The 57671-nt window shown below is 70.5% G+C and carries 46 protein-coding genes, 1 tRNA gene and 1 pseudogene (2 of these 48 cut by a window edge); 22 read left to right on the top strand and 26 right to left on the bottom strand.

Going from position 1 to position 57671, the window contains the following annotated elements; all coding sequences use genetic code 11:
* Nucleotides 1–1239 carry the 5' portion of a transcription-repair coupling factor gene (gene mfd, locus ABFX55_RS41150; RefSeq protein WP_346128819.1) on the bottom strand. The gene continues 2250 nt to the left of window position 1, outside the view, so only the first 1239 of its 3489 coding nucleotides appear in the window; its start codon is at nt 1237–1239; its stop codon lies beyond the left edge, outside the window.
* 194 nt (nt 1240–1433) lie between these two features.
* Here mfd and ABFX55_RS41145 point away from each other — a divergent pair, with 194 nt between their 5' ends.
* The 3 genes from ABFX55_RS41145 to ABFX55_RS41135 are packed head-to-tail and all read left to right on the top strand — an operon-like array spanning nt 1434 to nt 4313.
* Nucleotides 1434–2162: a methyltransferase domain-containing protein gene (locus ABFX55_RS41145; protein WP_346128818.1), complete on the top strand. Its 729-nt coding sequence runs from the start codon at nt 1434–1436 to the stop codon at nt 2160–2162.
* Nucleotides 2163–2205: 43 nt separating this feature from the next.
* Nucleotides 2206–3435 (top strand): adenylyl-sulfate kinase, encoded by a 1230-nt coding sequence (cysC, locus tag ABFX55_RS41140; RefSeq protein ID WP_346128817.1) that lies wholly within the window; start codon nt 2206–2208, stop codon nt 3433–3435.
* Nucleotides 3423–4313, top strand: a complete 891-nt coding sequence (locus ABFX55_RS41135) for a sulfite exporter TauE/SafE family protein (protein WP_379479061.1) — start codon at nt 3423–3425, stop codon at nt 4311–4313. Before cysC ends, ABFX55_RS41135 begins: the two co-directional genes overlap by 13 nt.
* Here the strand turns inward: ABFX55_RS41135 and ABFX55_RS41130 are convergent.
* A complete protein-coding gene (locus ABFX55_RS41130) occupies nt 4258–5322 on the bottom strand; it encodes a glycoside hydrolase family 26 protein (protein ID WP_346128814.1) in 1065 nt (354 codons plus the stop codon). The genes ABFX55_RS41135 and ABFX55_RS41130 overlap by 56 nt on opposite strands.
* A 249-nt stretch (nt 5323–5571) precedes the next feature.
* On the opposite strand from ABFX55_RS41130, the gene ABFX55_RS41125 reads away from it, so the two are divergent.
* Genes ABFX55_RS41125 through ABFX55_RS41100 form a run of 6 tightly spaced genes read left to right on the top strand, consistent with a single transcriptional unit; the run spans nt 5572 to nt 12489 of the window.
* On the top strand, nt 5572–7269 hold the full coding sequence (locus ABFX55_RS41125; protein WP_346128813.1) for a Wzz/FepE/Etk N-terminal domain-containing protein: 1698 nt from the start codon (nt 5572–5574) through the stop codon (nt 7267–7269).
* Nucleotides 7266–8564 (top strand): hypothetical protein, encoded by a 1299-nt coding sequence (locus ABFX55_RS41120; protein WP_346128811.1) that lies wholly within the window; start codon nt 7266–7268, stop codon nt 8562–8564. The genes ABFX55_RS41125 and ABFX55_RS41120 overlap by 4 nt, the downstream gene beginning before the upstream one ends.
* Nucleotides 8557–9462 carry an RIO2 family protein gene (locus ABFX55_RS41115; protein WP_346128810.1) on the top strand — a complete coding sequence of 302 codons (906 nt, stop codon included), beginning with the start codon at nt 8557–8559 and terminating at the stop codon, nt 9460–9462. The genes ABFX55_RS41120 and ABFX55_RS41115 overlap by 8 nt, the downstream gene beginning before the upstream one ends.
* A gap of 5 nt (nt 9463–9467) precedes the next feature.
* A complete protein-coding gene (locus tag ABFX55_RS41110) occupies nt 9468–10313 on the top strand; it encodes a sulfotransferase domain-containing protein (protein ID WP_346131395.1) in 846 nt (281 codons plus the stop codon).
* The gene (locus tag ABFX55_RS41105; protein WP_346128809.1) at nt 10310–11605 is read left to right on the top strand and encodes a lipopolysaccharide biosynthesis protein; all 1296 of its coding nucleotides are present in this window, start codon (nt 10310–10312) and stop codon (nt 11603–11605) included. The genes ABFX55_RS41110 and ABFX55_RS41105 overlap by 4 nt, the downstream gene beginning before the upstream one ends.
* Entirely contained in the window at nt 11590–12489 is a 900-nt protein-coding gene (locus tag ABFX55_RS41100; protein WP_346128808.1) for a sulfotransferase family protein, read from the top strand. The genes ABFX55_RS41105 and ABFX55_RS41100 overlap by 16 nt, the downstream gene beginning before the upstream one ends.
* Here ABFX55_RS41100 and ABFX55_RS41095 read toward each other — a convergent pair.
* The 12 genes and pseudogenes from ABFX55_RS41095 to ABFX55_RS41040 form a co-directional block, all read right to left on the bottom strand.
* Complete coding sequence (locus ABFX55_RS41095; protein WP_346128807.1) at nt 12479–13255, bottom strand: WecB/TagA/CpsF family glycosyltransferase; 777 nt, start codon at nt 13253–13255, stop codon at nt 12479–12481. The genes ABFX55_RS41100 and ABFX55_RS41095 overlap by 11 nt on opposite strands.
* Nucleotides 13252–14172: a glycosyltransferase family 2 protein gene (locus ABFX55_RS41090; protein ID WP_346128806.1), complete on the bottom strand. Its 921-nt coding sequence runs from the start codon at nt 14170–14172 to the stop codon at nt 13252–13254. Before ABFX55_RS41090 ends, ABFX55_RS41095 begins: the two co-directional genes overlap by 4 nt.
* Entirely contained in the window at nt 14169–15047 is an 879-nt protein-coding gene (locus ABFX55_RS41085; RefSeq protein WP_346131394.1) for a sulfotransferase, read from the bottom strand. The genes ABFX55_RS41090 and ABFX55_RS41085 overlap by 4 nt, the downstream gene beginning before the upstream one ends.
* 162 nt (nt 15048–15209) lie before the next feature.
* Nucleotides 15210–16466: a sulfate adenylyltransferase subunit CysN gene (gene cysN, locus ABFX55_RS41080; protein ID WP_183655105.1), complete on the bottom strand. Its 1257-nt coding sequence runs from the start codon at nt 16464–16466 to the stop codon at nt 15210–15212.
* 73 nt (nt 16467–16539) lie between these two features.
* Nucleotides 16540–17454, bottom strand: a complete 915-nt coding sequence (gene cysD, locus ABFX55_RS41075; RefSeq protein ID WP_346128804.1) for a sulfate adenylyltransferase subunit CysD — start codon at nt 17452–17454, stop codon at nt 16540–16542.
* A 17-nt stretch (nt 17455–17471) separates the two neighbouring features.
* Nucleotides 17472–18236 (bottom strand): 3'(2'),5'-bisphosphate nucleotidase CysQ, encoded by a 765-nt coding sequence (locus ABFX55_RS41070; RefSeq protein WP_346128802.1) that lies wholly within the window; start codon nt 18234–18236, stop codon nt 17472–17474.
* Nucleotides 18236–19675 (bottom strand): sugar transferase, encoded by a 1440-nt coding sequence (locus ABFX55_RS41065; RefSeq protein WP_346128801.1) that lies wholly within the window; start codon nt 19673–19675, stop codon nt 18236–18238. Before ABFX55_RS41065 ends, ABFX55_RS41070 begins: the two co-directional genes overlap by 1 nt.
* 85 nt (nt 19676–19760) lie before the next feature.
* Nucleotides 19761–20346, bottom strand: a pseudogene (gene pth, locus ABFX55_RS41060) (aminoacyl-tRNA hydrolase).
* A gap of 75 nt (nt 20347–20421) precedes the next feature.
* Nucleotides 20422–21042 carry a 50S ribosomal protein L25/general stress protein Ctc gene (locus ABFX55_RS41055; protein ID WP_346128799.1) on the bottom strand — a complete coding sequence of 207 codons (621 nt, stop codon included), beginning with the start codon at nt 21040–21042 and terminating at the stop codon, nt 20422–20424.
* A 96-nt stretch (nt 21043–21138) separates the two neighbouring features.
* The gene (locus ABFX55_RS41050; protein ID WP_183655094.1) at nt 21139–22116 is read right to left on the bottom strand and encodes a ribose-phosphate diphosphokinase; all 978 of its coding nucleotides are present in this window, start codon (nt 22114–22116) and stop codon (nt 21139–21141) included.
* Entirely contained in the window at nt 22113–23561 is a 1449-nt protein-coding gene (gene glmU / locus ABFX55_RS41045) for a bifunctional UDP-N-acetylglucosamine diphosphorylase/glucosamine-1-phosphate N-acetyltransferase GlmU (RefSeq protein ID WP_346128797.1), read from the bottom strand. Before glmU ends, ABFX55_RS41050 begins: the two co-directional genes overlap by 4 nt.
* A gap of 129 nt (nt 23562–23690) precedes the next feature.
* Nucleotides 23691–23762, bottom strand: a tRNA-Gln gene (locus ABFX55_RS41040).
* Nucleotides 23763–24021: 259 nt separating this feature from the next.
* Between ABFX55_RS41040 and ABFX55_RS41035 the strand changes: the two genes are divergently transcribed.
* From ABFX55_RS41035 to ABFX55_RS41020, 4 genes are all read left to right on the top strand, one after another.
* Nucleotides 24022–24963, top strand: coding sequence for an acyl-CoA desaturase (locus ABFX55_RS41035; protein ID WP_346128796.1), 942 nt, complete (start codon nt 24022–24024; stop codon nt 24961–24963).
* 82 nt (nt 24964–25045) lie between these two features.
* Nucleotides 25046–25879 carry a TetR/AcrR family transcriptional regulator gene (locus tag ABFX55_RS41030; RefSeq protein ID WP_346128794.1) on the top strand — a complete coding sequence of 278 codons (834 nt, stop codon included), beginning with the start codon at nt 25046–25048 and terminating at the stop codon, nt 25877–25879.
* A gap of 54 nt (nt 25880–25933) precedes the next feature.
* Nucleotides 25934–27994: an RNA degradosome polyphosphate kinase gene (locus tag ABFX55_RS41025; RefSeq protein ID WP_346128792.1), complete on the top strand. Its 2061-nt coding sequence runs from the start codon at nt 25934–25936 to the stop codon at nt 27992–27994.
* Nucleotides 27984–28787: an NUDIX domain-containing protein gene (locus ABFX55_RS41020; protein WP_346128790.1), complete on the top strand. Its 804-nt coding sequence runs from the start codon at nt 27984–27986 to the stop codon at nt 28785–28787. The genes ABFX55_RS41025 and ABFX55_RS41020 overlap by 11 nt, the downstream gene beginning before the upstream one ends.
* Here ABFX55_RS41020 and ABFX55_RS41015 read toward each other — a convergent pair.
* Both ABFX55_RS41015 and ABFX55_RS41010 read right to left on the bottom strand, forming a co-directional pair.
* The gene (locus ABFX55_RS41015) at nt 28775–30205 is read right to left on the bottom strand and encodes a CYTH and CHAD domain-containing protein (protein WP_346128789.1); all 1431 of its coding nucleotides are present in this window, start codon (nt 30203–30205) and stop codon (nt 28775–28777) included. The two genes, ABFX55_RS41020 and ABFX55_RS41015, sit on opposite strands and share 13 nt — an antisense overlap.
* 64 nt (nt 30206–30269) lie before the next feature.
* Nucleotides 30270–31040, bottom strand: coding sequence for a trans-aconitate 2-methyltransferase (locus ABFX55_RS41010; protein ID WP_346128787.1), 771 nt, complete (start codon nt 31038–31040; stop codon nt 30270–30272).
* 55 nt (nt 31041–31095) lie between these two features.
* On the opposite strand from ABFX55_RS41010, the gene ABFX55_RS41005 reads away from it, so the two are divergent.
* Complete coding sequence (locus ABFX55_RS41005; RefSeq protein ID WP_281388190.1) at nt 31096–31587, top strand: MarR family winged helix-turn-helix transcriptional regulator; 492 nt, start codon at nt 31096–31098, stop codon at nt 31585–31587.
* Nucleotides 31588–31601: 14 nt separating this feature from the next.
* Here ABFX55_RS41005 and ABFX55_RS41000 read toward each other — a convergent pair whose 3' ends face one another.
* Together ABFX55_RS41000 and ABFX55_RS40995 are read right to left on the bottom strand one after the other, a co-directional pair.
* Nucleotides 31602–33395, bottom strand: coding sequence for an ABC-F family ATP-binding cassette domain-containing protein (locus tag ABFX55_RS41000; protein ID WP_346128785.1), 1794 nt, complete (start codon nt 33393–33395; stop codon nt 31602–31604).
* 55 nt (nt 33396–33450) lie between these two features.
* Nucleotides 33451–34353, bottom strand: a complete 903-nt coding sequence (locus ABFX55_RS40995) for a 4-(cytidine 5'-diphospho)-2-C-methyl-D-erythritol kinase (RefSeq protein ID WP_346128784.1) — start codon at nt 34351–34353, stop codon at nt 33451–33453.
* A 352-nt stretch (nt 34354–34705) separates the two neighbouring features.
* Here ABFX55_RS40995 and ABFX55_RS40990 point away from each other — a divergent pair, with 352 nt between their 5' ends.
* Nucleotides 34706–35503, top strand: a complete 798-nt coding sequence (locus tag ABFX55_RS40990) for an arginase family protein (protein WP_346128782.1) — start codon at nt 34706–34708, stop codon at nt 35501–35503.
* A 1084-nt stretch (nt 35504–36587) separates the two neighbouring features.
* Nucleotides 36588–37229 carry a GNAT family N-acetyltransferase gene (locus ABFX55_RS40985; RefSeq protein WP_346131392.1) on the top strand — a complete coding sequence of 214 codons (642 nt, stop codon included), beginning with the start codon at nt 36588–36590 and terminating at the stop codon, nt 37227–37229.
* 1580 nt (nt 37230–38809) lie between these two features.
* Here ABFX55_RS40985 and ABFX55_RS40980 read toward each other — a convergent pair.
* Complete coding sequence (locus tag ABFX55_RS40980) at nt 38810–39391, bottom strand: NlpC/P60 family protein (protein WP_346128780.1); 582 nt, start codon at nt 39389–39391, stop codon at nt 38810–38812.
* A gap of 1698 nt (nt 39392–41089) precedes the next feature.
* Nucleotides 41090–41956, bottom strand: a complete 867-nt coding sequence (gene rsmA, locus ABFX55_RS40975; protein WP_346128778.1) for a 16S rRNA (adenine(1518)-N(6)/adenine(1519)-N(6))-dimethyltransferase RsmA — start codon at nt 41954–41956, stop codon at nt 41090–41092.
* A 59-nt stretch (nt 41957–42015) separates the two neighbouring features.
* Between rsmA and ABFX55_RS40970 the strand changes: the two genes are divergently transcribed.
* Nucleotides 42016–43536: a serine/threonine-protein kinase gene (locus tag ABFX55_RS40970; protein WP_346128777.1), complete on the top strand. Its 1521-nt coding sequence runs from the start codon at nt 42016–42018 to the stop codon at nt 43534–43536.
* Nucleotides 43533–44681: a hypothetical protein gene (locus tag ABFX55_RS40965; RefSeq protein ID WP_346128776.1), complete on the top strand. Its 1149-nt coding sequence runs from the start codon at nt 43533–43535 to the stop codon at nt 44679–44681. The genes ABFX55_RS40970 and ABFX55_RS40965 overlap by 4 nt, the downstream gene beginning before the upstream one ends.
* Here ABFX55_RS40965 and ABFX55_RS40960 read toward each other — a convergent pair.
* Nucleotides 44674–45540, bottom strand: coding sequence for a resuscitation-promoting factor (locus ABFX55_RS40960; protein WP_346128774.1), 867 nt, complete (start codon nt 45538–45540; stop codon nt 44674–44676). The genes ABFX55_RS40965 and ABFX55_RS40960 overlap by 8 nt on opposite strands.
* A gap of 88 nt (nt 45541–45628) precedes the next feature.
* Nucleotides 45629–46486: a TatD family hydrolase gene (locus ABFX55_RS40955; RefSeq protein ID WP_346128772.1), complete on the bottom strand. Its 858-nt coding sequence runs from the start codon at nt 46484–46486 to the stop codon at nt 45629–45631.
* A gap of 31 nt (nt 46487–46517) precedes the next feature.
* Here ABFX55_RS40955 and ABFX55_RS40950 point away from each other — a divergent pair, with 31 nt between their 5' ends.
* Nucleotides 46518–49439 (top strand): ATP-binding protein, encoded by a 2922-nt coding sequence (locus ABFX55_RS40950; protein ID WP_346128770.1) that lies wholly within the window; start codon nt 46518–46520, stop codon nt 49437–49439.
* Nucleotides 49440–49474: 35 nt separating this feature from the next.
* Complete coding sequence (locus tag ABFX55_RS40945) at nt 49475–50602, top strand: FAD-dependent monooxygenase (RefSeq protein ID WP_346128769.1); 1128 nt, start codon at nt 49475–49477, stop codon at nt 50600–50602.
* Here ABFX55_RS40945 and metG read toward each other — a convergent pair.
* Both metG and ABFX55_RS40935 read right to left on the bottom strand, forming a co-directional pair.
* Nucleotides 50599–52137, bottom strand: a complete 1539-nt coding sequence (gene metG / locus ABFX55_RS40940) for a methionine--tRNA ligase (RefSeq protein ID WP_346128767.1) — start codon at nt 52135–52137, stop codon at nt 50599–50601. The two genes, ABFX55_RS40945 and metG, sit on opposite strands and share 4 nt — an antisense overlap.
* A gap of 45 nt (nt 52138–52182) precedes the next feature.
* Nucleotides 52183–53406 (bottom strand): glycosyltransferase, encoded by a 1224-nt coding sequence (locus ABFX55_RS40935; RefSeq protein ID WP_346128766.1) that lies wholly within the window; start codon nt 53404–53406, stop codon nt 52183–52185.
* Nucleotides 53407–53720: 314 nt separating this feature from the next.
* Between ABFX55_RS40935 and ABFX55_RS40930 the strand changes: the two genes are divergently transcribed.
* Entirely contained in the window at nt 53721–55202 is a 1482-nt protein-coding gene (locus tag ABFX55_RS40930) for a hypothetical protein (protein WP_346128765.1), read from the top strand.
* On the opposite strand, the gene ABFX55_RS40925 is transcribed toward ABFX55_RS40930, so the two are convergent.
* Nucleotides 55153–56655: a dolichyl-phosphate-mannose--protein mannosyltransferase gene (locus ABFX55_RS40925; RefSeq protein ID WP_346128763.1), complete on the bottom strand. Its 1503-nt coding sequence runs from the start codon at nt 56653–56655 to the stop codon at nt 55153–55155. The two genes, ABFX55_RS40930 and ABFX55_RS40925, sit on opposite strands and share 50 nt — an antisense overlap.
* A 64-nt stretch (nt 56656–56719) precedes the next feature.
* Nucleotides 56720–57568 carry a 16S rRNA (cytidine(1402)-2'-O)-methyltransferase gene (rsmI, locus tag ABFX55_RS40920; RefSeq protein WP_346128762.1) on the bottom strand — a complete coding sequence of 283 codons (849 nt, stop codon included), beginning with the start codon at nt 57566–57568 and terminating at the stop codon, nt 56720–56722.
* A 78-nt stretch (nt 57569–57646) separates the two neighbouring features.
* Here rsmI and ABFX55_RS40915 point away from each other — a divergent pair, with 78 nt between their 5' ends.
* Nucleotides 57647–57671, top strand: partial view of a dolichyl-phosphate-mannose--protein mannosyltransferase gene (locus ABFX55_RS40915; protein ID WP_346128761.1) — the 5' portion only. Its footprint extends 1583 nt past the window's final position; only the first 25 of its 1608 coding nucleotides appear in the window; it begins with the start codon at nt 57647–57649; the stop codon falls past the right edge of the window.

Genomic DNA, 57671 nt, shown 5'->3' with positions numbered 1-57671 from the left:
CAGCTCGACCATCCGCTCGGCGGGGCCCATGCCCTCGCTGAGCAGCACCACGGACTTCTCCTCGCCCAGCCAGCCCTTGATGTCGGCCAGGGCCTTCTGCGTGTCGCCCCTGTAGGCCTCGCTGTCGTGTGCGTCGAGCTCGACGCCCTCGCCGAAGGGCGCCATCGTCCACCACGGCAGGCCGAGCGAGTCGGCCTGGTCGCGGACCTCCTCGAGCGTGCGGAAGGCGGCCGCGTCGAGGTCGATCGGCGCCTCGCCCCCCGCCGCCGCGTTGATCCACGACGCCTCAAGGAACTCCTGGCTGGTCCTGACCAGCTCCTCCGCCCTGCCCCTGATGCGCTCGGGGTCGCAGACGAACACCGCCGCGTTCCCCGGCAGGTGGTCGATCAGCAGGTCCATCTCGCCCGCCAGCACGGGCGCGAACGCCTCCATGCCCTCGACCGGCATGCCCTCGGCCAGTTGGTCGAGCACCTCGGCCAGCGCGGGGTGCTCGTGCGCCAGCGCGGCCGCCTTCTCCCGCACGTCGGCGGTCAGCAGCAGCTCGCGGCACGGCGGCGCGAACAGGCCGTCGTCGGCCACCTCGAGCGAGCGCTGGTCGGCCACCTTGAACCAGCGGATCTCCTCGACCGTGTCGCCCCAGAACTCCAGGCGCAGCGGGTGCTCCTCCGTCGGGGGGAACACGTCGAGCAGGCCGCCGCGCACGGCGACCTCGCCGCGCTTCTCCACCATGTCGACCCTGGCGTAGCCGTTCTGGACCAGCCGGTCGACCACGTCGTCGAGGTCGGCGTCGTCGCCCGCGCGCAGCCTGATCGGCTCGAGGTCGCCGAGGCCCTTGACGATCGGCTGCAGCACCGCGCGGATCGGCGCGACGATCACCGACAGCGGGCCCGCGGTGGGGTCGCCCGACACCGGGTGGGCGAGCCTGCGCAGGACGGCCAGCCGCTGTCCCACGGTGTCGCTGCGCGGCGACAGCCGCTCGTGCGGCAGTGTCTCCCACGCGGGAAAGATCGCCACGGTGGCGGGCTCGATGAGGCTCGTGAGCGCCGAGGCCAGATCCTCGGCCTCACGACCCGTCGCGGTGACGGCGAGCACGGTGCGCCGCTCGCGCTCGGCCAGCGCCGCGACACCGAAAGGGCGCAGCGCGGCCGGCGCGACCAAGGAGACATCGCCGCCCTGCTTCAGGACGGCGGCCAGCTTCGGGTCGGCGGCAACAAGGTCAAGCAGCCCGGAAAGACTCATCAGATACGCCCTCAGCCCCACGGCGGCAACACGACTACCCCCGGCCGGGTGAGGTCGCGGGGTCTGCCCGTCCAGGGTACTTCCACCGCTGCAGCCGCACGCCCTCCACCCCGCATCGCCCTGCTCCACCTGGGCAGGGGCCGCTCCGATGGAAATACCTAACGGATCGGGTTGATGTGATTACCCTGGGTGACATGGCTGACGTGCGGTCGGTCGCCCACAGAGGCGACCTTTTCGAGCAGCGAATCCGTGAGCAGGGGAGCGAGGAACTGGGGCGCAGGATCGACCTGCTCGTCGCAGGGTGCGCCCACGACCCGCCGCCCTACCTCGACAGGTTCGGCGCCAGGGTCACCGGCGTCGACGAGGACCTGCCCGCGGTCAGGGCGCTGATGCCCGACCGCACCGACCTCCACGCGTGGACACTCGGCGACCTTCGCTCGGTCCCGATCCCACCGCGCTCGTTCGACGTGGTCCAGGTGACGTTCGTCATCGAGCGCATCCAGTACGCCGAGCTCGTCCTCGACCGCATGCTCAACGGCCTGCGCCCTGGCGGGCTGCTGCTGCTGCGCATGCGCGACAGGTCGACCGCCTACGGCCTGTGCGACCGCCTCACCCCTTCGTGGCTGCGCCGCCTGCTGTGGCGGCGCCTCGTGCGGTCCGAGGTCAGGGAGCAGATCGCGGGGCCGCTGCCCGCCGTCTACGAGCCGGTGACCTCCCGCGAGGGCATACACGCCTTCTGCCTGATGCGCGGGCTGATGATCACCGATGACGTCACGACCGTCAGCGGTCCGGCGAGGGGACGCATCGGCTCGGCGGTCGTGCGTGTGGTGGACAAGCTCTCGCGCGGCAGGTTCACCTCTTCCTACGACGAGGTGACGATGGTCATCAGGAAGCCCCACAATCATTTCGCCCGGTTGATATGACGGGGTAAGGTAATCCGACTAAGTCGATCGGAATTGTGGAGCGATGACGGCGAACCTCCAGTGGAACCCCGACCAGCGCGAGCTCGCCGACTTGGAGCTGCTCCTTTCCGGGGCCTTCCAGCCACTGACCGGCTTCCTCGGGCATGACGACCTGCACGAGGTCGAGGCGCACGGCGCGCTCGCCGACGGCACCCCGTGGCCCGCGCCCGTCACCCTGCGGGTGCCAGGAGCGCAGGCGGGCGACCGGATCACGCTGCTCGATCCCGAGGGCGCGGCGCTTGCCGTCCTCACGGTGACGGAGAGTGGCCACGACGGGCTGGTCGCCGGGCCGCTCGAGGCGCTCGGCGCCGCCGAGCACGGCCCCTTCGCCAGGTTGCGCCGCTCCCCCGACGAGGTCCGCAAGGAGCTCGCGGGCCGTCCCACGCTCGCCGTCACCATGCGAGGCCCGCTCGACGACCTCAGCGCGCAGGAGATCATCGCCGTCGCCGAGGAGCTCGACGCGACCGTCCTGCTGCTTCCCCTGGCGTACGGCGAGGGCGGCCCCGCGCTCGTGCGAGCGGCGCTGAAGGCGCGAGAGAAGCTGCCCGAGGGCACGCTCGTGGTCTCGGTCCCCCTCGCGCCGCGCGAGGACAAGGAGATCGACCTCGAGCTGCGCGAGCACGTCGCGACCGCCTACGGCGCCGCCGAGCACCTGGCCGGTCCCGAGCCCGTCACGCTGCCCGGCCCTCCGCACCGGCGCGGCCTCGTGGTCTTCTTCACCGGCCTGTCGGGCTCGGGCAAGTCCACGATCGCCAGGGGCCTGCGCGACGCGCTGCTCGAACTCGGCGGCCGCACGGTCACCTACCTCGACGGCGACGTGGTGCGCCACCTGCTGTCCAAGGGTCTGACCTTCTCCAAGTCCGACCGCGACCTCAACATCCGCCGCATCGGCTTCGTCGCCACCGAGGCCGCCAGGCACGGCGGCCTGGCCATCTGCGCCCCCATCGCGCCCTACGAGGCCACCCGCGCCGAGGTCAGGGATTCGGTCGAGTCGGTGGGCGCCGACTTCCTGCTGGTGCACGTCTCCACGCCGCTGGAGGAGTGCGAGCGGCGCGACCGCAAGGGCCTGTACGCCAGGGCCCGCGCGGGCGAGATCCCCGAGTTCACCGGCGTGTCGGACCCCTACGAGGAGCCCGACGACGCCGACCTGGTCATCGACACGACGCACATCTCGATCGAGGCCGCAGTCTCCCGCGTCCTCGACACGCTCCGAAGCGGAGGATGGGTACGTTGATCGACTTTCCCCTGGTGGTCGGGTCCTTTCTGGTCGCGATCATCGTCGGACTGACCGGCATGGGCGGCGGCGCCCTCATGACGCCGATGATGATGCTCTTCTTCAACGTGCCCCCTCTGGCCGCCGTCTCGAGCGACCTGGTCGCCTCCGCGATCATGAAGCCGGTCGGCGGGGTCGTCCACCTGCGCAGGGGCACCGTCAACATGCGCCTTGTCGGCTGGCTGTGCCTGGGCTCGGTGCCGGCCGCCTTCAGCGGGGTCTTCCTGGTGCGCGCCTTCGGCGAAGGCGCCGCCGTCCAGCAGGCGGTGAAGACGGCCCTCGGCATCGCGCTGCTGCTCGCCGTCGCGGGGCTGGCGCTGAAGGCGTGGCTCGGCGACAAGGGAGGCTCGTCGAGCGCCCGCGACATTGTCGTGCGCCCAATTCCGACCGTACTGGTCGGTACAGTTGGCGGCCTTGTCGTCGGCGTCTCCTCCGTGGGGTCGGGCTCCCTCATCATCGTGGCGCTGCTCGCGCTCTACCCCGCGCTCAAGGCCAACCAGCTCGTGGGCACCGACCTGGTGCAGGCGGTGCCCCTGGTCTCAGCCGCGGCGCTCGGCCACCTGTTCTTCGGCGACTTCCAGCTCGACCTCACCGTCTCGCTGCTGCTCGGCTCGATCCCCGGCGTCTACCTCGGCGCGCGGGTCTCGGCATGGGCCCCGAACGGCCCGATCAGGGCCCTGCTCGCCGTGGTGCTGCTCGCCTCGGCGCTCAAGCTCCTCGGCGTGGGGAACACCGCCACGCTCTGGATCGTGGGCGGGGCCGTGCTCCTCGGCGGCGCCGGGCTCATGGTCGCGGCACGCTCGTCGCGGAGAAGTGAGGATCGGTTGCGAGTGCCGTGAAGGCCCGCCCGGCGCTCTGGTCGGTGTCGAACCTCGTGTCGCCCCTCGGCGCGCGAGGGGAGTCGAAGTAGACCAGCGCCTTGATCTGCGGATACCGCTTGACCTGCCGGCGCACCGAATCGTAGAAGGCGCCCTTGCGCTCGTCGCCGAACACCCCCCACTCCGCGACCATGATGGGCTTGCCGGGGAAGCGCCACTGCATCCACCGGTAGAAGCCCGGCCAGCGGGCGTGGTCCTTCCTGGTCTTGTTGACCAGGCCGTCGAAGTCGCGGACCCTGGCGTCGGCGTAGGGGTCCATCGCCACCCAGTCGACCACGTCGTCGCCGGGGTAGAGCTGCTCGAACCACGGCTGCGAGGCCCAGTTGGGCGCGCCCATGTAGGTCATGACCGTGACCGCGTTCTTCACCCCCTTCTCCCGCAGGCGCTGCACCACGTGGCGGAACATCGCGGCGTAGTCGGTGGCCGTCATGCCCGAGCCGGGGTTCGCCCTGACGTCGTCCTCAGGCTCGTGGTGGACGGTGAGGAAGAACTGCTCGGGGAAGGTCTGCCTGATGTGGTCGGCCAGCCTGTCGATGCGCCTGTCGAGCGCCCCCTTGGCGATCTCGGCCCAGGTGACGTCGAACGACGGCTTCCAGTTGATCAGCAGCAGCCGCCGGTGGGACGGGTCGCGGGCCAGCGCGACCTCCCTGTCGTTGGGGAACAGCTCGTTCGACCTGTGGTAGACGTGCAGGATGTCGGCGGCGCGGCCCATCCGCTCCTCCGCCCCCGCCAGCGCGCGGTCGGGCGGGAGCCCGGTGAAGATCTCCGGCGCGATGCCCCACCACGCCCCGCAGGACGGGATGAGCTTGGCCGTCACCGCGCACGCCGGCGACTCGGTGATGCCGAGCAGGCCGTTGACCCTCGCTTCGGTGTGCGTGTCGGTCTGTGACTTTCTCGCCGTGCCCGACGCCTGGGAACAGGCCGGCAACGCGGCGAGCAGAATCAGGGCCGTCGCTTTTCTGAGACGCAAGTCGCCTCCACTTCCCTCCATAAGTCTTTCCCGCCCTCGCCGTGATGCGGAATACCCTGCCATGCCCGCGACCTGCGGTGTCGCGAACTTCTCAGGTCACAACACCGACATTTCTAATTAATTCGCGAAATTTGATCCGGGTGAGCGGCGAAAATCTTCGTTATTCAGCCGGGAAATGTTCGTCGCCCCTATAGTGACCAGACCCCAGTCACTCACAGTCGCGCCGCGACTACAGGGAGAACGCTCTTCATGTCGCCGGACCTTCACCCGCACCGCTCTGGCGTGGACCTGGCCGAGCACGTCTCCCTGCTCCGCAGACGCAAGGTCGCCTTCCTGCTCTGCCTGCTCACCGGCGTGCTCGGCGGCGCCGCGCTGCTACGCCTCACCCCGCCCGCCTACACCGCCACGACGCAGGTCCTCGTGGCCGCCACCGGCGTGCAGGAACAGCCCAACCAGGTGACGGGAAGACAGCGCGAGGCGCTCAACCTCGACACCGAGGCCCAGATCGCCCAGTCCGCGGTCGTCGCGGCCAAGGCCGCCGCACTGCTCAAGGCCACGCCCTCGCCCGCCGAGGTGACGGTCCCCCCGAACTCCTCCGTGCTGTCCATCACCGTCACGGAGACCACTCCTGCCAGGGCCGCGGCCCAGTCGCGCGCCTACGCCCAGGCCTATCTGGCCCACCGCGCCGAGACCGCGCAGGCCGCGCTCACCACCCAGCTCAAGGCCCTGCTCACCAAGTTGAAACAGGTCAACAAGAGCATGGCCAAGGCGGTGGAGGAGGTGGCCGAGCTGCGCAAGGGCACGGCGGACCACACCATCGCGGGCCAGCGCCAGAACGTGCTCAGCAGGCAGGTCTACAGCCTGACCATGAAGTACGACGCGCTCAAGACCGTCGCGGTGACACCCGGCTACGTCATCAGCCAGGCGGCCGAGCCGACCTCGCCCAGCTCACCCAGCCTGCCGCTCTACCTGGGCAGCGGGATCATGCTCGGACTGCTCACCGGCGCGGCGGCCGCCTACGGCCGCGACAAGCTCGACACGGGTCTGCGCGCTCCCTGCGACGTCGAGCGGTTGACGGGGCTGCCGGTGCTCGCGGACCTGTCGGGTCCCGCCGATCCCTCGGCGATGCACGACCTGGCCTCGTCGGTCGTGGCCGCCTGCCCCGGCTCCTCGCTGCTGGTGCGCGCGGTGCCCCCTTCGCTGGGCACCGCGGCGGTCGAGCCGCTGGGGGGCCGCGCGGGGATCGAGCTGCTCGACGGGTCCGACGTTGGGGATCTGGCCAGGGCGGAGGGTGCGTTGCTGGTCGTCGGGCTGGCGGCGGCTCGGGCGGGGGACGTCTCGCTGGCCGTACGGCGTCTGGACCGGCACGGGGTGCCGATCATCGGAGCGGTGACGGTCGGCGGCGTGGCCGCCGCAGGGAGCGCGACCGCCGCTTCCCCGAAGACCCCGCGTCCGGCCCGTGGACGGCCCAGGGCGGCCGCATCCTCGGAGAGCGGGACCGCAGGCCTCTCGGGAGACGCGTCGGCCGCGTCCTCACGCGGCGGGCCTGCTGCTTCCGAGGCGACCGAGACCGGGCGTTCGTCGGTGAACCACACGTCACTGGACCACACACCGGTGGATCACACGCCGGTGGCGCGCGCTTCCGGCGGGTCCGCGCCTGCGGGTCCCGCGTCCGTGGGGCCCCTGCCCGCCCTTCCCGACGGCGCGGCCGCCGGTCCTCCCTCGCCGCGGCAGGGGGTGACGGGCAGGCCGGTCAACGGGATGAGCCCGGTCACGGGCGACGTCCTCTTCCCGGGAAAGTCGTCAGAGATCTCCCCGGGGAAGACGCCGGGCCGCTCCGCGGGAAAGGATCCAGGTGTCGCCGTCTCCCGCGGGAACGCGACGGAGCAGGCCAGGAGGACCGAGGCGGCCGACACCTCGCCGATTCCACAGGTGTCCGACACGTGACGCTGCCCGACGCCCCCACCACGCGGAGCCGGGCGGCATGGCCGATCGCGGCCCTGCTGGTCGGCTATCCCGTGTGGTGGGCGCTCGGCTTCGGCGGCCTCGCGGTGATCGTCCTCTCCTTCCCCATGGCGTACGTCCTGTGGCGCAGGCGTCCGATCAGGGTGCCGCGCGGCCTCGGGCTGTGGGCGCTCCTGCTCGCCGGGTACGTGGTCAGCGCGCTGATGCTGACCGAGATGCCGCCCGACACCTACGGCGAGTTCGGCGCGGGCAGGATTTTCGGCTACGTCATGCGCCTCGCGCTCTACGTCTCGCTCATGGTCATGGTGCTCTACCTCGGCAACCTCACCGAGCGCGAGCTGCCGCAGCTGCGCCTGGTGCGGATGCTCGGCGTGCTCTTCCTCACCACCGTGGCGGGCGGGCTGCTCGGCGTGCTCTTTCCGAGCTTCGCCTTCACCTCGCCGCTCGAACGCGTCCTGCCTGGCTGGATCGGCGGCAACCCCTTCGTCCAGAACCTGATCCACCCCACCGCCGCCCAGATCCAGAAGGTGCTCGGGCACGCCTCACCTCGCCCCGAGGCTCCCTTCGAGTGGGCCAACGCCTGGGGCAGCAACCTGTCGGTGCTGCTCGTCTGGTTCGTGGTGGGCTGGTGGGTGTACGGCGGGCCGCGCAGGAAGGCCGTGGCGGTGCTGCTCATCGCGGCCGCCGCCGTCCCCGTCGTCTACTCGCTCAACCGCGGCCTGTGGATCGGCCTCGGCCTGGCGGCGCTCTACCTGGTCGTGCGGGTCGGCGGGCGCACCCGTCTGGCCATCTGCGCGGCGGGGCTGGTGGGCGCGGCGGTGTTCGCCGCCAGCCCCCTGGCCGACCTGGTCACCCAGCGGATCGACAACCCGCACAGCAACGACATCAGAGCCTTCACCGTCTCGGCCACCGTCAGGGCGGCGGGCGGCTCACCGTTCATCGGCTACGGCAACACCCGCAACGCCATGGGCAACCACCGCACGATCACCACCGGCAAGACCGACTGGTGCACCGAGTGCGGACACCCTCCGCTGGGCAGCGACGGCCAGCTGTGGCACCTGATCATCACGCAGGGATTCGTCGGCGCGGCGCTCTACGTCGCCTTCTTCGTCGGCGCCATCCGCCGCCACTGGCCCGATCGCAGCCCGATCGGCCTGGCTGGGGTGCTCGTGATGCTTCTCGTGCTGCTCTACATGTTCGTCTACGACGGTCTGGTCACGCCGCTCAGCCTCTACCTCATCTCCTTCGCCCTCCTGTGGAGGAACGCTCATGCGTGATGCCCGCATCAGGCTGCGCTATCTCGGCCAGACCGTCCGCCTGCTCTATCCGGGTCCCGGCGCGCCACACCCCTACAGCCTGCTGCCGCATGCCGTACTCCCCCGGCGTCTGACGCCGCGCCGCTGGTGGCACGCCGCGTTCGGGCCGAAGGTCATGCTGCCGGTCGAGGGGTCGATCGAGACCCATCTGGGCGAGGTGTTCGGCACGCCCGTGCGCGCCACCCTCCACGTACGGCCCGCGCGCCGTGCCAACCGCAAGCCGATCCTGGAGCTCCATGCGGACGGCGAGCGCGTCGCCTTCGTGAAGATCGGCGACACGCCCCAGTCCCGCGACCTCATCACCAACGAGGCCGCCACGCTGAAGAGGCTGGCCGACCTGCCGTTGAAGACCGTGGTGCCGCCGATCGTGCTGCACCACGGGATGTGGAACGGCCTGGCCGTCCTGGCGATGTCCGCGCTGCCCGTGCGCAGGGGCAGGATCGCGCCCTCCCTGCTCATCTCGGCCGTCAAGGAGATCGCCGCGACCGGCGGGCACGCGGGGCCCGCCTGGCACGGCGACCTGTCCCCGTGGAACATCGCGCCGACCGGCGACGGGCGGCTGCACGTGTGGGACTGGGAACGCTACGAGGTGGGCGTCCCTCCAGGTTTCGACGCCGCCCACCACCTCTTCCAGCGCGCGCTGCGCCGCATGCCGCCCGACCAGGCCGCCAGGGCCTGCCTCGCCCAGTCGGTGCGAGTGCTCGCGCCACTCGGCCTGTCGTCGGCCCAGGCCAGGCTGACCGTGATCCGCTACCTCATCGCGCTCGCCGACCGGCACGCCGCCGACGGCTACGAGCCCCTAGGCCCCCCTGAGAACTGGCTGAACCCGCTTGTCGATCATCAGGAGCTGCTCACGTGAACGCCATGAAGCACTCGGTCCTGTCCGTCTCGCGCACCACGGGACGGCTGACCTCGGGCGGCCGGATGCTGCCGTCCTTCCTGATCATGGGCGCACAGCGCTGCGGCACCACCTCCCTCTACCGCGCCCTCGCCCAGCACCCTCTGCTGCTGAAGCCCGTGCTGCACAAAGGGGTGCACTACTTCGACGTCGGCTACGGCAAGGGCGTCTCCTGGTACCAGGGCCACTTCCCACTGAAGGTCGGCGCGGCGCTGCTGAGAAAGAGGCACGGCAGGCAGCCCCTCGCCTTCGAGTCGGCCCCCTACTACCTGTACCACCCGCTGGCCGGCGAGCGGATCGCCAGAGACCTGCCAGGCGTGAAGCTGATCGTCCTGGTGCGCGACCCCGTCGAGCGGGCCTTCTCCGCCCACTCCCACGAGCTGGCCCGGGGCTTCGAGACCGAGTCGCACTTCGAGTACGCGGTGGAGCTGGAGGTCAGGCGGCTGGCCGGGGCGGAGGAACGCCTGCGCGCCGAGCCGCACTCGGTCCACCACTCCCACCGCCACCACGCCTACCTGGCCCGCGGGCGCTACGCCGAGCAGCTCGACAGGCTCGAGCCGCTGTTCGGGCGCGAGCGCATCCTCGTGATCGACAGCCACCGCTTCTTCGCCGAGCCCGAGCGGACCTACGCGCGCGTGCTGGAGTTCCTGGAGATGCCCCAGATGGGCAACCCCGCCTTCGAGCGGCACAACGGGCGTTCCCGTCCCAAGCCGCTGCCCGAGTCGGTGCGCCAGACCCTGATGGAGCACTTCGAGGTGTACGACACGCAGCTCGTGCCGTGGCTGGGCGGTGACCCCTCGTGGCGCCGGTGACGCCCGCGCGACGCGCCACGGGGAGCGGCGGCAGGCTCGGGCGGGTGGCCAGGGCGGGTCTTGCGGGGGTCACCGGAGCAGGGGTGAGCGCGCTGGCGCAGTTCCTCCTGGTCGTGATCGTGACCCGCACCTTCAGCGCCGAACAGGCGGGCACGTTCTTCACCGCCATCGCGCTGGCGCTGATGGTCGCGGGCATCGCCAAGCTCGACGCGGGCAACGGCCTGATCTTCTTCGTCGCCCGCGCCAAGACCTACGACTATCGCGGTATCTCCGGCTATGTCAGGGCGGCGGTGGCCCCTGGGGCGGTGCTCTCCACGGTCGCGGGCGTGGTGCTGTATCCACAGCTCGGTCCGCTGGCGCTGGCGCTGCCGTTGATGGTGGTGGCCGACATCCTGCTCGCGGCGACCAGGGGCTTCGGCTCCATGCGGACGACCGTGCTGCTGGACGGCATGCTGCTGCCCGTGGCCCAGCTCGCCCTGGTCGCCGTCGTGGCCGCCGCGGCGCTGCCGTACCCGCAGGAGCTGCTGGCGGGGGCGTGGGCGGCGCCGTACCTGGTGGTGGCGGCGCTGGCGGCGCTGAGCCTGCGCCGACGGGTGCCGCGCACGCCGTATCTGCCGGGAACGGCGCGCGACCTGTGGCGGCACACCGCGCCGAGGTCGGCGGCGAGCGCGATCCAGGCGCTCTTCCAGCGCCTCGACATCGTGATCGTGGCCCTCCTGGCGGGCCCGGCCCAGGCGGCGATCTACACCGCCGCCACCAGGTTCAAGGTCGTCGGTCAGCTGGCCAGCCAGGGTCTCGCTCAGGCCGCGCAGCCCCGCCTGGTGCGCGCGATGGCCGAGGGCGACCTGCCGAGGGCCCGTGAGCTCTACCAGGTGACGACCATGTGGCTGGTGCTGCTGACCTGGCCGGTCTGGCTCGGCTACGCCCTGCTGGCGCCGTGGCTGCTGCGGATCTTCGGCGCGGGCTACGACGAGGCCCTGCCCGTGGCGCTCGTCCTGGCAGGGACGATGATGGTCGCCACGGCGTGCGGCATGGTCGACGTGGTCCTCATCTCGGCGGGCCACACCTCCGCCAGCCTCGCCAACCTCGTGGCGGCGGTCGGCGTCACCGTGCTGCTCGACCTGGCGCTGATCCCCGCGCACGGCGCGCTCGGCGCGGCCATGGGCTGGTCCGGCGGGGTGCTGGTGAAGAACCTGCTGCCGCTCTGGCAGATCCACCAGCGTTACGGTCTGCGCCCCTTCGGCCGCCACAGCCTGACCGCGCTCCGCTTCAGGTCGTGGGCCGCCGCATGACGCCGATCCTGGTGACGGGGCTGCCCCGCAGCGGCACGAGCTGGGTGGGCAAGATGCTGGCCGCCTCGGGCGAGCTGGTCTACGTCAACGAGCCGCTCAACCCCCAGCACCCGCCAGGCCGCTGCCCCGGCGTGCTGCGGGCCTCGGTGACGCACCGCTTCCAGTACATCTGCGACGACAACTCCGCCGGCTGGCTGCCGGCCTTCCGCGACACCACGGCGCTGCGCTACGGCTTCCTCGCCGAGCTGCGCGCCAACCGCTCGCCGTACGACCTGGCCAGGCTGGCCCGCTACGGCTCTGCCTTCACCTGGGGCAGGCTCACCGGACGGCGGGCGCTGCTCGACGACCCCTTCGCCGTGCTCTCCTCCGGCTGGTTCGCCGGGCGGCTCGGCTGCACGGTGATCGCGCTGGTCCGCGACCCCGTCTCCCTCGTCGGCTCGTGGACACGGCTCGGCTGGACCATCCGTCTCGAGGAACTGCTCGAGCAGCCGCTCCTGGTCCGTGACCACCCGGAGATGGAGGAGCTGCGCGCGCTGGCCGGCTCTCAGGACCGCATCGCCAAGGTGTGCGCGCTGTGGCGGGTCACGCGCTCCCTCCTGGCGCGCACCGAGGGCATCACCGTGGTCTCCTACGAGGAGCTCGCCCGCTCACCTCTTCAGGGCTTCCGCCGCCTGTACGACGTTGCGGGCCTGCGCTGGACGGCGGCGGCCGAGCGCCGCATCACGCGCGCGTGCACGGCCCACGGCGAGGCTGACCGCGGTTTCGCCTGGTCGGGCCTCTCACGCACGGCCTACCGCCCCATGGACTCCAGCCACGCGCTGAGCTCCTACCGCGACCGCCTGACCACCGACGAGATCGACAGGGTGCGGGCGCTCACCGCCTGAGCAGCAGCGATCTGGTCAGCAATCTGGTCGCGAAGGGCACGTCGTCGACGAGGTAGCGCCTGGCCAGCCGTCCTGGCTCGCTGGCCAGGCGGAACAGCCACTCGGTGCCGGTGCGCCGCATCCACAGCGGCGCCCGCGCGACCGACCCCGCCGCGAACGCGATCGCCGACCCGCACCCGACGAACCAGGTGCGCGGCAGGTCGGGGCGCAGGCCGGCGATCAGCCTGTCCTGCAGGGGGAAGCCGAGACCCACGAAGACGATCCTGGGCTGCGCGTCCACCAGCTTCTCCCTGACGCGCGCGACCCCCTCCTCGCTCCTGTCGAACCCGTACGGCGGAGCGTCCACCCCGCAGACCCGCAGCCCGCGACAGCCGTCGGCCAGCTCCCACGCCGCTCTGGCGGCCACTCCTGGAGGAGCGCCGAGCAGGTAGACCGGCCAGCCTCCGCGCGCCGCCATCGCGCTGAGCGACCAGATCAGGTCGGCCCCCGTCACTCTCTCGGGCAGCGCCTCGCGCAGCAGCTTGGAGGCCCACACCAGGGGCATGCCGTCGGCCACCACCACGTCGGCGGCGCTGACGAGCTCCCTGAGCGCCGGGTTGCCTGCGACGGCGCGGCAGATGTCGACGTTGGGGGTGACGAGGTGTCCGCCCTCACCCGCCTCCAGAGCGGCGGCGACCCACTCGACCGTCTGCTGCTCGGTGAACGGATCGAGCGGGACCCCCGCGACCGTCACCCTCGCGGGGCGGGAGGGCAGGCCGGCGGTCAAATGCCGTGCCCCCTGTCGTGCAGCAGCGAGAGCACCGCTGGAGCGGAGACGAACCCTGCGGCGACGGCGAGCGCGATCGGGGCGCGGGGCTCGCCCGCCCTGGCGGCGAAGGTGCGCAGCGCCCACCTGCCCGCTTCCCTGCGCCGCCCCATCGCGGCGTGGTGGAAGGCGAGTTGACCGTAGATCCGCGCCGCGCCGCGCGGATCCACGGCCAGTTCTGGGTGCCGGGCGAGCATCCACTCCAGCCCGGCGATGCGGTCGGCCCACTTGGTGACGTACTGTGACGCGCCCCAGCGGACCCGGACGAGCGGACGGTCGACGTGCGCGATCGGCTGCCGCTTGGCGGCACGCAGCGCGAGGTCCCAGTCCTCGTTCTGGCCCATGGGCGCGCTCTCGTCGACCCAGTAGGCGCCGCGTCTGAACACGAAGGTCGAGGAGTGCACCATCACCATCCGCGAGCGCACCAGGTCGGCCTTGGTGACCTGGGTGAGGCCCGCGAGCCGCGGCACGCGGCGCGTGCCGTACTCGACCTCGATGGCGCAGCTGGAGAAGTCGGCGCCAGGACCGAGCGCCTCCGACTGCGCGGCGAGCTTGCCTGGCAGCCAGACGTCGTCGTCGTCGCAGAAGGCGACCAGATCGGTGTCGGAGGCGGCGATGCCGGTGTTGCGCGCGCCTGGCAGGCCGGGGCTGAGCCGGTTGGGCAGCACGCGCACGCAGTGCGGCTCGTCGCCCTTCGACCTGGGCGCGACCACGTCGGCGATCTGCTCGGCCACCGCGATCGGGTCTCCGCCGTCGACCACGACGACCAGGTCGATCCTGCCCGGATAGTCCTGGGTGAGCACCGCGCGGGTGGCCGCCCTGAGCTGCTCCGGCCGCTTGCCCGTCGTGGGGATCACCACGCCGACCGAAGGAGTCATGCCGCCGCTCCGCGATAGCCGTACCTGGTCATGAGAGGGGCCGTGAGGCCCGAGACCACGGCGCGCTGGACGGCGGGCAGGCCGCCGCGCCAGGCGTCGTCGTGGGAGAGCTCGACCTGGCCGACCGCGAACCGCATGGGGTTGCCCGAGACGGTGTGCGCGCGGCCGAGGCTGACGGTGGTGCCGTCGAGGAAGCCGAGGCTCGTGTCGAGGCCGAGGCGCCCGGCGAGGTCGGTGAGCGTGGCGCGGGGGTCGGCGAGCAGGTCCTCGTAGCGGACCCTGGTCACCTCGACTCCCCGCGCGGCGAGCAGGTCGAGCGCGAGGTTCTGCGCGCTCCAGTGCAGGGAGGTGCGCATGGCGCCCCATCGGGTCATGTGGCTGCCGTCCTCGGGCCTCGGGACCGTTCTGCGCCAGGAGTGGGCCACCGCGCGCGGGTCGCGCACGACGTGCACCACGTGCGGCTGCACGCCCCCTGCCGCCAGGCAGAAGGCCAGCGAGGCGTGCTTGCTGGAGTCGACGACGGCCGCGCCGCCCGCGGCCTGCAGCGCCGCGGTGTAGACGCGGCGGTAGGCGGCGACGTACTCGGCCAGGTCGGGGTGGCCGACGGCGGGGATGCGCCTGGTGCGATCGACCCTGCGCCGCAGCCGGAGCACCCGCTCGGCCAGCTCGCGCGACCAGCCGCCGAAGGCCCGCTCGCCGACCTCGCGCCAGAACGGGCACCGGGGGAACGCCTCGCCGCACCCGCACAGCTCGCCGGCGACCACGCCGCGGGCCCACAGGTGGACCACCTCGCCGAGCGGCACGACCCCTGGCAGCTCGCCGAGGAGGCGCTCGAGCAGCGTGGTGCCGCTGCGGCCGAGCCCACCCAGAAAGATCACCCGGTCGGTCACAGTATGCCTCCGGCGGTGCGCGGTGAATACGGACCGTGGAGACGTTAGCGCGGAGAGTAATCAAAGCGTCAGTGAACGACAAAGGATCTACCTAAGGAACGCGACAGGGCCGTGGTCACCGACCACGGCCCTGGGGAACGCTCCTGACTACGCTCTGGCGTCGACGATCATGCCGGCGCCGACCGTGGTGTTCGTCGACTCGTCCACGAGGATGAACCCACCGGTCATCCTGTTGCGCGCGTAGTCGTCGACGAACAGCGGCTGGGTGACCCGCAGCGACACCCTGCCGATCTCGTTCAGCCCGAGCGAGGTCGCGCCCTCGTCGCGGTGCAGGGTGTTGACGTCGAGCCGGTAGTGCAGCTCACGCACCAGGGCCCTGGCCGTCCTGGTGGTGTGCTTGATGCTCAGCTTCGACCGCGGTGCCAGCTTCACCCCGTCGGCCATCCAGCAGACCATCGCCTCAAGCTCCTGGGCGACCTGCGGCTTGTTGTTCGGCCTGCAGATCATGTCGCCGCGGGAGATGTCGATGTGGTCCTCCAGGCGGAGGGTGACCGACATGGGCGGGAAGGCCTCCTCGACGGGGCCGTCGAAGGTGTCGATCGAGGCGATCCTGGTGGCCAGCCCCGACGGCAGGTGCAGCACCTCGTCGCCGGGCTTCAGCACGCCGCCCGCGACCTGGCCCGCGTAGCCGCGGTAGTCGTGGAACTCGGTCTTGTGCGGCCTGATGACGTACTGCACGGGGAAGCGCACGTCGACCAGGTTGCGGTCGGAGGCGATGTGCACGTTCTCCAGGTGGTGCAGCAGCGAGGTGCCCTGGTACCAGGGCATGTTCTCCGACCGGGAGACCACGTTGTCGCCGTTGAGCGCGGAGATCGGGATGAAGGTCAGGTCGGCCACGTTGAGCTTGGAGGCGAAGGCGGTGAACTCCTCGCGGATCTCCTCGAACCGCTCCTGGGAGTAGTCGACGAGGTCCATCTTGTTCACCGCGAGCACCAGGTGCGGCACCCGCAGCAGCGAGGTGAGGAAGGCGTGCCTGCGCGACTGCTCCAGCACGCCCTTGCGCGCGTCGATCAGGATGATGGCCAGATCGGCGGTGGAGGCGCCGGTCACCATGTTGCGGGTGTACTGGATGTGCCCGGGGGTGTCGGCGATGATGAACTTGCGCTTGGGCGTGGCGAAGTAGCGGTAGGCCACGTCGATCGTGATGCCTTGCTCCCGCTCGGCCCGCAGGCCGTCGGTCAGCAGCGACAGGTCGGTGTACTCGGTGCCGCGATCGCGCGAGGTGCGCTCCACCGCCTCGAGCTGGTCCTCGAAGATCGCCTTGGAGTCGAACAGCAGGCGGCCGATCAGCGTGGACTTGCCGTCGTCGACGGACCCGGCGGTGGCGAAACGAAGAATGTCCATTTTTAGAAGTAGCCCTTGTATCTGACGCAGCCGGTCTTCCGTGGGTGTGCCGTGCGTGGCGTGGACGTCGGCATTAGAAGTAGCCTTCGCGCTTGCGGTCTTCCATCGCGGCCTCGGAGGCCCGGTCGTCGGCGCGGGTGGCGCCACGCTCGGTGATCCTCGTCGCCGCGATCTCCTCGATGATCTCCTCGACCGTCGCGGCGGCCGACTGCACCGCGCCCGTGCAGGTCATGTCGCCGACCGTGCGGTAGCGGACCACCGCCTCGAACAGCGGCTCGTCGTCGCCCCTGCTCACCACGACGTCGTCGGGCAGCAGCATGCCGTCGCGCTCGAAGACCTTGCGGGTGTGCGCGAAGTAGATCGAGGGGATCTCGATGCCCTCGCGGCGGATGTAGTCCCAGATGTCGAGCTCGGTCCAGTTCGACAGCGGGAAGACCCTGATGTGCTCGCCCTTGCGGATGCGCGCGTTGTAGAGGTTCCACAGCTCGGGACGCTGGTTCTTCGGGTCCCACTGGCCGAACTCGTCGCGGAAGGAGAACACCCGCTCCTTGGCGCGGGCCTTCTCCTCGTCGCGCCTGGCGCCGCCGAAGACCGCGTCGAACTCGTGGTCCTCGATCGCGTCGAGCAGCGTGGTGGTCTGCAGGCGGTTGCGCGAGGCGCGCCGGCCTGTCTCCTCGGTGACGCGGCCCGCGTCGATGGAGTCCTGGACGCTGGCCACCACCAGCCGGGCGCCGAGCTCGGCGGAGCGCCGGTCACGGAACTCGATGACCTCGGGGAAGTTGTGCCCGGTGTCGACGTGCATGAGCGGGAAGGGGATCGGCGCCGGCCAGAAGGCCTTCTCCGCGATGCGCAGCATCACGATGGAGTCCTTGCCGCCGGAGAAGAGCAGACACGGGCGCTCGAACTCCGCCGCCACCTCACGCATGATGTGAATGGCCTCGGCCTCGAGGACGTCGAGTTGCGACGTGGTGTAGTCGCGCTGAAGCATGGGGGCTTCCTCCGGCATTAGCGGTGCAGGTCGCGGATCCCGGCGAGCAACGTTGGCGCCAGCTCCGGTAGGGAAACAAGGATATCCGGAAGAGTGGGGTCCTCCTGGTTGTAGGCCAGCTCGGAGCCGTCGATTCGGCTCGCGTGGGCCCCTGAGGCGAGCGCGACCGCCACCGGCGCGGCGGAATCCCACTCGTACTGCCCGCCCGCGTGCACGTACGCCTCGACCTCACCCGTCAGGACGGCGGAGATCTTCGCCCCCGCCGAACCGATCGGCACGAGGTCGGCCCCGGCCAGGTAGGCGAGCTTCTGCACGAACTCGGGCGGCCTGGTGCGGCTGACCGCGATGCGGAACCTGCCGCCCTCGTAGGGCGCGAGCTTGGGCGGCTCGGCCGTGGACAGCGTGCGGCCCTGAGCGGGCAGCGCCACCGCTCCTGCCACCAGCTCGCCGCGCTCCCACAGCGCGACGTGGACCGCCCAGTCTTCGCGGCCCTCCTCGGCGAACTCTCTTGTGCCGTCGAGTGGATCGACGATCCACACCCGCTCGGCCGTACGTCTGGCCGGATCCTCCCGCTCCTCGCGGGTGGCCTCCTCGGACAGCACGCTGTCGCTGGGCCGCAGCCGCGCCAGCGCCTCCGTCAGGAAGACGTGGGCCTGTCTGTCGCCCTCGGCTCTCAGCGCGGGAGGATGCTCGAAGCCCTCGCGCCCGCGCAGCGAGAGCAGCCGCTCTCCCGCCTCCGTGGCCAGGTCGGAGGCGAGGGCGTGGTCGTCGCGAATCGTCATCAGTAAGCTCCTTGCCCGCGGGCGACGGCCGACCAAGTCTTCCACAGGATCTGCAGATCAAGCATGAGGGACCAGTTCTCGACGTAACGCAGGTCGAGGCGTACGGATTCCTCCCACGACAGATCTGACCTGCCCGAAACCTGCCACAGCCCCGTCAGCCCCGGGCGCACCAGCAGCCGCCTGCGGACGTCGTCGCCGTACTGCGCGACCTCCTCGGGAAGCGGGGGCCTGGGACCGACCAGAGACATGTGACCGAACAGCACGTTGATCAGCTGGGGCAGCTCGTCGAGGGAGTGGCGTCGCATCAACGCCCCCAGAGCCGTCACCCGCGGATCGTCGCGCACCTTGAACAGCACGCCGTCGGCGTCGCTGACCAGTTCCACCTTCATCCGCTCCGCGTCCTGCCGCATCGTGCGGAACTTCACGATCGTGAAGAGCCTGCCGTCCCTGCCCACCCTGGTCTGTCTGAACAGCGCGGGCCCAGGACTGCTCACGCGGACGGCGAGCGCCAGCCCCAGCAGTAACGGCGCGATCAGCACGAGAAGCAGCCCCGCCACCACCCTGTCGAAGACGTTCTTCACCAGCTGCCTGGCCCCTGCCAGCTCGGGGTGCTCCACGTGGAGCAACGGCAGCCCGGCGGCAGGGCGGATGGTCGTGCGCGGCCCCGCCACCTCCATCAACGCGGGCGCCACGACCAGCTCGGTGTGGGTTTTCTCCAGCCGCCACGCCAGGCGGCGCAGCGCCACGCCGTCCATCTCCTGGCAGGCGAGGACCGCCACCGTGTCGGCGTCGACCTGGGCCACCACCAGCGGCACGTCGGCGAAGCCGCCCGCCACCGGCACGTCGCCCACCCTGCTCCGAGAGGTGTCGTCAGGAAGGCAGGCGGCCACGATCTCCATGCCGTGGTAACGCTCCCTGCGGAACCTGCCCACCAGCTCGGCGACGCCAGCCTCGTGGCCCACCGCCACGACCCTGCGCATGCACTGCCCCTCGGCCCTGCGCCGGTGCAGCGAGCGGCGCAGGCCGTACCTGAAGAGCACGGTGAGCAGCGTCGTCAACGGCAGCGCCAGCACGACGTAGCCGCGCGCGACCTCGGTCTTGGTGGCGTAGGCGCAGATCGCCATGGCGGCGGTCAGCGCCATCCCGCACCTGACGACCCTGCGGAACTCCTCCGAGCCGATGCCGATCAGGCGAGGCTCGTAGGCCCTGTTGAGCGCCACGGCGCAGACCCACACGGGCGGCAGCGCGAGGCTGAGCAGGATGTACGGCGTGGCGTAGGGCGTGAGCTCGCCGAACCTGGCGACGAAGGCCAGCATCGCCCCCGCCACCGCGCAGCCGAGATCGGCCCCGAGCGCCTGGAGGCGGTAGGACCGCACCCATCCGGGCATGCGGGGGCTGGCTCGCCAGACGAGCGGTGGCTCGACCTTCGCGACCGTCATCAGCCCCTCCACGCGGCCCCCCGTGACCGTTGTTCAACAGACAGTCATGGAATGGTAGCGGTGGGTAGCCGCGCGTGGCGCCGATTCAGCGAGGAGGAGCCGAGATGTTCAGATCGAGGCTGTGGAAGGCGTTCTGCGTCGCCTCCAGACCCTTCTCGACGAGCGACTCGACCACATCGGCCGCCCTGTCGACCAGGAACGCCAGATCCTTGCGCTCGGCGGTGCCGAAGTCCTTCAGCACGAAGGCCGCGGCGTCCATGCGGCCGGGGGGGACGGCCGATGCCGAACCGCACACGCAGGTAGTCGCGCGTCGCCAGCGACTTGGTGATGGACTTCAGACCGTTGTGGCCGTTGTCTCCGCCGCCCAGCTTGGCGCGGAGCGCGCCGTAGGGGATGTCGAGCTCGTCGTGGATGACGATCAGGCGCTCGGGGCCGATCTTGTAGAAGTCGGCGAGCAGCTTCGTCGGGCCTCCCGACAGGTTCATGTACGTCTGCGGCTTGGCCAGCACCGCGCCCCTGGTCTCCAGCACGTGCGCGCGGCTCTTGTGCGCCTTGAACCTGCCGCCCGCCCTGGCGGCCAGCTCGTCAAGGACCATGAAACCGGCGTTGTGCCTGTTGCCCTCGTACTCGGCCCCAGGGTTGCCGAGACCGACGATCAGCCAGCGATCCATCGCGCTCCTCCATACGGCAACGGGGCGAGCCGGGCACATGGCCCGGCCGCCCCGTCAGTGGCTCTATGGCCCGTGTTACTCGGCGGCCTCGGCGCTCTCGCCCTCGCCGGCCACGGCGGCCTCGCCCTCAGCGGCCTCGGCCTCGGCGCTGGGCTCCTCGGTCGGCTTGGCGTTGACCTGGATGATCACGGTCTCGGGGTCCGCGGTCAGGGTCGCGCCCTTCGGCAGCTTGAGGTCGCCGGCGGTGATGACCGAGCCGACCGTCAGGCCCTCGACGTCGACCTCGACGCCGGTCGGGATGTGGGTGGCCTCGGCCTCGACGGCGATCGAGACGAGCTGCTGGTCGAGCAGGCCCTCGGAGTTGACGTCACCGGTGGTGGTGACGGGGATCTCGACGGTGACCTTCTCGCCGCGCTTGACCAGGAGCAGGTCGACGTGCTCGACGAAGCCCTTGATCGGGTCGCGCTGGACGCCCTTGGGCAGGGCCAGCTCGTCCACGCCCTCGCCCTGCAGGCGGATCAGGACGTTGGCGGTGCGCAGCGCGAGAAGGACCTCGTGGCCGGGCAGCATGAGGTGCTTGGGGTCGATGCCGTGCCCGTAGAGAACGGCGGGCACCTTGTCGGCGCGACGGATCTTGCGGGCGGCGCCCTTGCCGAACTCGGTACGGGTTTCGGCGGCGATACGTACTTCGGACACGACATCTCCTAGGGATGCATGAGATCGGATACTGCGTTCCCCCTCACCCGCCCTAGCGGAAGGCGTTACGAACGCAACCTTTGCAGTCTACGGCACTCAGGTGTTGCCCTCGAACAGACTGGTCACCGAGCCGTCGCTGAACACCTCGGTGATCGCCCTGCCGATGAGCGGCGCGATGGACAGCACCGTCAGCTTGTCGAACCTCTTCTCCTCCGACAGCGGCAGCGTGTTGGTCACGATGACCTCGGAGATGCGGGAGTTCTTCAGCCTGTCGACCGCGGGGTCGGAGAAGACCGCGTGGGTGGCCGCCACGATCACGTTCGTGGCCCCCTGCTCGTACAGCGCGTCGGCCGCCTTGCAGATCGTGCCCGCGGTGTCGATCATGTCGTCGATCAGCACGCAGGTGCGGCCCCGCACCTTGCCGACGACCTCGTTGACCTTCACCGAGTTGGCCACGTCGAGGTCGCGCCGCTTGTGGATGAAGGCCATGGGGGTGCCGAGCGTGTCGGCCCACCGCTCCGACAGCCGCACGCGGCCGGTGTCGGGCGAGACGATCGTGGTGTTGGCCAGGTCGAGCTTGTCCTTCAGGTAGCTCTCGAGCACCGGCATCGCGAACAGGTGGTCGACGGGTCCGTCGAAGAAGCCCTGGATCTGCGAGGTGTGCAGGTCGATCGACATCAGCCGGTCGGCGCCCGCGGTCTTGAAGATGTCGGCCATGAGCCTGGCGGTGATGGGCTCGCGTCCGCGGCCCTTCTTGTCCTGGCGGGCGTAGCCGAAGAACGGCATGACCACGGTGATGCGCTTGGCGGAGGCCCGCTTCAGCGCGTCGACCATGATGAGCTGCTCCATGATCCACTTGTTGATCGGGCCGGTGTGGCTCTGGATCACGAAGGCGTCGCACCCGCGTACCGACTCGAGGTAACGGGCGTAGATCTCGCCGTTGGCGAAGTCGATCAACTTCGTCGGTGTGAGCGAGACGCCCACGTGGTTGGCCACCTCTTCGGCCAGTTCAGGATAGGCCCGTCCAGAAAAGAGCATCAGCTCCTTGGATCCCGGCTGTTTGATGCTCGTCACGTGCCACTCTCCTGCTCTTGCTCGGCCAGCGCCTTTTCGGCCGCCGCAGCCGACTTCGTGCCCGCGCGCCTGCGCAAGACCCATTTCTCGATGTTGCGCTGCCGCGCTCTGGCCACGCCCATCGCCCCCGGAGGCACGTCGTCGACGATGACCGATCCGGCCGCCGTGTAGGCGCCGTCGCCGACGGTCACCGGAGCGACCAGCATGGTGTCACACCCCGCGAAGACGCCGTCTCCGATGGTGATGTGGTGCTTGTTGACCCCGTCGTAGTTGACGAAGACCGTGGAGGCGCCGATGTTGGCGTCCTCGCCGATCGTCGCGTCGCCCACGTAGGACAGGTGCGGCACCTTCGACCGCGCTCCTACCTTGGCGTTCTTCATCTCGACGTAGGTGCCCGCCTTGGCCTTGTGGCCGAGCTCGGTGCCCGGCCGCAGGTAGGCGTAGGGTCCGACCGAGGCCTCCGCCCCGATCACCGCGCTGTCGGCGACCGCGTTGCGCACCACCGCGCCCGCTCCGACGAAGGTGTCGGTCAGCGTGGTCGCGGGGCCGACCTCGGCGCCCGCCTCGATGCGGGTGCGGCCGTGCAGCTGCGTGGCGGGATGGATCACCGCGTCCTGCTCGATCTCCACCGACACGTCGACGAACGTGCTGGAGGGGTCGATGACCGTGACGCCCGCTCGCATGTGCCGTTCGAGGACGCGCCGGTTGAGCACGCCGCGCGCGAACGCCAGCTGCACCCGGTCGTTGACCCCCTCGACCTCCACGTAGTCGTCGGCGACGTGCGCCCCGACCCTGTGGCCCTCCTCGCGCAGGATCGACAGCACGTCGGTGAGGTACTCCTCGCCCTGCGCGTTGTCGGTGGACACCCGCTTGACCGCGTCGGCGAGCAGGAGCCCGTCGAAGGCGTAGACGCCGGAGTTCATCTCCCTGATCGCCCGCTGCGCGGGCGTGGCGTCCTTCTCCTCGACGATCTCGAGGACGGCTCCCGCCGCGTCGCGCAGGATCCTTCCGTAGCCCGTCGGGTCGGGGACCTCCGCGGTCAGCACGGTGACCGCGTTCCCCTCGCTCGCGTGGGCGTCGAGCAGCCGCCCCAGCGTCTCGGACGTCAGCAGCGGTGTGTCGCCGTAGGTGACCAGCACCGTGCCGGCGATCGTGCCTGTCTCCTCGAGCACGGTGCGGACGGCGTGGCCGGTGCCGCGCTGCTCGCTCTGGACGATGGCCTTGGCGTCGGGGCTGGTCTCGGCCAGGTGGCCGCCGACCCGTTCCTTCGCGTGACCGATGACGACGATGAGCCGCTCGGGATCGAGCTCCCTTGCGGCGGCGAGCATGTGGTCGACCAAGGACAGGCCGCACAGCTCATGGAGGACTTTGGGGGTCTGGCTCTTCATCCGGGTGCCCTCGCCTGCGGCGAGGACGATGACGGCGGCCGGGCGCGGCACACTCACGGACTGAGGCTCCCTGTGACGAGGCGGATCAGGGCTAGGTACGGCTACCGCACCGCTACCCTCCCGACACCGTGAGGATACCTGCCCGCCTTCGTCACCTCTTCACACCCATGGCGACATTCACCACAGCTCCGGCGCCAGGACTCGAACCTGAACAACGGACACCAAAAGACCGCGAGCTGCCAATTACTCAACGCCGGAAGAAGGGAGCCTGACGGCTACCCCGCGTCTAGGGTACCGGCGATCGGGGCCCGCGTGCCGATCGGGATCACAAGTTCGCCGACGGACGCGCGTGGTAGCAGATTTCAGGGGCAAGGACAAGCCATGGAATCCACTCAGGACACCCCGAAGACCTTCATCTTCCACACATTCGCATCTTAGGGATTCCTAACTTACGCTGACGTAGGTTACGGTTGCGTAGCTGGACAATCATCCTCATACACGTCGTGAGAGGTAGCCCATGACCGTTCTTGCCGACCGACCGGCGCCCGGTCCCAAGCCAGACGTAGACCCCGAGCCCAAGACCAGGGCCGAGCTGATCATCTTCGGCCTCGTCGTGGGACTCCCCCTGGCCGCGATCGCAGCCGCCGTCCCGTTGGCATGGGGTTGGGGCATGCTGAGCTGGACCGACATCGCGATCGCCTTCGTCTTCTACATCGTGACGGGGCTGGGCGTCACCGTCGGCCTGCACCGCTACTTCACGCACGGGTCGTTCAAGGCCAAGCGGCCGATGAAGATCGCGCTGGGCATCGCGGGCAGCCTGTCGCTGGAGATGTCGGTGCTCGACTGGGTCGCCACCCACCGCAAGCACCACAAGTTCTCCGACAAGGAGGGCGACCCGCACTCGCCGTGGCGCTTCGGGCCAGGGTTCAAGTCGATGACCAAGGGTCTGCTCTACGCGCACATGGGCTGGCTGTTCGAGAGCGAGCGGACCAACAGGGAGAAGTACGCCCCTGACCTGTGCAAGGACCCCGACATCATCAAGCTGCACAAGTGGTTCCCCGCGCTGGCCGTCACCTCCATCTTCCTGCCCGCCGTCCTCGGCGGGGTGCTGACCTGGTCGTGGCAGGGCGCGCTGACCGCCTTCTTCTGGGGCTCGCTGGTGCGCATCGGCCTGCTGCACCACGTGACGTGGTCGATCAACTCGATCTGTCACGTGTTCGGCGAGGAGACCTTCCAGAGCCGCGACAAGTCGCGCAACGTGTGGTGGCTGGCGATCCCCTCCTTCGGCGAGTCGTGGCACAACCTGCACCACTCCGACCCGACGTGCGCCCGTCACGGGGCGCTGAAGGGGCAGATCGACCTCAGCGCCGGCCTGATCCGCATCTTCGAGCGATTCGGCTGGGTCCACGACGTCAGGTGGCCGACTCCTGAGCGCCTGGCGGCGAAGCGCATTGGCTAGTGCCGATACCACGGTGCCCGGTCACGGGCCGGGCACCGCCATTATGGAACCTGTGACCACCGAATCCCGATCTCGCAGGCGTATGACCGGTAGAGAGCGAAGAGAGCAGCTGATCACGATCAGCCGCACGCTGTTCGCCGAGAAGGGGTTCGACGGGACCTCCATCGAGGAGATCGCCGCCACGGCGCAGGTGTCCAAGCCTGTGGTGTACGAACACTTCGGCGGCAAGGAGGGCGTCTACGCGGTGGTGGTCGATCGCGAGATGCAGAAACTGCTCGGCATGATCACGGCGGCGCTGTCGGCGTCGCACTCCCTGATCAAGCTGGAGCGCGCGGCGCTGGCCCTGCTGCAGTACATCGAGGAGAGCAGCGAGGGCTTCCGCATCCTGGTGCGCGACTCGCACGCGGCCTCGGGCACCGGCACCTTCGCCAGCCTGATCAGTGAGATCGCCAGCCAGGTCGAGGACGTCCTGGCCGACGAGTTCAAGGGCAGGGGCTACGACCCCAAGCTGGCGCCGATGTACGCCCAGATGCTGGTGGGCATGGTGGCCCTGACCGGCCAGTGGTGGCTTGACGTGCGCAAGCCCGGGCGCGAGGAGGTCGCCTCGCACCTGGTGAATCTGGCGTGGAACGGCCTGACGGGCCTCAACCCGATGCCCCAGATCACCGCGACGAGCAAGGGCCTGGAGCTGTCGGCCATGGCGCCGCTGCCCCCGAGGCCGACCGAGAAGGAGCTCAAGGAGGCGCAGAAGGCGCGCGCCAAGGAGCTCAAGGAGGCCGAGAAGGCCAGGGAGCGCGAGCTGAAGGAGCGCGAGCGGCTGCTGCGCGAGGCCGAGAGGGCCAGGGAGCGCGAGGAGAAGCTCCGTCAGCGGGAGGCCAGACTGGCCGAGCGGGCGGCGAAGCTCGAACAAGAGTGAGTCGTTGAGCCAGCGTTAACGCTTTGTTCAATCTAATTGGGCATATTACGGGATATGTCCGCCGAGCTCCTGTCCTCTGGAAACGACCTGCCCCTGCCTCAGGAGCGGTTCCTCAACCGCGAGGAGAGCTGGCTCCAGTTCAACGAACGCGTACTCGAGCTGGCCGAGGACCCCTCCCTTCCCCTTCTCGAGCGGGTGCGGTTCCTGGCGATCTTCGCGAGCAACCTCGACGAGTTCTTCAGGGTGAGGGTGGCAGGCCTCAAACGCCGCATGGCGACGGGCCTGCTGCTGCGGACCAAGAGCGGGCTCAAGCCGCGCGAGGAGCTGGCGCGGATCGCGACGATAGCCGACGACCTCGCCAAACGGCACGCGGCCCTCTTCCACGAGCGCATCTGCCCGCAGCTGGCCGCCGAGGGCATCGAGATCGTCCGGTGGGACGACCTCGGCCGTGATGAGCGCACCGAGCTGCGCAAGCTGTTCAGGGAGCGGATCCGTCCCGTCCTGACGCCGCTGGCCGTCGACCCCGCGCACCCCTTTCCCTACATCTCCGGCCTGAGCCTCAACCTGGCCGTCGTCGTGCGCAACCCCTCCACCGACCACACCGTCTTCGCCAGGGTGAAGGTGCCCTCCCAGCTGCCTCGCTTCGTGGCCGCCTCGAAGAACAGGTTCGTCCCGCTGGAGGACGTGATCGCGGCCCATCTCGGCCAGCTGTTCAAGGGCATGGAGATCCTGCAGCACCACGCCTTCAGGGTCACCCGCAACGAGGATCTCGACGTCGACGAGGACGTGACAGAGAACCTCATGAAGGCGCTGGAGAAGGAGCTGCTCAAGCGCCGCTTCGGCCCCGCGGTGCGGCTCGAGGTCGAGCAGACGATCACCCCCGAGGTCCTGGAGCTGCTGGTCGACGAGCTCGACGTGGCACCGCACGAGATCTACAGGGTCGACGGCCCGCTCGACCTCACGGGCCTCGACGCCATCGCCGACCTGGACAAGGGCGAGCTGAGCTTCCGCCCGTTCGTCCCCGCCGAGGCCATCCACGCCGAGGACGACATCTTCACCGTGCTGCGCGAGCGCGACGTGCTGCTGCACCACCCCTACGACTCCTTCGCCACCAGCGTGCAGCGCTTCATCGAGGAGGCGGCCGAGGACCCGCAGGTGCTGGCGATCAAGCAGACGCTCTACCGCACCAGCGGCGACTCCCCCATCGTGAACGCGCTGATCGACGCGGCCGAGGCGGGCAAGCAGGTCGTGGTCGTGGTGGAGATCAAGGCCCGCTTCGACGAACACGCGAACATCTCGTGGGCGCGCAAGCTGGAGAAGGCCGGCTGCCACGTGGTCTACGGCGTGGTCGGGCTGAAGACACACTGCAAGCTCGCCCTGGTCGTACGGCAGGAGCCCTCGGGCGAGCTGCGCCGCTACTGCCACATCGGGACGGGCAACTACAACCCGAAGACCGCCCGCGTGTACGAGGACTTCGGCCTGCTCACCGCCGACCCGCTGGTCGGCGAGGACGTCACCGACCTGTTCATCCACCTGACCGGCTACTCCAACCACTCGGCCTACCGCAGGCTGCTGGTGGCCCCGCACTCGCTGAGAGGCGGCCTGCTGGCCAGGATCGAGCGGGAGATCGCCCACCAGCAGGCGGGCAGGCCCGCTCGCATCAGGATCAAGACCAACTCCCTGGTGGACGAGCAGATGATCGACGCGCTCTACCGCGCCTCCCGCGCGGGCGTGCGGGTGGACCTGTGGGTGCGGGGCATCTGCGCGCTCCGTCCCGGGATTCCCGGCCTGTCGGAGAACATCAGGGTCCGCTCGGTCCTGGGGCGGTTCCTGGAGCACTCCAGGGTCTACGAGTTCGGGCTCGGCAGGCGCCCCGAGATCTGGATCGGCAGCGCCGACCTGATGCGCCGCAACCTCGACAGGAGGGTGGAGGCGCTGGTGAAGGTGACAGGCCAGTCGCACAGGGCCTACCTGATCGAGCTCATGGACCTGGCGATGGCCGACACCACCAACTGCTGGTGGCTGAACTCCGACGGCACATGGAGCCGCCACGACGGCGACGACCTGCAGAGCCACATGGTCGGGACGCGCCGGTGGAGGACCATTGACGACTGAGCTCATCAGGGCCGCGGGCGCGGTCGTCTGGCGAGGCGACGAGGTCGCCCTCGTGCACAGGCCCAAGTACGACGACTGGACCTTCCCCAAGGGCAAGGTGAAGCCTGGCGAGCACGTGATCGCCGCCGCTCTGCGCGAGGTACGGGAGGAGACAGGGCTGACCGTGCTCCTCGGCAGGGCGCTGCCCGCCGTCCACTATCTGAGGAAGGGCCGCCTGAAGCGGGTCGACTACTGGACGGCCCGCGCCGTCTCGGGCGAGTTCGTCCCGGGTCCCGAGGTGGACGAGCTGGTCTGGCTCACCCGCGACGCGGCGCGCGCCCGCCTCAGCTACGAGTGGGACGCGAGCCTGCTGACCACCCCGCCGCCGCCGACCACCCCGCTTCTCCTCGTACGGCACGGCAGCGCGGGCTCGCGCGACGCGTGGGAGGGCGACGACGACCTGCGCCCCCTCGACGACGACGGCCTGGCCCAGGCGCGCACCCTTGCCACGGTGCTGCCCGCCTACCGGCCCTCCTCGCTGGTCAGCTCGCCGAGTATGCGATGCGTGCAGACGCTTCCCGGAGCCCACCTGCGGCTCGACCCGCTGCTCAGCGAGCAGGGCTACGACAGGGAGCAGAGCGCCGAGCTCGTCCGCGGGCTCGAGGGTCCCTCGGCCGTGTGCAGCCACGGCAAGGTGCTGCCTCCGCTGATCGACGAGCTCAGCGGCCTGCGCGTGCACCTGCGCAAGGGCGCCTTCGCCGTCCTCCACCGCCTGGACGGCCGGATCGTCCACATCGAGCGCTACGCGGTCTGAACCTTCGCCCACACCTGGGGGAAGTCGGCGTGCGCGCGCTCGGCGGCCGCTCGCTCGATGCCCACCAGCACGCCGTAGGTGAAGGTGTCCTCGCCCGCCTGCCGCGCGCTCTCGGCCTCTCGGGCGAGCGTTTGCTGCGCGACGACCCCGTCCTGGTGGACCCCGAGCGCTTCCTGTACGGCTTCGGCGCGTTTGGCCAACTTGTCCACGCCGATCGCCTCGGCGGTGTACCGGGCGCGTTTGGCCGCCTTGCGTACCTCGTGCATGGCCGTCTCGCGCTCGTCGGGATCCGTCACCGCTTGAGCGTGATCGTAGGCCTTCGACACCCGCTGCCAGTTCTTGTCCGCGATCGCGGACAGCGCGGCCCCTGCCGGCTTGCCCGCCGTCCTGCCCAGGGACGGCTCGGCGACCAGGCGGTCGAGGGCGTCGAGCAGCGCGAAGTAACGCGGGCCGCTCAGCGTCTCCCTGATCCTGCCGTGGGCCTCCTCCTCGCGCTTGCCCAGGTCGTCGCCGAGGCGTACCTGGATGGGGCCTGCCACGAGCTCGGGGGCGAGATTCCTGAGGCGCTCCGCGAACCTGGCCCTGATGACCTCGAGGTCACGGGCCTCGCCGAGGACGGCGGCGAGCCACTTCAGCTCCTCCTGGACGGGCTCGGTGTCCTGGACGACGCTCGCGAACGCCTTCAGGGCGCTGCGCAGCCTGCGCGAGGCGACGCGCATCTGGTGCACGGCGTCGTCCTCCGCCCTGCGGGCGCGGGGGTCCTGCGAGAGGAGGGCGGCGACCTGGTCCGCGAGGTAGTTCACCACGACCTCGCCGGCGCTGCCGTGCTCGACATTCGCGCGGACCGGCGGTGGGGGCTCGAGCAGCCTGGCGAGCTTGCTGGCCGAGTTCGCGGGTACGGCTCCGGCCTTGCGCAGCCGCTTGCCGACCTTCGCCAGCAGGTCCTGCTCGCCGTCGACCAGTTCGGCCTCGACCTCTCGCCATCGCTCGACGCGCGGCTCGTCGCCGAAGGCGGTGCCCTTGACACGGTCGTCGGCCACCTCGACGGCTCCGCCCACCAGGGTCACGGTTCTGCGGGTGTCGAGCTCGGCCACCACGCGCAACTCGGCTCCCCGCGTGTAGCCCTGGACGAGGTCGGCCAGCTCGGCGGGAACGATCTTGGTGCTGCGGGTCAGCGGCAGCTGGATCTCCTGACGCGCCCCCTTGGCCTTGGGCAGCTTGAGGTGCCAGCCCGGATCGGACCCCCCGCGCCGCCGCCGCAGCGTGACACCTCTGGCGGCCAGGCGCAGATCGGCGGTGTCGTAGTAGAGCGCCACCAGCTGGTAGCTCTTGGGGCCGGTGATCTGGCCCAGCTTGCTCAGATCGGGCACCTCGTAGTCACCCGGTACGTCGAACTTGTCCTCGATCTCGATGCCCACTGCACCTCGCAACCGTTCGATTGCGGACAATCATGCCACTAGGCGATGAACGGGAGAAGTTTTCTCACTTCTGCCCGACCACGAAGATCCGGCGGAACGGGAACGGCGTGCCGTACGACCGGGTGGGGTAGGCCTCGTCGAGCAGGACGGCCAGCTCGTCGGTGAAGCGGGCGCGCTCGTCGGGTTCGAGCCGGTCGAAGATCGGGCGCAGCGCGGTGCCCGAGATCCAGTTGAGCACGGCGTTCTCACCCTGCAGGACGTGGACGTAGGTGGTCTCCCACGCGTCCACCCGCAGGCCGAGGGCGGTGAGCTGGTCCAGGTAGGCCACCGGCTCGGCGACCGGCCACGGGCGCTCGAACTCGCCCAGCCTGTCCCTCCAGTTGTCGCTGGCGCACAGCCTGCGGATCAGCACGTGGCTGGGGGCGTCGAAGTTGCCCGGCACCTGGAAGGCGAGCCAGCCGCCCGAGCTGAGGTCGTCGATCCAGCGCTCGAACAGGTCGCGGTGCTCGGGAACCCACTGCAGCAGCGCGTTGGAGACCATCACGTCGATGGGGCGGTCGGGGTGCCAGAGCGCGACGTCGGCGACGTCGAAGCGGGCCCTGGTCTCGAGGCCGCGCGCCTTGGTGATCATCGCGGGAGAGGAGTCGAAGCCGTAGACGGTGGCGCGCGGCCAGCGTTCGGCGAGTGTCGCGGTGAGTTCGCCCGATCCGCAGCCCGCGTCGACGACATAATCGGGTTGATCGGCCCGCACGCGCCCGACCAGCTCGAAGAAGGGTCTGGAGCGCTCGTCGGCGTACGCGGCATAGGTCGCGGGGTCCCAGATATCTCTTGACATAAAGATAATTGATATCGAGAGATATATCTCGATGTCAAGACAGTACACTCGTGTCATGACGATGGACGAGGTCGACAGGCTGGTGGCGTCCTGGCAGCAGGAGCGTCCCGATCTCGACGTGACGCCGCTGCAGGTGCTGAGCCGTGTCTCCCGCCTTGCCCGTCATCTCGACAGGGCGCGGCGGGCCTCCTTCGCCGAGCACGACCTCGAGCCGTGGGAGTTCGACGTGCTCACCGCGCTGCGCAGGGCGGGCAAGCCGTACGAACTGTCGCCGGGGGCGCTGCTGCGCGCCACACTGGTGACCTCGGGAACCATGACCAACCGCATCGACAGACTGGCCCAGGCCGGGCTGGTGCGGCGGCGCCCCGACCCCGAGGACCGGCGAGGCGTGCTCGTGTCGCTGACCGACGACGGGCGGGCGCGGGTCGACGCCGCCTTCGCCGACCTGCTGCGCCGCGAACGGGAGCTGCTGGCCGGGCTGGGAGCCGAGGAGCAGAGGGCCCTCGCCGACCTCCTGCGCACCCTCCTCACGCCCTTCGACGCCTGACCTCGCGCCGAGCGCTACTCGCCGAGCCGCTCGGCTACCTCCAGCCACTCCGCCTCGACCGCGTCCTTCTCGCTCAGGATGTCGCGCAGCTTCGCGTCGAGCTCGCCCAGCTTGGCGTAGTCGCTGGCCGCGTCGGCCATCGTCGCGTGGAGCTTGTCCTCCTGCCCTGCGAGCTTGTCGAGCTGGCGCTCGAGGCGGCTCAGCTCCTTGCGCAGCTCACGCTCCTCCTTGGCCGACATCCCCGTGGGCTCGACCTTCACGGGAGCGGCCGCCACGGGCGCGCCGCCGGCGACCCTGGCCGTCACCGCCGTGCCCGCCGCCCTGCGCTGCAGATACTCGTCCACCCCGCCTGGCAGCATCGACAGCCGCCCGTCGCCCAGCAGCGCCACGCACCGGTCGGCGACGCGCTCCAGGAAGTACCGGTCGTGGCTGACCAGCACGAGCGTGCCCGGCCAGCCGTCGAGCAGGTCCTCCAGCTCGTTCAGCGTCTCGATGTCGAGGTCGTTGGTCGGCTCGTCGAGCAGCAGGACGTTGGGGTCGTCCATGAGCAGGCGCAGCAGCTGGAGCCGCCGCCGCTCACCGCCCGACAGGTCGCCGACGACCTTCCACTGCGCCTCGCCCTTGAAGCCGAGCCGTTCGAGCAGCTGGGAGGCGGTCCACTCCTTCTTGCCCAGCTGGATGTACTTGCGGATCTGCTCCACCGACTCGAGCACGCGCTGCCCCGGATCGACGTCGGTCAGCTCCTGCGAAAGGTACGCCAGGCGCACCGTCCTGCCGCGCACGATGCGTCCGGAGTCGGGCTTGACCTGGTCGGCGAGCAGGCGCAGCACGGTCGACTTGCCCGAGCCGTTGACCCCGATCAGCCCGATCCTGTCGCCGGGACCGAACTGGAAGGTGGAGTGGTCGAGCACCAGCGGACCCGCGTCGGGCCCGCCCGCGTGCAGCGTGACGTCCTCGAGGTCGTAGACGGTCCTGCCGAGCCGCGCCGCCGCGAACTTCATCAGCTCGACGGTCTCCCTCACGGGAGGCTCGTCGGCGATCAGCGCCTGCGCCGCCTCGATCCTGAACTTCGGCTTCGACGTCCGCGCGGGCGGTCCCCTGCGCAGCCAGGCGATCTCCTTGCGCATGAGGTTCTGGCGGCGCTCCTCCGCGGCCTGCGCGATGCGCGCCCGCTCGGCCTTGGCCAGCACGTACGCGGCGTAACCGCCCTCATAGCGCTCGACCCTGCCGTCGACGACCTCCCACGTCCTGGTGGAGACGGCGTCGAGGAACCACCGGTCGTGCGTCACGACCAGCAGCGCGCTCTTGCGCTGCGACAGGTGCCCCGCCAGCCACGCGATCGCCTCGATGTCGAGGTGGTTGGTGGGCTCGTCAAGCATGATCAGCTCGTGCTCGTCGATGAGCAGCTTCGCCAGCGCCGTACGCCGCCGCTCCCCGCCGGACAGGTCTCCGACCTTGCTCTCCAGGTCGAGGTCGCCGATGAGGTTGGCGAGGATCTCCCTGATCGCCTGGTCGCCCGCCCACTCGTGCTCGGCGCGGCCACCGAGGACGGTCTCGTGGATGGTCCTGCCGGGGTCGAGGTCGTCGCGTTGGGACAGCAGGCCGACCCGCAGACCCCTGTTGTGCGTCACGCGGCCGGTGTCGGGCTTCACCGTCGCCGCGACCACCGACAGCAGCGTCGTCTTGCCACCGCCGTTGCGCCCGACGACGCCGATGCGCTCACCGGCCTCGATGCCGAGGGAGACGTCACTCAGCAGTGGCTTGGGCCCGTAGGCATGGGAAACAGACTCAAGATTGACCAGATTCATCGCTCACCAAGGCTATCCCCTCCCCCGTCCACGACGGCCCATCGCCGACCGGCCCTCAGACGATCGACGCCCCCGCCACGGGGCCGTGCGCGGGCACCGCCGTACGGCACACTCCCGCGCCCTTCAGCGCCTCGGCCAGCTCGCGGGCGTGCTCCTCGTCGGCGGCCAGGAACGCGCACGTCGGCCCCGACCCCGACACGATCGCGCCCAGCGCCCCGTGCTCGCGCCCCGCCTCCAGCGTCCTGGCCAGGGATCCGCGCAGCGCCAGCGCGGGCTCCTGGAGGTCGTTGGTCAGCTCGGCGCCCAGCGCCCGCGCGTCGCCGTCCTTCAGCGCCCTCAGCAGCGCCTCGCTCACCTGCGGCCACGCCACCCGCGTGCCCGCCGCCGCCCTCAGCCTGTCGCACTCGGCGTAGACCTTCGCCGTGGACAGCCCACCGTCCGCGACGGCGAACACCCAGTGGAAGGCGCCCCTGACCGGCAGCGCGGTCAGCTGCTCGCCCCTGCCCGTGCCCACCGCCGTACCGCCGAGCAGGGAGAACGGCACGTCGCTCCCGAGATCGGCGGCGATCTCCATCAGGTCCTCGAGCGGCAGCCCGAGCCCCCACAGCTCGTTGCAGGCCACCAGCGTGCCCGCCGCGTCGGCGCTGCCTCCTGCCATGCCGCCTGCCACGGGGATCGCCTTGCGGATGACCAGCTCGACGCCGTACGTCCTGCCCGCGTGCTTGGCCAGCGCCCTGGCGGCCTGGATGGCGAGGTTGCCGTCGTCGACGGGCACCTGGTCGGCGGACTCGCCCTCCACCCGCACCGAGACCGTCTCCGACTCCTTGGCCACGACCTCGTCGAAGACCGAGACGGCGTGGAAGACGTTCACCAGGTCGTGGAAGCCGTCATCCCGCAACGGGCCCACGGACAGCTGGACGTTGACCTTTGCGGGCACCCGGACGGTCACGGAACTCATCTGCTTCTGCCACTCTCATCGCCTGCGGGGTCAAGGCTCTCGATGCTATCGGGACCCACCTGCGCCCCACGCCCTCCTCTTCAGCCCCGCACCCCGCCGTCATATCCTGCGAACACCGGACCGGGGATTCGCGGAAACCCTCCCCGAGCTTCCGCAGGACCGCGATCCGCCCGACCTCGCAGAACCTTGGCCTCACAGAGAGCGCCGCCACGCAGAACCGTCACTCACACAGAAACCTCGGCCTCCCGCAAACGTCGACCTCGCAGAAACCCCGGCCTCGCAGAACCGCCACTCGCACGGAAACCTCGGCCTCGCAGAAACGCCGACTTCGTAGACAAGGTGAAGTGAACTGATGTCCCAGGTAACGGTCATCGAAGTACCGCAGTGGCAGGGCTCGTCCTCCCCTACCGCCCACCGACTGCGCGACGGCGCGAAGCTGCTCGCCGAGATGGTGCCGAACGCCGTACACCTGCGCGTCGACATCGCCGACGGCGACGCCCCCGCCGACCTCGCCACCACCGCCGGCCGCACCCGCGCCGCCCTGGCCCAAGCCCCCGACGGGCTCGTGGTGACCGTCGGCGGAGACTGCGGCATCGACCTCGCTCCCGTCTCCGCCGCCCTCGACCGGTACGGCGACCGCCTCGCCCTCGTCTGGTTCGACGCCCACGGCGACCTCAACACCCCCGGCTCCTCCCCCTCGGGCGCCTTCCACGGGATGGTGCTGCGCACGCTGACCGGCGAAGGACACGACGCCCTGCTGCCCGAGCACCCCATCCGCCCGGAGCGGATCGTCCTGGCAGGCGCCCGCGACCTCGACCCCGCCGAGCGCGACTTCGCCACCTCCAGCGGCCTCACCCATCTCGGCGTGACCGACCTGTCCGACCCCGCCACCCTGGTCCAGGCCGTCGCCGACACGGGCGCCGACGTGGTCTACATCCACATCGACCTGGACGTCCTGGACCCCGCCACCTTCGCCTCGGTCGGTGTCCCCGCCCCCGGCGGCCTCCTGCCCGACGACCTCCTCAAGCTCGTCAGGACGCTGACCGAGCACTTCGAGCTGGCGGGAATCGGCATCACCGAGTACGAACCGTCCCGCCCCGAGGACCAACTCCTCCTCGCTCCCCTGATCGCCAACCTCACCACCCCCTGAGGTCAGGTACGGCAAGCAGAAGCGAACCTCGGAGCCACCCCCCACACGGCAGCACGAACCACCTTCGCGACGGCGACCCGATCACCCTCGACCCCGGCACCCCGAATCGCCATTGAACACCGAGGCCCGCCTCACCCCCCGAGCGCTGAGGCTGGCCTCATCTCCGAGCACCGAGACCAACCTCGCCCCCAGACACCAAGACCCGCCTCACCCCCGAACACCAAGACCCACCTCACCCCGAACACCCAGACCCGACTCACCCCCGAACACCGAGACCAACCTCGCCCCCGGACACCGAGGCCAGCCTCGCCGCCAAGCGCTCAGGCTCAACTCGCCATCGAGCAACAGCGCGCCCGGCCCGTATCGAAGCCCCAGCAGAAGCCTCGACGCGTTGCACCCGGCCGGAGATCCAGCCGACGAACGTGCGGACGGCCTCCACCCGGCGTTCCCGTCATCTGGCGGCAGCCTGCTCACGTCCTCTTCTGCTGAGATGCTCGGCCAGTGGCCAGGCCGGTGGCTTCAGTTCTCCGTTCGGGCGGCTGAGCGTAGGACGGCGGCATCGCGGGTGGACACCGCGTCGAGAAGACCGGTACTCCGCCGCTGGAGCATGCGCACGCTGCGGGCGGGGGTAACCGACAGGAAGGCAGGGGCCAGGAGGATGGCGGACAGGGCGGTCACACACCCCGAAGCCCCGGCGACCGCGCCGATGACGCCGGGGAGGACGGCGGCCAGCAGGCCACGGAAAGATCGTCATCTGGCCGCCGGCCGGATCGCCCGCCTGCTGGCCCGGGCAGACGCGATCGCGGGCATCGGCGCCCACCGCCGGCATCCACGAGCGCAAGCAGCGGTACCACGACGCAGCCCACCACGGCCACGGCCACGGCCACGGCGGTGGCGGTGGCGGTGGCGGTGGCGCAAACAGCGAGACCTTCCCAAGGGCGAGCCCGTAGCGGACCCGACGATCCAACCCCCTCGCCATAAAACTCTATACGTGATACACAATACGGCCTACGCTCTATTTGAGGCGGCGTCCACGTCAGCGGCCGCCGTACCGATTCGAGGGACTGAGGAGTGTGTCGACGTGATGGAGATTCGGACATTTACGGAAACCGACCGCACCGAGCTGCGGCGGCTGTTCCGCCGCGCAGGCGAAGGCGCTCCCACCGCTTCGCTGTGGGGACACGAGGAATCCGAAGCCGCCATCTACCTGGACCCTTACATGGACCTGGAACCCGACTCGCTGTTCGTCGCCGTAGTCGATGGAGCCCTGGTCGGCTACCTGGCGGGATGCCTCGACGGCGCGACGTTCCCCAGCGAGAGCGAGCGCCTGGAGAAGGCCATCAGGAAGTACCGCCTGATCTTCCGCCGCAAGCCTGCGGCCTTCTTCGCCCGCAGCATGGCCGACCTGGCCTGGTCCGCGGTCCGCCGGGAGCCCACGGCGGGAGACTTCGACGATCCCCGGTGGCCGTCCCACTTGCACATCAACGTGGCGCCCTCGGCCAGAGGAACGGGCGCCGCGGACGGACTGATGAACGGATGGCTGGATCGGCTCAAAGCTGCCGGATCACCGGGATGCCACCTGCAGACCCTGGTCGAGAACAGCCGCGCAGTACGGTTCTTCGAACGCATGGGCTTCACCAAGCACGGCCCCACTCCGCTGGTCCCCGGCCTCAGACACCACGGCACCCGTCTCCACCAACAGACGATGGTCCGGTCCGGCGCCTGACACGAAACCGGCGCACCGCCACCACAACATGATCCAGAGACCTACCCCTAACCACACGACAAGGGCCCCGCGCTCCAGGATCAGCTCCTGGCGACAGCTCAACTGACCCCTGCCAGAGGTGAGCGCAGGGCACGATTCACGCGACCGACCGACCCCGTGCGCCCCAAGACGCTCAGAGGGCCACCCCGCAAGCCAACCGCGAGGGCGACCCTAGAGCCGACCCCGCAAGCCAACCCCAGAGCGCGACCCCGGAAGCTGCCCACGGAAGCTGACCTTTGAAGCTGACCTCGGAAGCCGACCCGGAACGAGATCCCCCCAAGCCAACTCGCAGGGACCGACCTCGGAAGCCGACCTCAGAGGGCACCCGAAGGCGCCCCCGGGACCCGACCCCAGGACCCGACCCCGGAAACTGACCTCGGGAGCTGACCTCGCAAGGCGACCCCGGAAGCCGACCTCGCAAGGAGGCCGACCTCGAAAAGACCCGGAACGAGACCCCGCAAGCCAACTCGCAGGGGACCGACCTCGGAGGCTGACCCCGCAAGCCGACCTCGGAAGCCGACCTCGGAAGCCGACCCCGGAAGGCGACCCCGGAAGCTGATCTCGGAAGCCGACCTCGAACGAGATCCCCCAAGCCAACTCGCAGGGACCGACCTCGGAGGCCGACCCCGCAAGCCGACCTCAGAGGGCACCCGAAGGCGACCCAAAACCCGACCCCGGGGCCGGACCCGGGAAGGCGACCCCACAAGGCGACCCCACGAGGCGACCCCGGAAGCTGGCGTCGGGAGCTGACCTCGCAAGGCGACCCGGAAGGCGACCTGGCGAGGAAGCCGACCTCGGAAGGCGTGCCCGTGGTGACCCCGAGGGCCGGGCCCATGGCGGCGGCAAGGGCCTCCCTCTCAGGATCAGCCCCCTAGCGACAGCTCAACAGCCCCTGCCAGAGGTGAGCGCCTGAGCGCGATCGCCACGCGACCAACCCTGTGCGCCTCAGACGCCCAGAGGGCGACCTCCGAAGGCAACATCAAAGGGCGCCCCCACAAGCCGACCACGGAGTACGGCCCCGAAGGGGACCGACCTCGGAGCCGACCCCGCAAACCGACGCAGAACGAGACCCCGCAAGCCAAACTCGCAAGGGGACCGACCTCCAAAGCCGACGCCGAAAGCCGACATCGGAAGGCGACCCTGGAAGCCGACCCCAGAAGACCGCAGGCAGGCGCCGACCGGGGAAGGCAACCGACCCCCGAGGCTGACTCCGGAAGCCGACCCGACCCCAGAAGCTGACCCCCGGACGCCGACCTCGGGAGTGCCCTCAGAGGACAACCCCCGAGGGCATTCCCGAAGCCGACTCCGCAAGTGGACACCGGAAGGCGACCCCGCAAGCGGACCTCAGAGGGCGCCCCCCGAAGCCGCCCCCGTGGAACGAGCCGGAAGGCGAGTCCGGAAGGCGAGTCCGTGGTGACCCCTAGGGCCGGGGCCGGAGCGGAGTCGCGGGGCTGGGCCCGTGGCGGGGTCGCGGGCCAGGGCCGCGGCGGGGTCGCGGGGGCCGGTCGGTTGGTCAGGGGGTGGTGGTGTCCGGGGTGGTGTCATCCCGGTCGGACGGCGCCGCGATAGCGCGGGCGGTAGTACGTGGAGTCGAGGAAGTCGGTTTTCTTGACCACGTCGCCGGTCTTGGGAGCATGGATCATGATGCCGTTGCCCAGGTAGAGGCCGACGTGGGTGGGATCGCCTGTGCCTCCGCCGAAGAAGACGAGGTCGCCCCGGCGCAGGTCGGACACCCTGACGCGCTTGCCCTGGCGGAACTGGGTGCCGGTGTAGTGGCCGAGCTTCACCCCTGCTCTGGACCACGCGTACAGGGTGAGCCCCGAGCAGTCGAAGCCGACGGTGCCGGCACCTCGTCCTATCCCCCTGCTGGGTCCTGCGGGGTTGCCTCCGCCCCAGGAGAAGGGGGTGCCCAGGCGGGCGATGGCGGCGGTGGCGGCCAGGTCGCCCCTGGTGCGGGTGGTCCGCTTCCTGCCCGGTCTGTGGTCGCTGGATGTCTTCTTCGGCGTCGCCTTGCTGCGCGATGGAGGTGTCCCCGGCCGTGTGCCGTCCGACGGGGGTAGGCCGGGCCGCGCCCGGTCCTTCGAAGGCCTCCCTGGGCCGGGGCGCACTATCGGCGGCCTCACTGAATCAGGGCGCACTGTCGACGGCCGCACCACGCGGGGCAGTCCCCCCGGTTGCGCCTCAACCAGGCGAGACAGAGTCGGCACAGGCCACTCCCCCGGATGGGACAGATCTACAGGAACCGGCTCACCCTGATGGGACCGATCCCTTGGGGCCAGATCACCCAAGTGGGACTGATCCGCCAGAGCCCACTCACCCACGCGGAACCGATCCGCCAGAGCCCACTCACCCAAGCGGGACCGATCCGCTGGAGCCCACTCACGCAGGTGCGACTGATCCGCTGGAGCCCAGTCACCCAGGTGAGATCGATCCCTTGGAGACGGCTCACCCAGGTGAGGCTGATCCCTTGGGGACAGCTCGATCAGGCGGGAGAGGTTTGGCTGAGGGATAGGCCGGTGAGAGTGATCCGACGAAGGGTTGCCGGGGTCGGAGTCGGTCGCCGCCGGGATGCCCGGGTGAGGCAGGTCCGTGGAAGGTCTCCCGGTCGGCCAGGCGAACGTGTCCAGCCATGCCGAGCGGTGGCGGAAGCGGTCGTGCCAGCTGGTGAGCCAGGCCGAAACGGTGTCGCGGACGGCGGAGCGAGAACCGGGGTCCACGTCGCTCATGCGCATCACCGACCAACGCACGGGCGGGTGGGCCGAAGGCTGGTCGGGGCCCGGCGATGGAGGTGTCGCGCCGGGCGTGAGGGTGTGCCAGGGCCGGGGTCCGGCTGGTGTTTTTCGTCCGGGTGAGCAGGCCGCCGAGGGCAGGGCGACCGTCAGCCGGACGGAAGAACCCGTGCCTTTGATGGCGGGCCGTACGGCGTGGGTGAGCTGGGATGCGGGGGTGTCGTTCTCGTGCTGCCAGGCCTCCAGCAGGGGCGCGTAGGCGGCGGGCAGGGTGATGGTGCGCAGGCATGACGCCTGGCTGGGGTTGGTCGCCGGACCGGGAGAGGCGGCGCTCAGCGTTGCCAGAAAACCGATGGTGAGCCACATCTGGGCCTCCTGAGCCGTGGAAGGGAGGCCCAGGATCGTGTGGAGGGGGTCTGTGGGAGAGGACCGAGCGTGGTTCTGTGGATGGAGGCCGCGGGGCGACAGGCCGACTGTGGACGGAGGCCGCCAGGCGACAGGACGACTGTAGGACGGAGCCGCCGGGCGACAGGACGACTGTGGACGGAGCCGCCAGGCGACAGGACGACCGTAGGCCGGAGCCGCCGGGCGACAGGCCGACTGTGAACGGAGGCCGCCAGGCGACAGGACGGCTGTAGGACGGAGGCGCCCAGGGAGGCGCGCACGCTTCTGGCGAGGAGCGAGACGCCAACGACCGGGTCAGCCGTCGTGGGCCGATGCGCGCTGAACTCCTCGACCACGGTGTCCGCGACCTGGCCCGCCCGTTGCGCCTGCACCGCCGCCGCCCGCGCGCCGCCGTACCGGAGCGGGTCACCGAGCTGCTGGAACTGGTGGTCTGGGCGCCGAGCACGCCGCACGGCGGCCAGCGGCAGCGGGTCTCCATCGCCCGTCCCCCGGCCCGCCGAGCACGACGTGCTGGTCTGCGACGAGATCACCTCGGCCCTGGACGGCGACACCGCCCAGGCGATGATGGAGGCTGCGCGAGACGCGTGCGATGGCCGTGGTGTTCGCCTCCCACGATCTCCGCCTGGTGGAGAGGTACGTGCTGATCGGCGGGCAGGAGGAACGCGCGCCCGCCCCGAGTGAGCGTCCCTAGTCCTCCAGGTGCTCCGCGATCCGGGCGAAGGCGGTGATGTCCAGCTGTTCACCCCTGGTCGACGGATCCACCCCGGCCGCCCTCAGCGCCTCCTCCGCCCGCGCCGGAGACCCGAACAGGGCACCCAGCGCCGCCCTCAACGTCTTCCTCCGCTGCGCGAACGCGGCGTCGACCACCGAGAACACCTGCTTCCTCGAAGCGCTGGTCACCGGCGGATCGCGCCGCTCCAGTGACACCAGCCCCGAGTCCACGTTGGGGACGGGCCAGAAGACCGTCCTGCCCACCGGGCCAGCCCGCCTGACGTCGGCGTACCAGGCGGCCTTGGCGGACGGCACGCCGTACACCTTGGAGCCTGGAGGGGCGGCGAGCCGGTCGGCGACCTCGGCCTGCACCATGACCAGGCCCTTGCGCAGCGAGGGCAGCACCTCCAACAGGTGGAGGACGACCGGCACGGAGACGTTGTACGGCAGGTTGGCGACCAGGGCCGTCGGGAGGTGGCCGGAGAAGTCGTCGGGACCCACCTTCATGGCGTCGCCGCCCACGACCGTCAGGCTGTCGCCGAGCCCGCGCGACTCGACGGTCAGGGGAAGCTGCCGGGCCAGCACGGGGTCGATCTCGACCGCGACCACGTGGGCGACCTCGGGCAGCAACGCCAGAGTGAGCGAGCCCAGCCCCGGACCCACCTCGATCACCACGTCGTCCGGCGACAGCCCGGCCGTGCGCACGATGCGGCGGACGGTGCCGCCGTCGATCACGAAGTTCTGACCGAACTTCTTTGTCGGGCGAAGATCGAGCTTTTCCGCCAAATTACGTATTTCAATTGGCCCCAACAGGCTCACAATGGCACTCCCCCTATCACCCATTCAGTCTCGCGCATCGGCGAGGCATCGAAGAACCGGGGAGTAGGAGAGAGGATGGGCTGATGAAGCCGATGGGCGCCGCACCCCTGCGTCCGACCGACGCGCGCGAGATCGGGCCGTACCGCCTGCTCGGGCGCATCGGAGAGGGGGGCATGGGCACGGTGTTCCTGGCCATCGCGCCGACGGGACGGCCTGTCGCGGTCAAGGTGGTGAAGGCGGAGTTCGCCAACCAGGAGGGGTTCAGCGCCCGCTTCCACGCGGAGGTGGACAACGCGCGCAGGGTCGCGTCGTTCTGCACCGCGCAGGTGCTCGACAACGGCAACGACAGCGTGGGCAGGCCGTACATGGTGACCGAGTACATCGCGGGCGTCCCCCTGTCGGACCAGATCAGCGAGTACGGCGCGCTGGAGCCCGCCGCGCTGCACGGGGTGGCGCTCGGGGTGGCCGCCGCGCTGGCGGCGATCCACGTGGCGGGGCTGGTGCACCGCGACCTGAAGCCGGCCAACGTCATCCTGTCGATGTCGGGCCCTCGTGTGATCGACTTCGGCATCTCCCGCGCCCTCGACCGCGAGAGCAACTTCACGCTCTCGGGGGAGCTGCTGGGCAGTCCGGGCTGGTGGGCGCCTGAGCAGGTGCGGGGTCAGCAGGTCACGCCCGCGGCGGACGTGTTCGCGTGGGGCTGTCTGGTCGCGTTCGCGGGCAACGGGCGCCACCCGTTCGGGCGCGGCGACGCGATCACCATGGCCACCAGGGTGCTGCACCAGACCCCCGACCTCGGCGCGCTGCCCGCGCCGCTCAACGACCTCGCGCAGCGGGCGACCACGATGGACCCGCTGCTCCGTCCCACCGCCCAGGACCTGCTCCTGGCGCTGGTGGGCGGTCGCCTGCCGACGCCCGATCCGCCCACGGTGATCGCCACCGACCTCCTCGACAGGAACTGGGAGCCGCCGCCCAACGTCGCCGACACCGCGGTGCTGTCGGCGACGATCCCTCCGCAGGAGGAGGTCCGGCGGGGCGAGGAGCCATCGGTGCCCGGGCGGGGTGAGGCGCCGCGGGAGGAGCCGAGGTCCAAGGGCAGGCGCTGGCTGGTCGCGGCGGCCGCCGTGGCGGGCGCGCTGCTGGTCACGGTCGCCGTCCTGCTCGCGCGCGGCCCCTCGGTCACTCCTCCCGCGCAGCAGGCGGGCGGCGCCGGCACTCTCACCGCCCCCGACGCGGGCAGGCGCGTCGGCCTCGGTCCCGCGTTCGACGATCCGCAGTTCCTCCTCACGGGACGGCCCCGCTGCGGCCTGACCGACTACAAGGGCGCGAGATCCTCCGACGGCAGGTACTGCGTGCTCGGCTGGGCGCTGCTGAACCCCGGCGGCACGGCGCGCGCGCTCGGCGCCTCGGGCGTCGCGCTCGTGGACGACAGGGGCGGCAGGCACGAGAGCGCGCCCTCCTCCACCAGGCTGCCCGCCACCATCGCCCCCGGCGAGCGCATCGACGGGGTCTTCGTCTTCGACCTGCCTCCCCAGCGGCTGCCCTCGGTTCTGGAGGGCACGCTGATGGAGGGCGGCCAGCGGATCGAGGTACGCCTTTCATGACGCGCACGCTGCTGGTCCTGGCGCTCCTGACGGTTGGCCTCTCCGGGCACCAGACCGCGGGAGCATGCACGGGCGACGTCGTGGTGGGCGACCCCTTCGACGGGCCTGGCGCGGTCCATCGCCTGTCGGACGGCGCGCTCGTCCCTGTGGAGGCGCCCGAGCTGGGTGAGGGCGACGCCTTCGGCTGGTCGGTGGCGATGGCGGAGGTCGACGGCGACGGCTGCGGCGACCTGCTCGTCGGCGCGCCGTACGCCGATGTCGAGGGCCGTAAGGACGCGGGGGCCGCCTACCTGCTGACCAGCAAGGGTGCCACGGTGCGGCTCACCGCCCCCGAGCCGCAGCAGGACGCCCACTTCGGCTGGACGGTGGCCGCGAAGGGCGACCTGGTGGCGGTGGCCGCGCCGTACGAGGACCTGGCGGAGGTCAAGGACGCGGGCTCGGTCTACGTCCGGAGGGGCGAGGCGCCGCTGCGCAGGATCGGCCAGGACACCCCTGACGTGCCGGGCAACCCCGAGGTGGGCGACCAGTACGGCTGGGCGCTGGCCTTCGGCGTTGGCAACAGCCTGGTCGTGGGCGTGCCGTACGAGAACGACGACGGCACGGGCGTCCAGGTCGAGGAGGGCAAGCTCGACTCGGGCTCGATGACCGTGCTCGCCGACGTCACCGCGCAGCGGCTGTCGGGCACCAAGTGGGAGCCGCCCGACCGCGCGACGGGCGACAGGTTCGGCTACGCGGTCGCCTACGTCGAGGGCGCGGGCATCGCGGTGGGCGCTCCGCAGGCCGGGTTCGTGCAGCTGTTCGACGAGGCGGTCGCCCCCACGAGGAAGGTGACGGGTGAGGGCGCCTTCGGCTTCTCCCTCGCCGCCGCCAAGGACGGCAGGCTGGCCGTCGGCGCGCCCTACGCGGGGTCCACAGGCGCGGTGCGGGTCCTCTCGATGGCCGACGAGTCCGTCGACAGGCTCCTGGTGCCTGGGCAGGGCGCGAGGTTCGGCTGGTCGGTCGCCTTCGCGGGCAACCAGCTGGTCGCGGGCGCCCCCGACGACCAGCCGTACGGCACGGCCGGCATCGCAGGACGCAACGCCGACACCATCGAGGCGGTGAAGCCGCCGAAGGGCGCCGAGTTCGGCGCCTCGATGGCTAGCTGAACAGCCTGGCGCCGCAGTGCGGCCACTGTCCCTGCCAGCGCCCCGCCACCCGCTGGTAGAGCAGCTGCGCCCGGTAGGTCTGCTCGTCCGCGGGCCAGAGGTTCGGCGTGCTCGTCCCGCCGACGGCCAGCCACATCGACAGGCTGAACTGGTAGAGCCCGTAGTAGGGCCCCGAAGGGTTGAAGGCGCGCGGGTCGCCTCCCGACTCGCACGCGGCCAGGCCCGCCCAGTTGAGCGCCGCCACCTCCGCCGTGATCGGCACCGTGCGCGGCGGCGCGACGGGGCCCGGAGGTTCGACCTTGATGACGGTGCCGTGGCGCGGGAAGCTGCCAAGCGGCGGCGTGACGCGGTAGCCGTCGCCGTGCCGCACCCGCTTCTGCTTCAGCACGCCCCTCACGGTGGCGCTGGTGGTCGTGGTGGTCAGCCGGCGGCCTCCGGCGATCACGTGGACCCTGCGCGGCGTCAGCATCGTCACCGCCATCCCCGACAGCGGCACCGCGCCCTCCCTGGAGACCGACAGTCTGCTGCCCGTGTGCTCGATGTCCAGCTCGTCGAGCGCGCCGCCGACGCTCATGGCGGTCACGACGTGCCTGGCGGTGCGGCCGTCGACGGTCAGGGTGATCGGGCGAGCGTGGCGGACCACGATCCGCGCGCCGTCGCTGATCGGGGCGTGGGCGTCCGGATGGAGGTAGTCGTCGGCGCCCACGGCGACCCGCGCCTCCTGGAGCACCTCCGCCACCGTGTCCGCCGAGCTGCGCAGCGCCATGGTCCTGCCGTCCACGTCCAGCGCGACGTCGGCGCCCATGCCGACGACGATCCAGCCGACCAGCGCGAACGCGGCGGCGCCGTAAGCAGCCATCGCCCACCCCGAGCCCCAGAAGGATCTGGGCGCGCGGCGTCGTCCTCTAGCCATCACCCGCGCGAGGCTAGCCCAGGCGGGCGCGGGCTCATCGCGAGATGCCGAAGACAGTCTCTCCGTTGGCGTTGACGGCCTCGCACAGCTCGTCGGCTGGCACGTCCTTGACCTCCGCCAGGCACCGCAGGGTGAGCGGCATGAGGAAGGGCGCGTTGGGCTTGCCCCTGTGCGGGACCGGCGGCAGGTACGGCGCGTCGGTCTCGACCAGGATCAGCTCCTTGGGCGCGACCCTGGCCGCCTCGCGCAGGTACGCGGCGTTCTTGTAGGTCACAGGCCCGGAGAAGGACATGAAATATCCGGCCTCGACGCACTTCTTCGCCATCTCGGCGTCGCCCGAGTAGCTGTGGAAGACCACGCGGTCGGGCGCTCCTTCGGCGGCCAGCACCCTGAACACGTCGTCGTGCGCGTCGCGGTCGTGGATGACCAGCGCCTTGCCCGTGCGCTTGGCGATCTCGATGTGCGCGCGGAAGCTGGCGTGCTGGTCGTCCTTCGAGGCCCAGTCGCGGTAGTAGTCGAGCCCCGTCTCCCCGACCGCCCGCACGTCGGGCTCGCCGGCCAGCGCCTCGATCTCGGCCAGCACCTCGGGTGTGGCCGCGTGCGCCTCGTTCGGGTGGATCGCCACGCCCGCGTAGACGTCGCCGTGGTCCGCGGCCACCCGCGCGCCCCACACCGACGACGGCAGGTCGTAGCCGATCGTGACGAGCCTCGTCACCCCTGCCGCGCGCGAGTCGGCCAGGATGCTCTCCACGCTGGCCGAGGCGGCCTGCGCGGCCTGGGCCACGGGGTCGCCCGAGGAGGCCTGCCTGTTGCCCACCATGATGTCGAGGTGGCAGTGGCTGTCGAAGACGGGCGTGCTCAGCGGCTCTGGCGCGACGGGAAGCTTGCTCACGCACCCCAAGGTACCGGGGAGAATCAGCGTCATGCGGTTCGGGATCCTGGGCGCCACCACGGCATGGCGTGCCGACGGCACACGAGTGCCGCTCGGCGGCCCGACCCGGCGTGCCCTCCTCGCGCTGCTGCTGGCCCGCGCGGGCCAGGTCGTCTCCGCCGGCCTCCTGATCGACTCCGTCTACGGCGAGCAGCCTCTCGCCGACGCCACGCACGCCCTCCAGTCGCAGATCTCCCGCCTGCGCCGCTCGTTCACGATCGAGCTGCTGCCCGGCGGCTACCGCCTCGACGTCGACCCTTCGTCGGTCGACGCGCACGTCTTCCTCCGCACGGCCGACGAGGGCCGCGCCGCGCTGGAGGCCGGTACGCCCGCTCGCGCCGCCGAGCTGCTGCGCGAGGCGCTGGCGCTGTGGCGAGGCCCCGCGGCGGCCGAGGCCGTCCGGTTGGAGGAGCGCAGGCTGTCCGCGCTCGAGGACCTCTTCGAGGCGGAGCTGCGCACGGGCGCCCGCGACCTGGCCGCCGCGCTGCGAGCGGAGATCGAGCGGCACCCGCTGCGCGAACGCCTGCGCGGCCAGCTCATGCGGGCTCTGCACGCCGAGGGCAGGCAGGCCGAGGCGCTGGTCGCCTACGAGGAGACCAGGCGGGTGCTGGCGGAGCAGCTGGGCGCGGACCCCTCGGACGAGCTGACCGCCATCCACCAGAGCCTGCTGCGCGGGGCCAGGCCTTCGGCGCCGCCCGCGCCGCTGACCGGCCTCGTCGGCAGGGAGCCCGACCTCGAGGGCGTGCGCGGCCTCCTGCGCGAGGCGCGCCTGATCACCCTGCTCGGGCCAGGAGGGGTGGGCAAGACCCGGCTGGCGATCGAAGTGGCGAGGGGCGACGACGTCACCTTCGCCGACCTCTCGGCCGTCGGTGACGGCGCCGAGCTGCCGCAGGCCCTGCTGGGCGCGCTCGGCCTGAGAGAGAGCGCGCTGCTGGGCCTGCCCGACGCGACGACGCCCACCTCCAGGCTCCTCGCCGCGCTGGCCGAACGCTCGGCGCTGCTCGTCATGGACAACTGCGAGCACCTCGTCGACGCGGTCGCCTCGCTCGCCGACCTGCTCCTGGCAGGCTGTCCCCGCCTGCGGATCCTGGCCACCAGCAGGGAGCCGCTCGGCATCACGGGCGAGCACCTGTGGCCGGTCAGGCCACTGGCGCCCGACGCGGCCGCCAGACTGTTCGCCGCCAGGGCGAGGGCCGTGCGCCCAGGCTTCACCGCCGACCCCGACGACGTACGCCGCCTGTGCGCGGCCCTCGACGGCCTTCCGCTCGCCATCGAACTGGCCGCCGCCAGGATGCGCACGCACGAGGTGTCCGAGCTGGCCGACCACCTCGCGCTGCGCGGCAGCCGTACGGCGGGCCCCCGTCACCGCACGCTGCGCGCGGTGGTCGCCTGGAGCTGGGATCTGCTCGCGGACGACGAGAGGGCGATGGCCGCCAGGCTGACCGTCTTCGCGGGCGGCGCCACCGCCGCCGACGCCGAGGCGGTGTGCGGCCTGCCGCGCGACGTCCTCGACTCCCTGGTCGACAAGTCGCTGGTGGAGGTCTCGCGCGGCCGCTACCGCATGCTGGAGACCGTCCGGGCCTTCTGCGCCGAGCACCTGACCGACCCCGATCCCGTACGGCAGGCGCACGCCGACCGCTTCCTCGCGCTGGCCGAGCAGGCCGATCCCCATCTGCGCGCCGCCGACCAGCTCGAATGGCTCGACCGCCTGGCGGCCGAGCACGACAACCTCATGGCCGCGCTCCGATGGGCCGTCACCACGCGCAGGACCGGGCTGGGCATCAGACTGCTGGCCGCGCTCTCCTCCTACCTGTGGATGCGCGGCGTCCGCTTCTCCGCCATCCCTCACGCCACCGCCCTGCTCGACCAGGCGGGACCCGAGCCCGACCCCTCGCTCGGCGACGACTACGTGCTGTGCGCGCTCACCGCGGCCGGCGACCAGGACGTGTGGGCCCGCCACAGGGCCGCGGCCGAGGCCATCGCCATGGACGTCAGCAGGGCGCGCCGCCACCCGCTCGTCACGTTCCTGTGGCCGATGGTCACCGCCAGCAAGACCGACGTGGCCGTCGTGCTGGCCGTCCTGGAGCACGGCAGGCGCAGCGAGGATCCGTGGGAGCGCGCGATCGTCCACGTCATCTGGGGCTATCCGCATCTGGCCGCCGGCGACCTCGACGCGGCCACCGCGGAGTTCACCGCCGCCGTCACCGAGTTCAGGGCGCTCGGCGACCGGTGGGGCGCCGCGTTCGCGCTCGACTCGCTGTCGTGGCTGGCCGCCGTCCGCGGCGACCGGGCCACCGCCCTGGCGCTGGTCGAGGAGGCGATCGAGCTGACGGGGACGCTCGGCGCGCTGGAGGACCTGGCCGACCTGCTGTGCAGCAGGGGCGACTACCGCTTCGACGACGACCTGGCCGCGGCCACGGCCGACTACGAGCGGGCCGAGGAGACCGCACGCCGTACGGGCTCGGCCACCTGCCTGGCGGCGGCGCTGCGCGGCCGCGCGGACGTCGCGCTCGCCGAGGGCGACCTGCCCACGGCCAGGCGGCTGTACGAGCAGGCGCTCGAACGGTTCGACGAGCGGTGGGTCAGGAGCTCGGGCAACCTCACCCGCACGCTCGTCGGGCTCGGCACGATCGCCGAGGCCGAGGGCGACCTCGAAGCCGCCCACGCCTGGCACCTGCGCGGCGCCGAGACCTCGGTACGGCTCGGCGCGCTCCCCGACGCCGCCATCGCGATCGACGCGCTGTCCCGCCTCGAATCCGACTCGGCCAGGGCGGCGCTCCTGAAGGAGGGAGCGAGGGGCCTGCGCGGCATGACAGGCGTCGGACACCCCTCGCCCGAGCAGGTGCTTCGCCTGGCCGGGGTGCGGGAGGAGCTGATCCGCCACGCGCTCGCGCTGGGGGTGAGCTCGTGGTGAGCGTTCGGTGAGCGGGGGCGGCCAGGCTCGGCCGCATGAACATCCTGATCTCGGGGGCAGGCGTCGCAGGACCCGCCCTGGCCTACTGGCTCACCAGGCACGGCTTCACCACCACCGTCGTCGAGAGCGCCCCCGCCCCTCGCGCGGGCGGCTACGCGGTCGACTTCCGCGGCCCCGCGCATCTGTCCGTGCTGCGCAGCATGGGGCTGCTGGAGGAGATCCAGCGGCGCCAGACCCACATGGGCGCGATGTCCTACGTCAGGGAGGACGGCAAGAGGATCGCCTCGATGCCCGCCGACCTGTTCGCAGGCGACGTGGAGATCCTGCGCGGCGACCTGGCCACGATCCTGTACGAGGCCACGCGCGACAGGACCGAGTACGTCTTCGGCGACTCGATCACGGCCGTGTCCGGCTCCCTCGTCACCTTCGACAAGAGCCCGCCCCGCACCTTCGACCTGGTCGTGGGCGCGGACGGGGTCCACTCGAACGTCAGGCGGCTCGTCTTCGGCCCCGAGGAGGACTTCGTCACCAGTCTCGGCCTGCACTTCGCGATCTTCACCGTCGACAACTATCTCGGGCTCGACCGCACCGGCCTGCTGTACAACACCCCCGGCAGGAACGTCGGCATCTACAGCACGGGCGGCAGTGACGCGAAGGCGGTCTTCTACTTCCCCTCGCCCACGCGCGACGGCGACCCGATGGACCTGGTCGCCGAGGCCTTCGAAGGCGTCGGATGGGAGGCGCCCGAGCTGCTGAAGCGGATGAGATCGGCCGACGACCTCTACTACGACTCCATCAGCCAGGTCCGCATGGAGCGCTGGTCACGCGGCGACGTGGTGCTGCTCGGCGACGCCGCGTGGTGCCCCTCGCCGCTGTCGGGCATGGGCACGGGCCTGGCCGTGGTCGGCGCGTACGTGCTGGCAGGCGAGCTCGCCCAGGGCCTCGACGGCGCTCTCGACCGGTACGAGCAGGCCATGCGCGACTACGCGCGCGGCTGCCAGAAGTCGGGCGAGAGCGCGGGCAGGTGGATGGTGCCCGAGAGCAGGTTCATGGCGTGGTTCCTCAACCAGAACTACCGGCTGCTCCCCTACCTGCCGTGGAAGGGCTTGATCGCCAAGTCGGTCAGGAAGACGGCGGGAGCCGTCTCCCTGAAGGACTACTAGCTCTCCAGGCGGGGGAAGAGGATCTCGCCCTTGACGACGCGGGCCCCCGCGGGCAGCCTGCCCCACTGGCCCGCCTCGGCCACGCGCTGCTCTGCCAGGGCGCCCAGGTGCTCCTCGGCGCCCAGCGAGGCCCACAGCTTCTCGGCCGTGCCCGGCATGACCGGGTTGAGCAGCACCGCGACCGCGCGCAGCGACTCGGCGGCGGTGTAGAGGATGGTCGCCAGCCTGGCGCGGCCCTCCTCCGAGGTGTCCTTGGCCACCTTCCACGGCTCCTGCTCGCTGAGGTAGCCGTTGACCAGCTTCACGAAGTCGAAGATCGCGCCGAGGCCGCCGGCGAAGTCGAGCTCGTCGCCGATCGCCCTGTCGGCCTTGGCGACGGTCGCGGCCAGCGCGCCGGCCACCGCCTCCTCCCGCTCGGCGGAGGCGGGCAGCTCGCCGTCGAAGTACTTGCCGATCATCGCGGCGACCCTGGAGGCCAGGTTGCCGAAGTCGTTGGCCAGCTCGGAGGTGTAGCGGGCGGAGAAGTCCTCCCACGAGAACGAGCCGTCCTGGCCGAACGGGATCGCCCTCAGGAAGTAGTAGCGGTAGGCGTCGACGCCGAAGTGCTCGGTGAGCTGCCGGGGCGAGATGCCCGTCAGGTTGGACTTGCTCATCTTCTCGCCGCCGACCATCAGCCAGCCGTTGGCGAAGACCTTGCCGGGCAGCGGGAGACCGTTGGCCATCAGCATCGCCGGCCAGATGACCGCGTGGAAGCGCAGGATGTCCTTGCCGACCAGGTGGACGTCGGCGGGCCAGATGCGCTCGAAGCGCTCGGGGTCGGAGCCGTAGCCGACCGCCGTGGCGTAGTTGAGCAGGGCGTCGACCCACACGTAGATGACGTGCTTGTCGTCCCACGGGATGGGGATGCCCCAGTCGAAGGTGGAACGGGAGATCGACAGGTCCTGCAGGCCCGTCCTGACGAACTGCAGGACCTCGTTGCGCGCCGAGGCGGGCTGGATGAAGTCGGGGTTGGCCTCGTAGAACTCCAGCAGGCGCTCGCCGTACTCGGAGAGCTTGAAGAAGTAGTTGTCCTCGCGCAGCCACTCGACGGGCCGCTTGTGGATCGGGCAGAGGTCGCCCTCGAGCAGGTCGCCGGGGGTCTTGAACTCCTCGCAGCCCACGCAGTAGGGGCCCTCGTAGCCGCCCTTGTAGATCTCGCCCTTGTCGTAGAGGTCCTGGACGAACTCCTGGACCCGCTCGGTGTGACGCTTCTCCGTGGTGCGGATGAAGTCGTCGTTGGCGATCTCGAGGTGCTGCCAGAGCGGCTTCCACGCCTCCTCGACGAGCTTGTCGGACCACTCCTGCGGGGTGACGCCGTTGGCCTCGGCGGTTCGCATGATCTTCTGGCCGTGCTCGTCGGTGCCCGTGAGGTACCACACCTGCTCGCCGCGCTGGCGGTGCCAGCGCGTCAGCACGTCGCCCGCGACGGTCGTGTAGGCGTGGCCCAGGTGCGGAGCGTCGTTGACGTAGTAGATCGGCGTGGAGACGTAGAACATGACACCAAGACTAAGGCTCGCCGAGGGCCGGGAACCCCATTACCCCTAGGCTGTGGAGGACTCTTCTCTGGAGACGGCCTCCGCCGCCTCCTCCGCCGCCTTGGCGGCCACGTCGATGGCCGTCTCCCTGGTGCGCCTGATGCCCAGGATGCTGATGAACAGCGCGGCGAAGATCGTCTGGAAGCTCATGATGAGCGCGGTCGCCGAGGGGACGACGATGCGCAGCGACTCGCGCGGGTCGAGCGCGCCGAAGCTGCGGACCTGCCAGTGCACCAGCGACATCACCAGGCCGACCAGACCGGCCAGGGCCAGCAGGCCGCCGACGACCAGGCCCTTCTCCAGTGTGACGATGCTGATCAGCTTGCGGACGCGTGGCGACTCGGGCAGGAAGCCCTCTTCTGCCGCATAGACCTTGGTGAAGAGGGCGAACAGTGCCGCCTGGAAGCCGATCACCACCGCGGCGGACGCGCCGACCAGGGTGTCGACGTCGAAGGCCAGCTCGCCGATCTTCACGGGCCCGAACGTCAGGGCCGCGCCCGCGACCAGGCCGAGCGCCATGAGCACCAGGCCGGGGATGAAGAACAGCCACTTGGGGCTGTAGAGCAGCAGGAAGCGCAGGTGACGCCAGCCGTCGCGCCAGGAGCGCAGGTGCGGAGGGCGGGAGCGGCCGTCGGGCGAGAGCGTGGTGGGCACCTCGCGCACGTCGAGGCCCTGCAGGGTGGACTTCACCACCATCTCGCTGGCGAACTCCATGCCGCCGGTCTGCAGCCCGAGCCGCAGGATGGACTCGCGGCGGAAGCCACGCAGCCCGCAGTGGAAGTCGCCGATCGCGCTCGGGAAGAAGAGCCTGCCGACGAACGACAGGACCGGGTTGCCGAGGTAGCGGTGCAGCGGGGGCATGGCGCCAGGGGCGATGCCGCCCTTGAAGCGGTTGCCCATCACCAGGTCGGCGCCCTCACGCAGCTGCTCGACGAAGGGCAGCAGCGCGGTGAAGTCGTAGGAGTCGTCGGCGTCGCCCATGATGACGTACTTGCCGCGGGCCGCGCGGATGCCGCCCATCAGGGCGTTGCCGTAGCCCTTCTCCTCGATGTGGACCACGCGGGCGCCCGCGTCGCGCGCCAGCTGTTGCGAGCCGTCCGTGCTGCCGTTGTCGGCGATCAGGACCTCGCCCTCGATGCCGTGCTCCTCCATGCACGCAACAGCTTTGCGCACGCAGACTTCCACGGTCTCCGCCTCGTTGAGGCAGGGCATGACCACCGTCAGTTCCACGTCTCGACCCTTCAGTCACGGCACTTCCCAGCCAACCATCATGCCCTGTGCCCCGACGTGGTCGGGTCAAGTCCTCGAAACGAGTGGCATTCTGGAGGGGAATAGTCGTCCAAAAGCTCGATGATATGATCGAGCTGCTCGGCACTGTCGACGCTGGGCCTACCGCCGGGCTGGCGGGATGTGACGCCTGGGGCGCACAGGAAGATCCGGTCCTCTGCAGCGCGATCGGTGGAGGTCAAAGCATGGTGAGCGTTGCAGAGAGAACGCGTGTCGAGCCTTCCGTCCTTGGGCGAAAGGCTCGTTTGCTGTCCTATGTGAGCAGGCACCGCGTTTTCGTCACCGCCTTCGCGCTGGGCGCGTTGCTGCGGTTGATCGCCATGCTCGGCTACAGCCCCGCCATGTGGTTCAACGACTCCTACGAGTACGTCTCGGTGGCGCTGCATCCCAGGCCGAGCGCTGTCAGACCCGACGGCTACAGCTTCTGGCTGATGCTTCTGCAGCCCTTCCACAGCTTCACCCTGGTCGTCTTCACCCAGCACCTCATGGGCCTGGCCACCGGTGTGCTGATCTACGCGCTGCTGCGCAGGAAGTTCGCGCTGCCCAAGTGGGGCGCGACGCTGGCGGCCGTCCCCGTGCTGTTCGACGCCTACCAGATCCAGCTCGAGCAGCTGGTGATGTCCGACACGATGTTCACGCTGCTGGTGGTGGGCGTCATCACGCTCGTGCTCTGGCACCGGCGCATGTCGTGGAAGGTCGGCGCGGTCGTCGGGTTCCTGCTGGCGCTCACCGCGCTGACCCGCTCGATCGGCCTGCCGATCCTCGGGCTCGTGGTCGTCTACATGCTGATCAAGCGCACCGGCTGGAAGCCGATCGTCGCGATGGTCACCGCCTGCGCGCTCCCGGTCGTGGCCTACATGAGCTGGTTCTACGTCACTTTTGGCAAATTCGCCATGACCAACAGCGACGGGCTCATCCTCTACATGCGTGTGTCGATCTTCGCCGACTGCGCCAAGATGGACCTCGACCTGCCCCGCGAGCTGCCGCTGGCGTTCATGTGCATCGAGGAGCCCGTCAACAAGCGGGTCAGCTACGCCCAGTGGTACCTGTGGGGCACCGGCAGCGGCAACGGCAACGCCGGTGGCGAGGTGCTGCACCGCCTGCCCGGCAAGGTGAAGTTCGACGACTTCAAGAACGAGGTGGCCAGCGAGTTCGCCAAGCGGGCGATCCTGGCCCAGCCGGGCGACTACCTCCAGGTCGTCGCGCGCGACTTCATGCGCGCCTTCAACTGGGGCAGGCCGCGCTTCCCCGACGAGGCGACCTTCCAGCAGTACCAGTTCAAGCCCTACTACGACCTCGACGCCGAGGGGAAGCCCAAGCGGCTGCCGAAGTGGGCGACCGTGGGCGGCAGGGCCGACACCGACGCGTTCATGTACGAGCAGGGCCCCGCCGAGACCAGGATCGTCCACCCGTGGGCCGACATCATGAGCGCCTACCAGAAGGTGTTCTACCTTCAGGGTGTCATGCTCGGCGGCATCCTGCTCGTGGGCCTGGCCGGGGTGGTCGTCAGGTGGCGCAGGCTGGGCGGCCCCGTGCTGCTGCCGTGGCTGGGGGCGTTCGGGCTGATACTGGCGCCGGCCGCCACGGCCGAGTTCGACTACCGCTATCTGCTGCCTGCCGTACCTCTGGCGTGCATGGCGGCGGCGATCACGCTCAGGCACGGCGTCAAGCTGCGCCGCCGCGCGGCGGTCACACCCACGAGCGCATCAGCATCCGAGCCCACCACTGTGAGTACGTGACCGTCTCGGCGCTCAGCACCGGGTAGAGCCAGCCGAAGTTGATCAGCACGACCAGCGCGGACGCGCCGACGACGGCCGCGCCCGCGGCCCTCCTGACCGGTGGCGCGTCAGCGGGGCCGAGGATGAGCCCGGCCGCGAGCACGATCGCCAGCACCATGAACGGCACGATGGGGGCCATGTAGAACAGGTACATCGTCCTGTTGTCGGCGATCGCGTAGTAGAACCACGGCAGCCAGCCCGCGCCGTAGGTGAGCAGCACCGCCCCCGCGCGCCAGTCGCGGCTGGCGACGTACCACGCGATGATCGCCAGCAGGGCGAGCACCGCCAGGTACCACAGGGCGGGCGTGCCGACCCCGAGCACCGCCGAGGAGCACTTGTCCGCCCCGCAGCCCGTCGGCGGCGGGTTCGAGGGGTAGTAGAAGGACACGGGCCGCTGCAGGAGCGGCCACTGCCACGGCTCCGACTGGTAGGGATGCGACTTCTCCATGCCGGTGTGGAAGCTCAGTACCTGGATCTGGTAGCTCAGCCACGACCGCAGCGAGTCGAAGACGAAGAAGGCGGGCCCCGCGCTCGTGGCCTGCTCCCAGTTGCGCCCCCAGCCCTCCGCCTTCACGAACCAGCCGGTCCAGCCGGCCATGTGGACCACCGCGGGGGCCAGCGCCAGCGCGCCGAGCGCGCCGTTCAGGTCCCGCAGGACCACCCCCCTGTACGGCTGCCGCAGCCCGAGCGCCCTTCGCGCCCCCGCGTCCCACAGCAGCGACATGACGGCGAAGGCGATCAGGAAGAAGACGCCCGACCACTTGACCGCGCACGCCGCCCCCAGGCATACCCCCGCCGCCAGCCGCCACGGTCTGAGGCCCAGCCCCGGACCCGTCGGCGTGGGCAGGGAGCGCTCGTACCAGTCGGACAGCCGCTGCCTAGCCTGGTCCCTGTCGACCACCAGGCAGGCGAAGGCGGCCAGCACCCAGAACATCAGGAAGATGTCGAGCAGCGCGTTGCGGGAGAGCACGAAGTGCAGCCCGTCCATCGCGAGCAGCAGGCCCGCCAGGCAACCCAGCATCGTGGAGCGGGTCATCCTGCGCGCGACCCTGGCGAGGATCAGGATCGACAGGGCGCCCACCAGCGCGCCGGCGAAGCGCCAGCCGAAGGGGTTCATGCCGAACAGCCACTCGCCCGCCGCGATCATCCACTTGCCCAGCGGCGGGTGCGCGACGTACTCCGCGCAGTCCTCCACCGCCGGGCACTTCTTCCAGAAGTCGAGATCGCCCGCGATGATCATCTTGTCGGCGACGGGATTCTTCTCGTCGCCGAGCGCCACCCGCTCCACGCCGAACGTGAGCAGCGCGTAGGCGTCCTTGATGTAGAACGTCTCGTCGAAGACGACGGCGTGCGGTTCGCCCAGCCGGAAGAAACGAAGGAACGCCCCGAAAGCGGTGACCAGCAAGGGCCCCACCCATCCCCATAACGTGTCAACCGGCATGGGGGGAACTAGTCGCCTATTGAGCACCTTCGGCACTTTATGGCGTTGGCGATCTCCTGTGAACCGCGTCATACAGTTCTCGTTTGGCCATGCCCGACTCCTTGGCGACGTCGACCACGGCCTGCTTGCGCTGTACTCCGCCGGCCACTCTCCTGTCGACCTCGGCGACGAGTTCGTCGATGTCAGGGGGCCCCTCGTCGGGCACGTGACCGGCGACGACCACGGTGATCTCGCCCTTGACGCCGCCGGCCGCCCAGTCGGCCAGCTCGGCGAGCCCGCCGCGCCGCACCTCCTCGTAGGTCTTGGTCAGCTCGCGGCAGACGGCGGCCTGCCGGTCGGGGCCGAAGGCCTCGGCCATCGCGCGCAGCGCCGCCTCCAGGCGGTGCGGGGCCTCGAAGAAGACCATCGTGCGCTCCTCGGCGGCCAGCGCGCCGAGCTTGCGGGAGCGCTCACCCGCCTTGCGCGGAGGGAAGCCCTCGAAGCAGAAGCGGTCACTGGCCAGCCCCGAGACGGCCAGCGCGGTGGTGACAGCCGAGGGGCCCGGCAGCGCGGTGACCGTGATGCCCGCCTCGACGGCCAGGCTGGTCAGCCGGTAGCCGGGGTCGGAGACGCCGGGCATGCCCGCGTCGGTGATCACCAGGACCGTCCTGCCGTCCTTGAGCGACTCGAGCAGCTCGACCGCGCGGGCGGCCTCGTTCTGGTCGTAGTAGGACACGACGCGGCCGCCGATCTCGGCGCCGAGATCGTTGGCCAGCCTCCGCAGCCGCCTGGTGTCCTCGGCCGCCACCACATCGGCGCTCTCGAGCGCCTCGCGTAGTCTCGGTGACACGTCGCCGACCTGCCCGATCGGCGCGCCCGCCAGCACCAGCCTGCCCTGTTCTCTCACCTGACCATTGTGTCAGGCAGCCCTAAATGGGCGGTGTTTCTTACGTAACTACCGCGTTGGGGCCCCTACGATGTCCGAATGGCCGTGACCGACTTCTCGCACA

Source organism: Nonomuraea roseola (genome assembly GCF_039535395.1).
Classification (GTDB): domain Bacteria; phylum Actinomycetota; class Actinomycetes; order Streptosporangiales; family Streptosporangiaceae; genus Nonomuraea; species Nonomuraea roseola.
This window is presented reverse-complemented; position numbering and strand designations above follow the sequence as displayed.

Bases quoted from the DNA above. Each gene is read 5' to 3' on its own strand.
- ABFX55_RS41145 (WP_346128818.1), top strand. From the start codon at position 1,434: ATGGCTGACGTGCGGTCGGTCGCCCACAGAGGCGACCTTTTCGAGCAG.
- cysC (WP_346128817.1), top strand. From the start codon at position 2,206: ATGACGGCGAACCTCCAGTGGAACCCCGACCAGCGCGAGCTCGCCGAC.
- ABFX55_RS41135 (WP_379479061.1), top strand. From the start codon at position 3,423: ATGGGTACGTTGATCGACTTTCCCCTGGTGGTCGGGTCCTTTCTGGTC.
- ABFX55_RS41125 (WP_346128813.1), top strand. From the start codon at position 5,572: ATGTCGCCGGACCTTCACCCGCACCGCTCTGGCGTGGACCTGGCCGAG.
- ABFX55_RS41115 (WP_346128810.1), top strand. From the start codon at position 8,557: ATGCGTGATGCCCGCATCAGGCTGCGCTATCTCGGCCAGACCGTCCGC.
- ABFX55_RS41110 (WP_346131395.1), top strand. From the start codon at position 9,468: ATGAAGCACTCGGTCCTGTCCGTCTCGCGCACCACGGGACGGCTGACC.
- ABFX55_RS41090 (WP_346128806.1), bottom strand. From the start codon at position 14,172: ATGACTCCTTCGGTCGGCGTGGTGATCCCCACGACGGGCAAGCGGCCG.
- cysN (WP_183655105.1), bottom strand. From the start codon at position 16,466: ATGGACATTCTTCGTTTCGCCACCGCCGGGTCCGTCGACGACGGCAAG.
- cysD (WP_346128804.1), bottom strand. From the start codon at position 17,454: ATGCTTCAGCGCGACTACACCACGTCGCAACTCGACGTCCTCGAGGCC.
- ABFX55_RS41070 (WP_346128802.1), bottom strand. From the start codon at position 18,236: ATGACGATTCGCGACGACCACGCCCTCGCCTCCGACCTGGCCACGGAG.
- ABFX55_RS41065 (WP_346128801.1), bottom strand. From the start codon at position 19,675: ATGACGGTCGCGAAGGTCGAGCCACCGCTCGTCTGGCGAGCCAGCCCC.
- ABFX55_RS41035 (WP_346128796.1), top strand. From the start codon at position 24,022: ATGACCGTTCTTGCCGACCGACCGGCGCCCGGTCCCAAGCCAGACGTA.
- ABFX55_RS41030 (WP_346128794.1), top strand. From the start codon at position 25,046: ATGACCGGTAGAGAGCGAAGAGAGCAGCTGATCACGATCAGCCGCACG.
- ABFX55_RS41025 (WP_346128792.1), top strand. From the start codon at position 25,934: ATGTCCGCCGAGCTCCTGTCCTCTGGAAACGACCTGCCCCTGCCTCAG.
- ABFX55_RS41010 (WP_346128787.1), bottom strand. From the start codon at position 31,040: ATGTCAAGAGATATCTGGGACCCCGCGACCTATGCCGCGTACGCCGAC.
- ABFX55_RS41005 (WP_281388190.1), top strand. From the start codon at position 31,096: ATGACGATGGACGAGGTCGACAGGCTGGTGGCGTCCTGGCAGCAGGAG.
- ABFX55_RS41000 (WP_346128785.1), bottom strand. From the start codon at position 33,395: ATGAATCTGGTCAATCTTGAGTCTGTTTCCCATGCCTACGGGCCCAAG.
- ABFX55_RS40995 (WP_346128784.1), bottom strand. From the start codon at position 34,353: ATGAGTTCCGTGACCGTCCGGGTGCCCGCAAAGGTCAACGTCCAGCTG.
- ABFX55_RS40990 (WP_346128782.1), top strand. From the start codon at position 34,706: ATGTCCCAGGTAACGGTCATCGAAGTACCGCAGTGGCAGGGCTCGTCC.
- ABFX55_RS40985 (WP_346131392.1), top strand. From the start codon at position 36,588: ATGGAGATTCGGACATTTACGGAAACCGACCGCACCGAGCTGCGGCGG.
- rsmA (WP_346128778.1), bottom strand. From the start codon at position 41,956: ATGGGTGATAGGGGGAGTGCCATTGTGAGCCTGTTGGGGCCAATTGAA.
- ABFX55_RS40970 (WP_346128777.1), top strand. From the start codon at position 42,016: ATGAAGCCGATGGGCGCCGCACCCCTGCGTCCGACCGACGCGCGCGAG.
- ABFX55_RS40965 (WP_346128776.1), top strand. From the start codon at position 43,533: ATGACGCGCACGCTGCTGGTCCTGGCGCTCCTGACGGTTGGCCTCTCC.
- ABFX55_RS40960 (WP_346128774.1), bottom strand. From the start codon at position 45,540: ATGGCTGCTTACGGCGCCGCCGCGTTCGCGCTGGTCGGCTGGATCGTC.
- ABFX55_RS40950 (WP_346128770.1), top strand. From the start codon at position 46,518: ATGCGGTTCGGGATCCTGGGCGCCACCACGGCATGGCGTGCCGACGGC.
- ABFX55_RS40945 (WP_346128769.1), top strand. From the start codon at position 49,475: ATGAACATCCTGATCTCGGGGGCAGGCGTCGCAGGACCCGCCCTGGCC.
- metG (WP_346128767.1), bottom strand. From the start codon at position 52,137: ATGTTCTACGTCTCCACGCCGATCTACTACGTCAACGACGCTCCGCAC.